This is a genomic window from Mesorhizobium sp. WSM4312 (assembly GCF_002294875.1).
In the GTDB taxonomy this organism is placed as follows: domain Bacteria; phylum Pseudomonadota; class Alphaproteobacteria; order Rhizobiales; family Rhizobiaceae; genus Mesorhizobium.
The window spans coordinates 1-56151 of the sequence record NZ_NSFU01000004.1 but is presented as its reverse complement, the minus strand read 5'-3'; the positions used below and the strand labels follow the sequence as shown (position 1 = coordinate 56151).

At 64.5% G+C, this 56151-nt stretch carries 51 protein-coding genes, 1 tRNA gene, 3 pseudogenes and 1 riboswitch; of the genes and pseudogenes, 25 read left to right on the top strand and 30 right to left on the bottom strand.

All coding sequences use genetic code 11. The features are described 5' to 3' along the window. Positions 1-51 precede the first annotated feature (51 nt). Entirely contained in the window at positions 52-846 is a 795-nt protein-coding gene (locus CK228_RS07335; RefSeq protein ID WP_245437988.1) for an MBL fold metallo-hydrolase, read from the top strand. A 21-nt stretch (positions 847-867) separates the two neighbouring features. On the opposite strand, the gene CK228_RS07330 is transcribed toward CK228_RS07335, so the two are convergent. From CK228_RS07330 to CK228_RS07250, 17 genes are all read right to left on the bottom strand, one after another. Further along, positions 868-2538, bottom strand: a complete 1671-nt coding sequence (locus CK228_RS07330) for a ribonuclease J (protein ID WP_095787380.1) — start codon at positions 2536-2538, stop codon at positions 868-870. Between the two features lie 93 nt (positions 2539-2631). Beyond that, positions 2632-3453 (bottom strand): biotin--[acetyl-CoA-carboxylase] ligase, encoded by an 822-nt coding sequence (locus CK228_RS07325; protein WP_095787379.1) that lies wholly within the window; start codon positions 3451-3453, stop codon positions 2632-2634. A 4-nt stretch (positions 3454-3457) separates the two neighbouring features. Continuing rightward, complete coding sequence (gene nuoN, locus CK228_RS07320; protein WP_095787378.1) at positions 3458-4894, bottom strand: NADH-quinone oxidoreductase subunit NuoN; 1437 nt, start codon at positions 4892-4894, stop codon at positions 3458-3460. A 19-nt stretch (positions 4895-4913) separates the two neighbouring features. Then, the gene (locus CK228_RS07315; RefSeq protein WP_095773018.1) at positions 4914-6419 is read right to left on the bottom strand and encodes an NADH-quinone oxidoreductase subunit M; all 1506 of its coding nucleotides are present in this window, start codon (positions 6417-6419) and stop codon (positions 4914-4916) included. Further along, the gene (gene nuoL / locus CK228_RS07310; RefSeq protein WP_095787377.1) at positions 6419-8392 is read right to left on the bottom strand and encodes an NADH-quinone oxidoreductase subunit L; all 1974 of its coding nucleotides are present in this window, start codon (positions 8390-8392) and stop codon (positions 6419-6421) included. The genes CK228_RS07315 and nuoL overlap by 1 nt, the downstream gene beginning before the upstream one ends. A 10-nt stretch (positions 8393-8402) precedes the next feature. Continuing rightward, positions 8403-8711 carry an NADH-quinone oxidoreductase subunit NuoK gene (nuoK, locus tag CK228_RS07305; protein WP_010910101.1) on the bottom strand — a complete coding sequence of 103 codons (309 nt, stop codon included), beginning with the start codon at positions 8709-8711 and terminating at the stop codon, positions 8403-8405. 1 nt (position 8712) lies between these two features. Beyond that, positions 8713-9333, bottom strand: coding sequence for an NADH-quinone oxidoreductase subunit J (locus tag CK228_RS07300; protein WP_019858932.1), 621 nt, complete (start codon positions 9331-9333; stop codon positions 8713-8715). 126 nt (positions 9334-9459) lie between these two features. Then, the gene (gene nuoI, locus CK228_RS07295) at positions 9460-9951 is read right to left on the bottom strand and encodes an NADH-quinone oxidoreductase subunit NuoI (RefSeq protein WP_032930717.1); all 492 of its coding nucleotides are present in this window, start codon (positions 9949-9951) and stop codon (positions 9460-9462) included. Then, positions 9951-10994 (bottom strand): NADH-quinone oxidoreductase subunit NuoH, encoded by a 1044-nt coding sequence (gene nuoH / locus CK228_RS07290; RefSeq protein ID WP_095787376.1) that lies wholly within the window; start codon positions 10992-10994, stop codon positions 9951-9953. The genes nuoI and nuoH overlap by 1 nt, the downstream gene beginning before the upstream one ends. A gap of 2 nt (positions 10995-10996) precedes the next feature. After that, positions 10997-13078 carry an NADH-quinone oxidoreductase subunit NuoG gene (gene nuoG / locus CK228_RS07285; protein ID WP_095787375.1) on the bottom strand — a complete coding sequence of 694 codons (2082 nt, stop codon included), beginning with the start codon at positions 13076-13078 and terminating at the stop codon, positions 10997-10999. 73 nt (positions 13079-13151) lie between these two features. Continuing rightward, positions 13152-13847: an NADH-ubiquinone dehydrogenase gene (locus CK228_RS07280; RefSeq protein WP_095787374.1), complete on the bottom strand. Its 696-nt coding sequence runs from the start codon at positions 13845-13847 to the stop codon at positions 13152-13154. Between the two features lie 61 nt (positions 13848-13908). Further along, on the bottom strand, positions 13909-15213 hold the full coding sequence (nuoF, locus tag CK228_RS07275; protein ID WP_095773023.1) for an NADH-quinone oxidoreductase subunit NuoF: 1305 nt from the start codon (positions 15211-15213) through the stop codon (positions 13909-13911). 10 nt (positions 15214-15223) lie between these two features. Continuing rightward, positions 15224-16504 carry an NADH-quinone oxidoreductase subunit E gene (locus tag CK228_RS07270; protein ID WP_095787373.1) on the bottom strand — a complete coding sequence of 427 codons (1281 nt, stop codon included), beginning with the start codon at positions 16502-16504 and terminating at the stop codon, positions 15224-15226. Continuing rightward, complete coding sequence (locus CK228_RS07265) at positions 16505-17695, bottom strand: NADH-quinone oxidoreductase subunit D (RefSeq protein ID WP_095773025.1); 1191 nt, start codon at positions 17693-17695, stop codon at positions 16505-16507. It lies immediately after the preceding gene. Positions 17696-17704: 9 nt separating this feature from the next. After that, positions 17705-18310 (bottom strand): NADH-quinone oxidoreductase subunit C, encoded by a 606-nt coding sequence (locus CK228_RS07260; RefSeq protein WP_095787372.1) that lies wholly within the window; start codon positions 18308-18310, stop codon positions 17705-17707. Positions 18311-18314: 4 nt separating this feature from the next. Continuing rightward, positions 18315-18896, bottom strand: coding sequence for an NADH-quinone oxidoreductase subunit B (locus CK228_RS07255; RefSeq protein WP_015317338.1), 582 nt, complete (start codon positions 18894-18896; stop codon positions 18315-18317). Beyond that, positions 18887-19252, bottom strand: a complete 366-nt coding sequence (locus tag CK228_RS07250) for an NADH-quinone oxidoreductase subunit A (protein ID WP_010910112.1) — start codon at positions 19250-19252, stop codon at positions 18887-18889. Before CK228_RS07250 ends, CK228_RS07255 begins: the two co-directional genes overlap by 10 nt. A gap of 333 nt (positions 19253-19585) precedes the next feature. Between CK228_RS07250 and CK228_RS07245 the strand changes: the two genes are divergently transcribed. From CK228_RS07245 to CK228_RS07210, 8 genes and pseudogenes are all read left to right on the top strand, one after another. Beyond that, positions 19586-20785 (top strand): winged helix-turn-helix domain-containing protein, encoded by a 1200-nt coding sequence (locus CK228_RS07245; protein ID WP_095787371.1) that lies wholly within the window; start codon positions 19586-19588, stop codon positions 20783-20785. A 29-nt stretch (positions 20786-20814) separates the two neighbouring features. Next, a riboswitch (cobalamin riboswitch) is annotated at positions 20815-21021 on the top strand. 39 nt (positions 21022-21060) lie between these two features. Further along, positions 21061-21489 carry a DUF1636 family protein gene (locus CK228_RS07240; protein ID WP_095773119.1) on the top strand — a complete coding sequence of 143 codons (429 nt, stop codon included), beginning with the start codon at positions 21061-21063 and terminating at the stop codon, positions 21487-21489. A 2-nt stretch (positions 21490-21491) separates the two neighbouring features. After that, the gene (gene cobW, locus CK228_RS07235; RefSeq protein WP_095787370.1) at positions 21492-22529 is read left to right on the top strand and encodes a cobalamin biosynthesis protein CobW; all 1038 of its coding nucleotides are present in this window, start codon (positions 21492-21494) and stop codon (positions 22527-22529) included. 18 nt (positions 22530-22547) lie between these two features. Further along, on the top strand, positions 22548-25964 hold the full coding sequence (gene cobN / locus CK228_RS07230; protein WP_095787369.1) for a cobaltochelatase subunit CobN: 3417 nt from the start codon (positions 22548-22550) through the stop codon (positions 25962-25964). Beyond that, positions 25961-27337: pseudogene (cobG, locus tag CK228_RS07225) on the top strand (precorrin-3B synthase); the annotation flags it as partial. The gene cobN and the pseudogene cobG, both read left to right, overlap by 4 nt. A gap of 6 nt (positions 27338-27343) precedes the next feature. After that, positions 27344-27976: a precorrin-8X methylmutase gene (locus CK228_RS07220; protein ID WP_095787566.1), complete on the top strand. Its 633-nt coding sequence runs from the start codon at positions 27344-27346 to the stop codon at positions 27974-27976. Then, on the top strand, positions 27973-28731 hold the full coding sequence (locus CK228_RS07215) for a precorrin-2 C(20)-methyltransferase (protein WP_095787368.1): 759 nt from the start codon (positions 27973-27975) through the stop codon (positions 28729-28731). Before CK228_RS07220 ends, CK228_RS07215 begins: the two co-directional genes overlap by 4 nt. Continuing rightward, positions 28728-29492 (top strand): precorrin-3B C(17)-methyltransferase, encoded by a 765-nt coding sequence (locus CK228_RS07210; protein WP_095787367.1) that lies wholly within the window; start codon positions 28728-28730, stop codon positions 29490-29492. Before CK228_RS07215 ends, CK228_RS07210 begins: the two co-directional genes overlap by 4 nt. On the opposite strand, the gene CK228_RS07205 is transcribed toward CK228_RS07210, so the two are convergent. Beyond that, positions 29456-30217 (bottom strand): cobalt-precorrin-6A reductase, encoded by a 762-nt coding sequence (locus CK228_RS07205; protein WP_095787565.1) that lies wholly within the window; start codon positions 30215-30217, stop codon positions 29456-29458. The genes CK228_RS07210 and CK228_RS07205 overlap by 37 nt on opposite strands. Position 30218: 1 nt before the next feature. Between CK228_RS07205 and cbiE the strand changes: the two genes are divergently transcribed. From cbiE to CK228_RS34640, 8 genes are all read left to right on the top strand, one after another. Further along, a complete protein-coding gene (gene cbiE / locus CK228_RS07200; RefSeq protein ID WP_095787563.1) occupies positions 30219-31454 on the top strand; it encodes a precorrin-6y C5,15-methyltransferase (decarboxylating) subunit CbiE in 1236 nt (411 codons plus the stop codon). After that, positions 31451-31837, top strand: coding sequence for a cobalamin biosynthesis protein (locus tag CK228_RS07195; protein WP_095787564.1), 387 nt, complete (start codon positions 31451-31453; stop codon positions 31835-31837). The genes cbiE and CK228_RS07195 overlap by 4 nt, the downstream gene beginning before the upstream one ends. Continuing rightward, the gene (gene cobM, locus CK228_RS07190; protein WP_095787366.1) at positions 31834-32598 is read left to right on the top strand and encodes a precorrin-4 C(11)-methyltransferase; all 765 of its coding nucleotides are present in this window, start codon (positions 31834-31836) and stop codon (positions 32596-32598) included. Before CK228_RS07195 ends, cobM begins: the two co-directional genes overlap by 4 nt. After that, a complete protein-coding gene (cobA, locus tag CK228_RS07185; protein WP_095773034.1) occupies positions 32595-33413 on the top strand; it encodes a uroporphyrinogen-III C-methyltransferase in 819 nt (272 codons plus the stop codon). The genes cobM and cobA overlap by 4 nt, the downstream gene beginning before the upstream one ends. Beyond that, positions 33410-34729 carry a cobyrinate a,c-diamide synthase gene (locus CK228_RS07180; RefSeq protein WP_095787365.1) on the top strand — a complete coding sequence of 440 codons (1320 nt, stop codon included), beginning with the start codon at positions 33410-33412 and terminating at the stop codon, positions 34727-34729. Before cobA ends, CK228_RS07180 begins: the two co-directional genes overlap by 4 nt. Continuing rightward, positions 34726-35502: an adenosylcobinamide-GDP ribazoletransferase gene (gene cobS / locus CK228_RS07175; RefSeq protein WP_095787364.1), complete on the top strand. Its 777-nt coding sequence runs from the start codon at positions 34726-34728 to the stop codon at positions 35500-35502. Before CK228_RS07180 ends, cobS begins: the two co-directional genes overlap by 4 nt. A gap of 39 nt (positions 35503-35541) precedes the next feature. Then, positions 35542-36552 carry a nicotinate-nucleotide--dimethylbenzimidazole phosphoribosyltransferase gene (gene cobT, locus CK228_RS07170; protein WP_095787363.1) on the top strand — a complete coding sequence of 337 codons (1011 nt, stop codon included), beginning with the start codon at positions 35542-35544 and terminating at the stop codon, positions 36550-36552. A 90-nt stretch (positions 36553-36642) separates the two neighbouring features. Further along, positions 36643-36876: a hypothetical protein gene (locus CK228_RS34640; protein ID WP_143750576.1), complete on the top strand. Its 234-nt coding sequence runs from the start codon at positions 36643-36645 to the stop codon at positions 36874-36876. 139 nt (positions 36877-37015) lie between these two features. On the opposite strand, the gene CK228_RS07165 is transcribed toward CK228_RS34640, so the two are convergent. Beyond that, positions 37016-37091, bottom strand: a tRNA-Lys gene (locus CK228_RS07165). A gap of 106 nt (positions 37092-37197) precedes the next feature. Beyond that, a complete protein-coding gene (locus CK228_RS07160; protein WP_095787362.1) occupies positions 37198-38106 on the bottom strand; it encodes a PhzF family phenazine biosynthesis protein in 909 nt (302 codons plus the stop codon). A 101-nt stretch (positions 38107-38207) separates the two neighbouring features. Between CK228_RS07160 and CK228_RS07155 the strand changes: the two genes are divergently transcribed. From CK228_RS07155 to CK228_RS07140, 4 genes are all read left to right on the top strand, one after another. Further along, entirely contained in the window at positions 38208-39500 is a 1293-nt protein-coding gene (locus CK228_RS07155) for an efflux RND transporter periplasmic adaptor subunit (protein ID WP_095787361.1), read from the top strand. A gap of 4 nt (positions 39501-39504) precedes the next feature. Beyond that, entirely contained in the window at positions 39505-40212 is a 708-nt protein-coding gene (locus CK228_RS07150; RefSeq protein ID WP_095773041.1) for an ABC transporter ATP-binding protein, read from the top strand. A gap of 103 nt (positions 40213-40315) precedes the next feature. Further along, positions 40316-41533, top strand: coding sequence for an ABC transporter permease (locus tag CK228_RS07145; RefSeq protein ID WP_095787360.1), 1218 nt, complete (start codon positions 40316-40318; stop codon positions 41531-41533). A 126-nt stretch (positions 41534-41659) separates the two neighbouring features. Then, positions 41660-41902 carry a hypothetical protein gene (locus CK228_RS07140; RefSeq protein WP_095773043.1) on the top strand — a complete coding sequence of 81 codons (243 nt, stop codon included), beginning with the start codon at positions 41660-41662 and terminating at the stop codon, positions 41900-41902. Here the strand turns inward: CK228_RS07140 and CK228_RS07135 are convergent. Both CK228_RS07135 and CK228_RS07130 read right to left on the bottom strand, forming a co-directional pair. Further along, entirely contained in the window at positions 41899-42615 is a 717-nt protein-coding gene (locus CK228_RS07135; protein WP_095773044.1) for a hypothetical protein, read from the bottom strand. The two genes, CK228_RS07140 and CK228_RS07135, sit on opposite strands and share 4 nt — an antisense overlap. Before the next feature lie 40 nt (positions 42616-42655). Beyond that, positions 42656-43771 carry an endonuclease/exonuclease/phosphatase family protein gene (locus CK228_RS07130; protein ID WP_095787359.1) on the bottom strand — a complete coding sequence of 372 codons (1116 nt, stop codon included), beginning with the start codon at positions 43769-43771 and terminating at the stop codon, positions 42656-42658. Positions 43772-43959: 188 nt separating this feature from the next. Here CK228_RS07130 and CK228_RS07125 point away from each other — a divergent pair, with 188 nt between their 5' ends. After that, positions 43960-44517, top strand: a complete 558-nt coding sequence (locus tag CK228_RS07125; RefSeq protein WP_095787358.1) for a BA14K family protein — start codon at positions 43960-43962, stop codon at positions 44515-44517. A gap of 439 nt (positions 44518-44956) precedes the next feature. Continuing rightward, positions 44957-45400, top strand: a complete 444-nt coding sequence (locus CK228_RS07120; RefSeq protein WP_095787357.1) for a hypothetical protein — start codon at positions 44957-44959, stop codon at positions 45398-45400. Positions 45401-45889: 489 nt separating this feature from the next. Here CK228_RS07120 and ilvC read toward each other — a convergent pair whose 3' ends face one another. From ilvC to CK228_RS07105, 3 genes are all read right to left on the bottom strand, one after another. Next, positions 45890-46909 (bottom strand): ketol-acid reductoisomerase, encoded by a 1020-nt coding sequence (gene ilvC / locus CK228_RS07115; protein WP_010910140.1) that lies wholly within the window; start codon positions 46907-46909, stop codon positions 45890-45892. A 26-nt stretch (positions 46910-46935) separates the two neighbouring features. Beyond that, entirely contained in the window at positions 46936-47589 is a 654-nt protein-coding gene (locus tag CK228_RS07110) for a TetR/AcrR family transcriptional regulator (RefSeq protein ID WP_095773047.1), read from the bottom strand. A 168-nt stretch (positions 47590-47757) separates the two neighbouring features. Further along, on the bottom strand, positions 47758-48216 hold the full coding sequence (locus CK228_RS07105; RefSeq protein WP_095787356.1) for a MarR family winged helix-turn-helix transcriptional regulator: 459 nt from the start codon (positions 48214-48216) through the stop codon (positions 47758-47760). 97 nt (positions 48217-48313) lie between these two features. On the opposite strand from CK228_RS07105, the gene CK228_RS07100 reads away from it, so the two are divergent. Further along, positions 48314-49042 (top strand): glutathione S-transferase family protein, encoded by a 729-nt coding sequence (locus CK228_RS07100; RefSeq protein WP_095787562.1) that lies wholly within the window; start codon positions 48314-48316, stop codon positions 49040-49042. Between the two features lie 38 nt (positions 49043-49080). Here CK228_RS07100 and CK228_RS07095 read toward each other — a convergent pair whose 3' ends face one another. The 3 genes from CK228_RS07095 to CK228_RS07085 form a co-directional block, all read right to left on the bottom strand. Continuing rightward, positions 49081-51861: a CHAT domain-containing tetratricopeptide repeat protein gene (locus CK228_RS07095; protein ID WP_179295834.1), complete on the bottom strand. Its 2781-nt coding sequence runs from the start codon at positions 51859-51861 to the stop codon at positions 49081-49083. A 63-nt stretch (positions 51862-51924) separates the two neighbouring features. Next, on the bottom strand, positions 51925-53211 hold the full coding sequence (locus tag CK228_RS07090; protein ID WP_143750575.1) for an NAD(P)/FAD-dependent oxidoreductase: 1287 nt from the start codon (positions 53209-53211) through the stop codon (positions 51925-51927). 53 nt (positions 53212-53264) lie between these two features. Next, positions 53265-53675 carry a helix-turn-helix domain-containing protein gene (locus CK228_RS07085; protein ID WP_095773051.1) on the bottom strand — a complete coding sequence of 137 codons (411 nt, stop codon included), beginning with the start codon at positions 53673-53675 and terminating at the stop codon, positions 53265-53267. Positions 53676-53811: 136 nt separating this feature from the next. On the opposite strand from CK228_RS07085, the gene CK228_RS07080 reads away from it, so the two are divergent. Then, entirely contained in the window at positions 53812-54705 is an 894-nt protein-coding gene (locus CK228_RS07080) for an SDR family oxidoreductase (protein ID WP_095787354.1), read from the top strand. Positions 54706-54739: 34 nt separating this feature from the next. On the opposite strand, the pseudogene CK228_RS07075 reads toward CK228_RS07080, so the two are convergent. Beyond that, a pseudogene (locus CK228_RS07075) lies at positions 54740-55772 on the bottom strand (aldehyde reductase). Positions 55773-55813: 41 nt separating this feature from the next. Beyond that, a pseudogene (trkD, locus tag CK228_RS07070) lies at positions 55814-56151 on the bottom strand (potassium transporter Kup); the annotation flags it as partial.

Sequence of the window (56151 nt, the reverse complement as noted above, 5' to 3'; positions counted from 1 at the left end):
GCCCGCGCCCGCGTTTTCACCTTCGATCTCGGCTCATTCAAGATTGCCGCCTTGCTCGACGCTGTCGATGTTCGCGACAACCTCGCGGCAGCGTTCGCGGCCAGACAGCCGCCAACCGCGGTGCATCAACTCGCGGTCTCGAACTTCATCGACCGGGATCGATTCGAACATTGTTTCATCCCGACGCTGATCGACACCGGATCCGAAAGGATCCTGTTCGACACCGGATGCGGCGATGAGGGCAGTTCACTCCTGGACTGCTTGAAGGACCTTGGACTCGGGCCTGATGATATCGACGTGGTGGTCATCACCCACGGGCATCCGGACCACATCGGTGGGCTTGTCAGCAACGGCAAACCCGTTTTCGGCCGGGCACGCTATGTGTTCGGCAAAGCTGAATTCGCTTTCTGGACCGAGGCAACAGCGGTGCGCCCGGCCAGGTTGGCCAACCGTGATCTGTTCCGGCAGATTTGCACCGGACTGGCCGACCGGGCAACGTTCATAGCGCCTGGAGATGAGGTGTTGCCGGGCATTACCGCCGTCGACGCGTCAGGCCATTCCCCCGGCCTGCTGGCATTTCTCGTCGAAAGCGGCGGCCAGCGATTGCTGATCTGGTCGGATGCGTTCCTGCACTATGTCGTGTCCATCCAGCATCCGGAGTGGCATGCGGATTTCGATGATGACAAGGAACGGGCGATCGACACCCGCAAACGTTTGCTGAAGATGGCGGCGGAACAGCGCCTGCTGGTCGCCGGCCATCACATGCCGTTTCCTGGCTTGGGCTACATCGAAGCGGTGAACGGCTCTTGTCGCTGGCTTCCGGTCAGCTACCAACTGAACGTCTAGACCAGCGAACCGACGCTACCGTCATCTGGTGACAAACACCGTCACCAGCGGTTTCTTGCCCCAGGCTTCGTTGGCGGCGCCACGCACCGCGCGCCGCACCGCTTCCTGAACCAGGTCGAGGTCCTTTCGCCGCTGGCGGGGAATCGAGTCCACCGCGCCGACAGCCGCATCGATCATCAAATCCTCCAGCGTCTCGCCGCTGGCGTCGGCCTCGGCGACCCCGATGGCGACCAGATCGGGATCGCCGGCCAGTTCATATTTGTCGTCGAGCACCACATTGACCGCGACATGGCCGGCAAAGGACAGTTTGCGCCGGTCGCGAATGCCCATCGCCTGGTCGGTGCCGATCAGATTGCCGTCCTTGTAGATGCGGCCGAACGGCACCTGGTCGATAATGGTGGCGGGGCCAGGAGCGAGCCGCAGCATGTCGCCGTCGCGCACCTGCGCCACCTGGCCGATGCCGGAGGTCGACATCAGCGAGCCCTGCGCCACCAGATGCGCCGCCTCGCCATGCACGGGAACGCCGATCCGCGGGCGCACCCATTCATACATCTTGCGCAATTCGCTGCGCCGGGGATGGCCGGAGACATGCACCAGCGCGTCGCCGTCCTCGATGATCTTGATGCCGAGGTCGATCAGGCGGTTCTTGATCTCGAGGATCGCCTTCTCATTGCCGGGGATGGTGCGCGAGGAAAACACCACCGTATCGCCCGCCGTCAGCGAAACCGATTTCATCTCGTCGCGCGACAGTTTCGCCAGCGCCGCCAGCGGCTCGCCCTGGCTGCCGGTGCAGATGATGACCAGGTTTTCGCGCGGGATGAAGCCGAAATCCTCCTCGGCAATGAATTCCGGCAGGCCGTCCATATAGCCAAGCTCGTCCGCCACATCGATGACGCGCTTCAGCGAGCGGCCGAGCACCAGGCACTGGCGGCCGGCATCGCGCGCCGCCTTGGCGATGGAGACGATACGCCCGACATTGGAGGAGAAGGTCGTCACGGCGACCCGGCCGACCGCACTCTGGATGACGCCCTTGAGCCCCTCGCCAACCGCCACTTCCGACGGCGATTCCCCTTCCCGCAGCGCATTGGTCGAATCGCAGATCAGCGCCAGCACGCCCTTGTCGCCATAGGCACGGAAACGTGCCTCGTCGGTCTTCGGCCCGATCGTCGGTTCCGGATCGATCTTCCAGTCGCCGGTGTGGATGACGGTGCCGGCCGGCGTGGTGATGGCAAGCGACATCGGCTCCGGGATCGAGTGCGCCACCGGAATGGCTTCGATCTCGAAGGGGCCGACGGTGAATTTCTCCCCGGCCCGGTAGATCGTCAGCGGAATCTTCGGCGCCCCCTGCTCGCCCTGCCGCTTGGCTTCCAGAAGCCCGGCACTGAACGGCGTCATCCACACTGGCGCTTTCAGCCTCGGCCAGATATCGAGCAGCGCGCCATAATGGTCCTCATGCGCGTGAGTGATGACGATGCCGCGCAGATTGGCGAGGTTTTCCTCGATGAAGCGCGTGTCGGGCAGGATCAGGTCGACGCCCGGATGCGCCGCGTCGGGAAAGGTGACGCCGACATCGATGACGATCCATTCACGCGCGCTCGGCGGGCCGTAGCCGTAGAGGGCGAAGTTCATGCCGATCTCGCCGACGCCGCCGAGCGGCACGAAGACGAGTTCGGCGTTTTCCGCTTTCGCCATGATTTTTCCCTTCCTGGCCCTCAGGCCAAGCCGTTAAAGCAATTCCAGGAAACGTGTCTAACGGTTTTCCGTCCGGAATTGCGCAGAAACAAACTATACTTGAGCGGACGCGACCGCGCCGAAATGCACGTCGCCAGCCGCGATCGTCAGCACCGACCCCTCATCGTCGCGGATCACGAAACGGCAGTCCTCGTCAATGGTCTCGAACACCCCACGCACTACATTACCGTCAATTCTGACGGCTACCTCGCCGCCAAGCCCCGCCGCGCGCGCCAGCCAGCGCCGCCTGACAGTGGCGAGGCCGCGGCCTTCATCCCACAGCCGGGCATTCTCGCTCCAGGCATCGGATAGCGCCAGGAACAGCGTTTCGGCATCGCATGTCGCGCCCAGAGCTTGCAGCGATGTCGCGGGATAAGGCAAATCCGCGGGGTGCGCCACGACATTGACGCCGATGCCGACCGCCACCGCGAAGCGGCCGCCCTCCAGTATAGCCGACTCCAGCAGGATGCCGGCAAGCTTCGCGCCCGAAGCAAGCACATCGTTCGGCCATTTCAACTCGAAACGGTTTTGGCCCTTGCCCGCGCCATCGAGTCCCACGGCAATGCGGCCCTTCGGGACCACGGCATCCAGTGCGTCAGCAAGCGACAGGCCGGCGACGAAACCCAGAGTCGCGGCAAGGCGTAGTTCACCACCGGTGATGACGAGCAAGGTCGCCGCCAGGTTGCCATCGGGCGACACCCAGGCGCGGCCGCGCCGGCCACGCCCGCTTTCCTGCTTCTTGGAAACGACCCACAGCCTGCCCGGGTCACCGGCCCGGGCGTGATCCAGCGCCACCGTATTGGTGGAGCCGACGCTGTCATGGGCCTCGAGCCGGAACCCTTCCGACGCCGAGGTTGGGGCCAGCCGAAATGCCATCCCGTCAGAAAAATGTCTTGGCGGCGGCTTCGGCATAGGTGCCGATCGGTCCGCCGATCAGCACATAGAACAGCACGAAGGCGCCGCAGACGCCCAGCACGACACGCAATTCGCTGGCCATCGGCACGAAGCCGCCGACCGGTTCGTCGAACCACATGATCTTGATGATGCGCAGATAGTAATAGGCGCCCACCACCGACGCCAGCACGCCGATGATCGCCAGCGCGTAGAGGTTGGCGTTGATGGCGGCGAGGAAGACGTACCACTTCCCCCAGAAGCCGGCGAGCGGCGGAATGCCGGCCAGCGAGAACATCAGGATGGTGAGGATGGTCGCCATGATCGGGTTGGTCGAGGAGAGCCCGGCCAGGTCGCTGATCTGCTCGACATTGCCCTCCTTGCGCCGCATGGCGAGGATGAAGGCGAAGGTGCCGAGCGTCATCACCAGATAGATCAGCATATAGATGGCGACACCGCGCACGCCGGCCTGGCTGTTGGCGGCAAGGCCGACCAGCGCGTAGCCCATATGGCCGATCGAGGAATAGGCCATCAGGCGCTTGATGTTGGTCTGGCCGATGGCGGCAAAGGCGCCGAGCGCCATCGAGGCGATCGAGATGAAGACGATGATCTGCTGCCAGTCGGCGGCGATCGGCTTGAACGCGCCCATGGTGACGCGCACGATCAATGCCATCGCCGCCATCTTGGGAGCCGCCGCCAGGAAGGCCGTCACCGGCGTCGGTGCGCCTTCATAGACGTCGGGCGTCCACATATGGAACGGCACCGCCGAGATCTTGAAGGCGAGGCCGGCCAGCACGAAGACCAGGCCGAAAACAAGGCCGAGCTGCCGCCCGCCGCTGCCGAGCGCCGAGGCGATTTCCTGGAAGCCGGTGTTGCCGGTGTAGCCGTAGACCAGGCTGATGCCGTAGAGCAGCATGCCCGACGACAGCGCGCCGAGGACGAAGTACTTCAGCCCCGCCTCGGTCGAACGCAGATTGTCGCGGTTGATCGCCGCCAGCACGTAGATCGCCAGCGACTGCAGTTCGAGGCCGAGATAGAGCCCGATCATGCCGTTGGCCGAAATCATCAGCATCATGCCGAGCGTACACAGCAGGATCAGCACCGGATATTCGAACTTGTCGAAACGCTCCGCCTTGGCAAAGCGCATCGACATGACGAGCGTCACAGCCGAGCCGACCAGCGCCAGCACCTTCATGAAACGGGAGAAGGGATCCTGGATGAAGGCGTTGCCATAGGCGTTGCCCTGCCCGGTGGAAAGGATCAGCCAGGCGCCGGCGATTACCAGCACCGCGACGGCAAGCCCGGTCACGGTATTGGCGGTGTTGGCGCGCGAATAGGCTCCGACCATCAGCAGCGCGAGCGCGCCGAAGGCAAGGATCAGCTCGGGCGTCGAGAGCGACAGGCTGGAGAGAAGGTCCGGCGTCATGGTTCGCAAAACCCCTGGGTCAGTTCGCCGCCGCGGTCTGCGCGGCGCCGATGGATGCGGTGACATTGGTGACGAGCGATTTGACCGACTGGGCCGTCGCGTCGAAGACGGGAGCGGGATAAACGCCGAAGAAGATGACCAGCGCGACCAGCGGGTAGATGATCACCTTCTCGCGCAGCGACAGGTCGAGCAGCCCTTTCAGGCTGTCCTTGGTCAGCGCGCCGAAGATCACCCTGCGGTAGAGCCAGAGCGCGTAGGCGGCCGACAGGATGACGCCGGTGGCGGCGAAGAACGCCACCCAGGTGTTGACCCGGAAGACGCCGAGCATGGTCAGGAACTCGCCGACGAAGCCACTGGTGCCGGGCAGGCCGACATTGGCCATGGTGAAGACCATGAACACGGTGGCGTATTTCGGCATGTTGTTGACCAGGCCGCCATAGGCAGCGATCTCACGCGTGTGCATGCGGTCGTAGATGACGCCGACGCACAGGAACAGCGCGCCCGAGACGAGGCCGTGGCTGAGCATCTGGAAGATCGCGCCCTGCACGCCTTCCTGGTTCATGGCGAAGATGCCCATGGTGACGAAGCCCATATGGGCGACCGAGGAATAGGCGATCAGCTTCTTCATGTCCTCCTGCATCAGCGCCACCAGCGAGGTGTAGATGATGGCGACGACCGAGAGGGTGAAGACCAGCGGCGCGAACATTTCGGACGCCAGAGGGAACATCGGCAAGGAGAAGCGCAGGAAGCCGTACCCACCCATCTTGAGCAGAATTGCGGCCAAGATCACCGAACCCGCCGTCGGCGCCTCGACGTGCGCGTCGGGCAGCCAGGTGTGCACCGGCCACATCGGCATCTTCACCGCGAAGGAGGCGAAGAAGGCGAGCCATAGCCAGGTCTGCATGTTGGCCGGGAAGCTGTGCGTCAGAAGCGTCGGTATGTCGGTCGTGCCGGACTGGAAGAACATCGCCATGATGGCGAGCAGCATCAGCACCGAACCGGCGAGCGTATAGAGGAAAAACTTGAACGAGGCATACACGCGCCGCTTGCCGCCCCACACGCCGATGATGATGAACATCGGGATCAGGCCGGCTTCGAAGAAGACGTAGAACAGCACGATATCCAGCGCGCAGAACACGCCGATCATCAGCGTCTCGAGCAGCAGGAAGGCGATCATGTAGGCCTTGACGCGCTTGTCGATCGCTTCCCACGACGCCAGGATGCAGAGCGGCATCAGGAACGTCGTCAGGATGACGAACAGCATGGAAATGCCGTCGACGCCCATATGGTAGGAAATGCCGGAGTCGAGCCAGGCGAATTTTTCGACGAACTGGAAGCCGGCCTGCGAATTGTCGAAGCCGGTCCAGATGAACAGCGAGACGATGAAGGTGAACGTCGTCGTCAACAGCGCGATGGCGCGGATGTTGCGGCGCGCGTTTTCGCTGTCATCCCTGATGAACAGGATCAGCAGCGCACCAACCAGCGGCAGGAAGGTGACCAGCGAGAGGATTGGCCAGGCGGTCATCAGAGCATCATCCAGGTGACGAGTGCGGCAACGCCGATCAGCATGGCGAAGGCATAATGGTAGAGGTAGCCGGTCTGCAGCTTGACGACGCGGTTTGTGACATCGACGACGCGCGCCGAAATGCCATCCGGCCCGAGACCGTCGATGACGGTGCCGTCACCGGTCTTCCACAGGAAATGGCCGAGACGCTTGGCGGGCCGCACGAACAGGAAGTCGTAGAGCTCGTCGAAATACCACTTGTTGAGCAGGAAAGCATAGAGCAAGCGATGGTTCGCGGCGACGCTCGGGGGCAATTCCGGTGAGCGGATGTAGAACTTCCAGGCCACCGCGAAGCCGATCAGCATGGCGATGAAGGGCGACAGTTCGACCCACAGCGGCAGTTCGTGGATTTCGTGCAGGATGTGATTGTCCGGCAGCGTGAACAGCGACGCCTTCCAGAACTCGGCATAGCCTTCGCCGATGAAGGAATTGTGGAAGATGATGCCGGCGAACAGCGCTCCGGCGGCCAGCACGAACAGCGGCACCAGCATCACCGGCGGCGATTCATGCACATGGTGCATCACCTCATGGCTCGCCCGCGGCTTGCCGTGGAAGGTCATGAAGATCAGCCGCCAGGAGTAGAAGGAGGTGAAGCAGGCGGCGATGACCAGCAGCACGAAGGCGAGGCCGGCAACCGAATTGTGGCTGGCAAAGGCGCTTTCGATGATGGCGTCCTTGGAGAAGAAGCCTGCGGTGCCGATGACAGTCACGGGAATGCCAACGCCGGTCAGCGCCAGCGTGCCGATCACCATCATCCAGTAGGTGCTCGGGATCAGCTTTCTGAGGCCGCCCATCTTGCGCATGTCCTGCTCGTCGGAGACGGCATGGATGACCGAGCCCGAGCCGAGGAACAGCAGCGCCTTGAAGAAGGCATGCGTGAACAGATGGAAGATCGCCGCGCCATAGGCGCCGACGCCGAGCGCCACGAACATGTAGCCGAGCTGCGAGCAGGTCGAATAGGCGATGACGCGCTTGATGTCGTTCTGGACGAGGCCGACGGTGGCCGCGAAGAAGGCGGTGAAGGCGCCGATGAAGGTCACCACGGTCAGCGCCGAATGCGACAGTTCGAACAGCGGCGACAGCCGCGCCAGCATGAACACGCCCGCCGTCACCATGGTGGCGGCATGGATGAGCGCTGAGACCGGCGTCGGGCCTTCCATGGCGTCCGGCAGCCAGGTGTGCAGCGGCACCTGCGCCGACTTGCCCATGGCACCCATGAACAGCAGCAGGCAGACGACGGTCATGGCCGCCTGCTTGTCGAGCGCATGGCCGAGGAAGGTCAGCACGGCAGCACCTTGCGGCGCGCCCTCGGCCGGAACGAACGTCGCCGCATTGGCGAAGATGGTGCCGAGATTGACCGAGCCGAACAGCACGAACACGCCGAAAATGCCGAGCGCGAAGCCGAAATCGCCGACGCGGTTCACGACGAAGGCCTTGATGGCCGCAGCATTGGCCGACGGCTTCTTGTACCAGAAGCCGATCAGCAGGTAGGAGGCGAGACCGACGCCTTCCCAGCCGAAGAACATCTGCACGAGGTTGTCGGCGGTCACAAGCATCAGCATGGCGAAAGTGAACAGCGACAGATAGGCGAAGAAGCGCGGCCGGTTCGGATCGTGATGCATGTAGCCGATCGAATAGATATGGACCAGCGCCGAAACGGTGTTGACCACCACCAGCATCACCACCGTCAGCGTGTCGATGCGCAGCGCCCAGGACGCTTCGAGCCCGCCCGACTGGATCCAGCGCAGCACCGGCACGGTGAACACCTCGCCGTGGCCGAAGCCGACGGTGAAGAAGGCGACCCACGACAGCATCGCGGCGATCACCAGGAAGCCTGAGGTGATGTATTCGGACGCCTTGGCGCCGAGCGACGTGCCGAACAGGCCGACGATCAGGAAGCCGAGCAGGGGAAGGAAGACGATGGCCTGATACATGGTGGTTCCGTCAACCCTTCATCATGTTCACGTCTTCGACCGCGATCGAGCCGCGGTTGCGGAAGAAGACGACGAGAATGGCAAGTCCGATTGCCGCTTCAGCCGCCGCGACCGTCAGCACGAACAGCGCGAACACCTGGCCGACCAGATCGCCGAGCGCCGCCGAAAAAGCGACGAAGTTGATGTTGACCGCAAGCAGGATCAGCTCGACCGACATCAGGATGACGATGACGTTCTTGCGGTTCAGGAAGATGCCGAACACGCCGAGCGTGAACAGAACAGCCGATACGGTCAGATAATGTGCGATACCGACGACCATCTCAGACTCCTTCGCCCGACTTGACCTTGCGGATTTCCATGCCGGTGGCCGGCGTGCGACCGACCTGGGCTGCGATCGACTGCCGCTTGATCCCTTCCTTGTGGCGCAGCGTCAGCACGATGGCGCCGATCATGGCAACCAGCAGGATGAGGCCCGAAATCTGGAAGTAGTAGAGGTAGTCGGTATAGAGGATGTCGCCGAGCGCGGCCGTGTTCGAGCGCGTGGCGAGATCGGGAATGGGCTTCGACACCGTCGCGGCCAGCTTCGGCGCGAATGTGTAGCCGCCGAGCACGACAATCAGCTCCGCCGCCAAGATCAGCCCGACCAGCGCGCCGATCGGCGCGTATTGCAGCGCGCCCTCTTTCATTTCAGCGAAGTCGACGTCGAGCATCATGACGACGAACAGGAACAGCACCATGACCGCGCCGACATAGACGACGAGCAGGATCATCGCCAGGAACTCGGCGCCGGTCAGCATGAACAGGCCGGCGGCGTTGAAGAAGGTCAGGATCAGGAACAGCACCGAATGCACGGGGTTGCGCGATGAAATGACCATGAACGCCGACGCCACGGCGACAAAGGCGAAGAGGTAGAAAAAGGCCGCCTCTAGTCCACTCAGCATTGGGGTTCCCCCGGGTTCCTATCCCAAACAGGACGTTCGTCCTGTTTGATTTTTGCGACCGCCTCCGGCCGGCAAGTTTCGTTGTGTCCTTAGACGAGGGCCCTCGCCTCGTCCATGCGTCAAATATCAGCGGTACGGCGCATCCAATGAGATATTGCGCGCGAGTTCGCGCTCCCACCGGTCGCCATTCGCCAGGAGCTTGTCCTTGTCGTAGTAGAGCTCCTCGCGCGTTTCCGTCGCGAATTCGAAATTCGGCCCCTCGACGATGGCGTCGACCGGGCAGGCTTCCTGGCAGAAGCCGCAATAGATGCACTTTACCATGTCGATGTCGTAGCGCACCGTGCGGCGCGTGCCGTCATTGCGGCGCGGGCCGGCCTCGATGGTAATTGCCTGCGCCGGGCAGATGGCCTCGCACAATTTGCAGGCGATGCAGCGTTCCTCGCCATTGGGATAGCGGCGCAGCGCATGCTCGCCCCGGAAGCGCGGACTGACCGGCCCCTTCTCGTGCGGGTAGTTGATCGTCTCCTTCGGCGCGAAGAACTGGCGCATGGACAGGAAGAACGCGCTGACGAAATCTTGCAGCAGCAGCGATTTTGCGGCCTGGGACAAAGCGGACATCACGCAAACCCCGTGATCTTGAGGAAGGCTGCGGTGGCGACCACCATGAACAGCGAGATCGGCAGGAACACTTTCCAGCCCAGCCGCATCAGCTGGTCGTAGCGATAGCGCGGCACGAAGGCCTTCACCATCGAGATGCCGAAGAACACGAAGCAGACCTTCAGCACGAACCAGATGACGCCGGGCACCCAGGTGAAGGGCGCGAAGTCGAAGGGTGGCAGCCAGCCGCCGAGGAACAGGACGGTGGCCAGCGCGCACATCAGGACGATGGCGACATATTCGCCGAGGAAGAACAGCAGGAACGGCGTCGACGAATATTCGACCATGTGGCCGGCGACCAGCTCCGATTCGGCTTCGACCAGGTCGAAGGGCGGCCGGTTCGTCTCGGCCAGCGCCGAGATGAAGAAGATGATGAACATTGGGAACAGCGCCAGCCAGTTCCAGTCGAGGAAGGTGTTGGGCAGGCCAAGCCTGGTGCCAAGCCCACCCTGCTGCGACAGCACGATATCGCTGAGGTTGAGCGAGCCGGCGGTGAGCAGCACGGTGACGATGACGAAGCCGATCGAGACTTCGTAGGACACCATCTGCGCCGCCGAACGCAGCGCGCCGAGGAACGGATATTTCGAGTTGGACGCCCAGCCGCCCATGATCACGCCGTAGACCTCGAGCGAGGAGATGGCGAAGACATAGAGGACGCCGACATTGACGTTGGCGATCGCCCAGCCCTGGCTGACCGGAATGACCGCCCAGGCCGAGATCGCCAGCACCGCCGACACCAGCGGCGCCAGAAGGAACACGCCCTTGTTGGCGCCGGACGGGATGACCGGCTCCTTGAAGACGAATTTCAACAGATCGGCAAAGGCCTGCAGCGTGCCCCAGGGGCCGACGACGTTCGGACCGCGGCGCAGTTGCACCGCCGCCCAGATCTTGCGGTCGGCGTAGAGGATGTAGGCCACGAAGATCAGCAGCACCACGATCAGCACGACCGACTTCAGAAGGATCAGCAGTGCCGGCAGCACGTAGAAGGAGAAGAAGGTGTCCATGCTTATTCCGCCGCCTGCTTGAAGCCGCTCTTGGCCAGTGCCGAGCATTCCGCCATCACGGCCGATGCCCGCGCGATCGGGTTGGTCAGGTAGAAATCCTTGACCGGCGAGGTGAAGGTGCCCTTGTTCAGCCGCCCGCCGAGCTTCGCCACGCCGCCGATGTCCTCGGCATTGCCGGCCGCGACCTGATCGATGCGGGCCAGATGCGGGTACTCGCCATAGAGTTTGGCGCGCAGCTGCGGCAGCGAATCGAACGGCAGTTTCTTGCCCAGCACATCGGACAGGGCCCTGAGGATCGCCCAGTCCTCGCGCGCATCGCCAGGCGCGAAGCCGGCGCGGTTGGTCTGCTGCACACGCCCTTCGGTGTTGACGTAGGTGCCCGACTTTTCCGTGTAGGCAGCCGCCGGCAGGATGACATTGGCGCGGTGCGCGCCGTGGTCGCCATGGGTGCCGATATAGACGACGAAGGCGCCGCCGGTCTTGCCCATGTCGATCTCGTCGGCGCCGAGCAGGAACAGCACGTCCGTTTCGCCCAGCATGCCGGCGACATCCTTGCCGCCCTCACCCGGGACGAAACCGAGATCGAGGCCGCCGACGCGCGCCGCCGCATTGTGCAGCACGGCAAAGCCGTTCCAGTCGGCGCGAGCGGCTTTGACGGCAGCGGCGAGCTTCGCCGCCTGGCCGAGCACGGCCGCGCCGTCGGCCCGCGCCAGCGCGCCCTGGCCGATAATGATCAGCGGATGCGTCGCCTTCTTCAGCGTCTGGAAGAACTTGCCATTGCCGTCGGCCAGATCCTTCAGCGAATCCGGCCCGGCACCGAGCAATTCATACTCGTAGCGCGTGTCGCCGATATCGCCGATGACGCCGACCGGCAGATTGCCGACCCGCCAGCGCTTGCGGATGCGCGCATTGAGCACCGAGGCCTCGAAGCGCGGGTTGGCGCCGATGATCAGCACCGCGTCGGCCTGCTCGATGCCTTCGATGGTCGGGTTGAAAATGTAGCTGGCACGTCCGAGCGCCGGATCAAGCGCGGCGCCATCCTGGCGGCAGTCGACATTCTTGGAACCCAGCGAAGCCATCAGCAGCTTCAGCGCGTAGATTTCCTCGACGGCAGCGAGATCGCCTGCAATGGCGCCGATCTTCTCGGGCGTCGTCTTCGACACCGCGTCCTTGATCGTCGCGAAGGCTTCGGCCCAGCTTGCCGCAACCAGTCTGCCGTCCTTGCGCACATAGGGGCGGTCGAGGCGCTGCGTGCGCAATCCGTCCCAGATGAAGCGGGTCTTGTCGGAAATCCACTCCTCGTTCACCTGCTCGTTGACGCGCGGCAGGATACGCATCACTTCACGGCCACGGCTGTCGATACGGATCGCCGAGCCGACCGCATCCATCACGTCGATGGATTCGGTCTTGGTCAGTTCCCAGGGCCGCGCCTGGAAGGCGAAGGGCTTGGAGGTCAGCGCACCGACCGGGCACAGATCGATGACATTGCCCTGCAGTTCCGAGGTCATCGCCTGTTCGAGATAGGTGGTGATCTCGGCGTCCTCGCCGCGGCCGATCAGGCCGAGTTCGGAAATGCCGGCGACTTCCGTGGTGAAGCGGACGCAGCGCGTGCAATGGATGCAGCGGTTCATCACCGTCTTGACCAGCGGCCCGATATACTTGTCTTCGACCGCCCGCTTGTTCTCATGATAGCGCGAGGAATCGACGCCGAAGGCCATGGCCTGGTCCTGCAGGTCGCACTCGCCGCCCTGGTCGCAGATCGGGCAATCCAGCGGATGGTTGATCAGCAGGAACTCCATCACGCCTTCCCGGGCCTTCTTGACCATCGGCGTGTTGGTGAAGATTTCCGGCGGCTCGCCATTGGGGCCGGGGCGCAAATCGCGCACGCCCATGGCGCAGGACGCCTGCGGTTTGGGCGGCCCGCCCTTCACCTCGATCAGGCACATGCGGCAATTGCCGGCGATCGACAGCCGCTCATGGAAGCAGAAGCGCGGCACTTCCGCGCCCGCGTCTTCCGCCGCCTGCAGCAGCGTGTAGTGGTCGGGTACAGTGATCTCTTTCCCGTCGACCTTGAGCTTTGCCATTCGCTTCAAACCCCTGCGGATTTCCCGCAATCTCATTTCCCGGGCGCGACAGACGCGGCGCCCGGCATTGCATTCACTTCTTCGCGGCCAGCACAGCCGCCTGCGCAGTCCAGTCGTCACGGCCGATTCGGCCGTTGAACGACAGATAGTCGTCGACCCAGGCGATCTCCTGCGGCGACCAGGCGGCGATCTGGGCATAGGTCCAGATGCCGAGCCCATTCAGCACCTTTTCCAGCTTCGGGCCGATGCCCGATATCGCCTTGAGGTCGGACGGTTTCGCCGGCTTGTCGATCGCCTTGGGCTGCCTGAAATCCTCGGGCAGCAGCACATCGGCGGCCTCACTCGTTGCCGGAGCGACATTCACCGCCGGCGCCGTGGTCGCGGCTTCCTTGGCAGCGATGTCGGTGACCTCCTGCGCGAAGGACTGCGCCTCGGCAATCATGGTCTTGGCCGTCGCCCGCGCCCTGACGGACGACGAACTCGCGTCCTCGAATTGCTCGACGCGTGCCTCGAAATCCTCGATCAGCGGCTGCATGAGGCGCTGTGATGCCTCGGCGGCGCCCGAAAGCGCCCCCAGCCAGACGCCGAACGCATGATTGGCAAACCCAATGCCAAGCGCCGACATCGCCGCCGCGCCCGCGACAGGGTGCACGAAAAGGTTGATGGCGCTGGCCATCTCCTTCGGCATCATCCTGGTCAGGTCCTGATTCATCTTCTCGATCTGGTCCAAATTGGGCATCAATGGGTAGGGTGTCGAATACGGCGCCATAGAGTTCTCCCGGTCGTTTCTTCGTTCGCCCCGCCCCGTTATTCCAGCATTCAAAAATCTACTATTCCGCCGCCACCATCACCGGTTCGGCCCGATGCGCGTTGCGCGAAAACTCGTCGATGCGCCGCTCCACCTCGCCGCGGAAGTGCCGCATCAGGCCCTGGATCGGCCATGCCGCCGCGTCGCCCAGCGCGCAGATCGTGTGGCCCTCTACCTGCTTGGTGACGTCGAGCAGCATGTCGATCTCGCGCTTCTGCGCCTCGCCGCGCACCAGCCGCTCCATCACCCGCCACATCCAGCCGGTGCCTTCGCGGCACGGCGTGCACTGGCCGCAGCTCTCATGCTTGTAGAAGTAGGACAGCCGCGCGATCGCCTTCACGATATCGGTCGACTTGTCCATGACGATGACGGCGGCCGTGCCCAGGCCGGATTTGAGGTCGCGCAGCGCGTCGAAATCCATCGGCGTGTCGATGATCTGCTCGGCCGGCACCAGCGGCACCGAGGCGCCGCCGGGAATGACCGCCAGCAGATTGTCCCAGCCGCCGCGAATGCCGCCGCAATGCGTCTCGATCAGCTCGCGGAACGGGATCGACATCGCCTCCTCGACGGTGCAGGGGTTGTTGACGTGGCCGGAGACGCAGAACAGCTTGGTGCCGACATTGTTGGGCCGGCCGAAGGACGAGAACCAGGCAGCCCCACGGCGCAAGATGGTCGGCGCCACCGCGATCGATTCGACATTGTTGACCGTGGTCGGGCAGCCATAGAGGCCGACATTGGCCGGGAATGGCGGCTTCAGCCTGGGCTGGCCCTTCTTGCCTTCCAGGCTTTCCAGCAGCGCCGTCTCTTCGCCGCAGATATAGGCGCCGGCGCCGTGATGCATGTAGACGTCGAAATCATAGCCGGACGTGTTGCCCTTGCCGATCAGCTTGGCCTCATAGGCCTCGTCGATGGCGCGCTGCAGCGCCTCGCGCTCCCTGATGAACTCGCCGCGCACATAGATGTAGGCGGCGATCGCGCCCATGGCGAAGCCGGCGAGCAACGCTCCTTCGACCAGCGTGTGCGGATCGTTGCGCAGGATGTCGCGGTCCTTGCAGGTGCCGGGCTCGGATTCGTCGGCGTTGATGACGAGGTAGCTTGGCCTGCCATCGCTCTGCTTGGGCATGAACGACCATTTGAGGCCGGTCGGGAAGCCGGCGCCGCCACGACCCCGCAGGCCGGACGCCTTCATCTCGTTGACGATCCATTCGCGGCCCTTGGCGACGATGCCGGGCGTGTTGTCCCAGGCGCCGCGCGCCATCGCGCCAGCCAGCGACTTGTCGAAGAGGCCGTAGATGTTGGTGAAGATGCGGTCTTTATCCTGAAGCATTTTTCGTCCCTCAGACCGGCTTCTTGCCGAAGACGCGGATGTATTCGGCAACGCCGCCCTTGGCGAGCGCCTTGGCCTGCTTGACCCAGTCGTCGCGCTCGATACGGCCCTGGAAGGAGATATAGCCGTCCACCCACTCGCGCTCGGCCCTCTTCCAGGAAGCGACCTGCGCGAACGTGAAGATGCCCAGCGTATGCAGGACGCCCTCTATCTTCGGGCCGACGCCGGAGATCAGCTTGAGATCGTCCACCGCGGTCGGCCTGTCGATCCCGGCCGGGCGGTTCTTGTCTTCCAGCGACGGTTTCGCCGGCTTGGCGGCCGGCGCCTTGGCTTCCGGCGCCTTGAAGGCAGCGGCCGGTTCGGCCTTGGATCTGGGCCCATTGCGCTGCTTGGAGACCTTCTCGACTTCCGGCGCTGCCTTATTGGCATTGGCGGCCGAATGCAGCGGCGCCGAAACGCTCGCCGCCTTTTCCGCCGCCGGTGCCACCTTGGTCTTTGAGGGTGTCTTCAGCGCCGGGCTGGTCTCGAGCGCGTCGGTCTTCGGCTTGCTGGCTTTGGACGGCGCGACCGGAGCGGCAGCGGGCGCCGGAACGGGCGCGGCGATGATCGCGTCGGGTGCCGCCTTGGCGGCCTTGGCTGCTTCCCTGGCCTCGCGGTCGCGGGTCGACTTGAGGATCGCCTTTTCGCTTTTCAGCGTCGTCAGGCCGGAGGCCGGCTCCGAGCCGGTGCGGCCGTTCTGCGGCCCCGGCACCACCGAAGCGCCCTTGCCCGCATCATAGAGATCGATGATTTCGGCCAGCCGTTCCGGCGTCAGGTCCTCGAACGTATCCTTGAAGATCATCACCATCGGCGCGTTGACGCAGGCGCCTAGGCACTCGACCTCTTCCCACGACAAGGTGCCCTTGTCATTGGTGTGGAACTGGTCGTGATGGATTTTCGAGCGGCAGACATCCATCAGCGCTTCCGAGCCGCGCAGCATGCAGGGCGTGGTGCCGCAGACCTGGATGTGCGCGCGGGTGCCAACGGGATTGAGCTGGTACTGCGTGTAGAAGGTCGCGACCTCGAGCCCGCGAATCCTGGGCATGCCGAGCATGTCTGAAATCGTCTCGATCGCCGCCTTCGTGACCCAGCCCTCCTGCTCCTGCGCCAGCATCAGCAGCGGAATGATCGCCGACTGCTCGCGGCCCTTCGGGTACTTCTTGATCCATTGCTTCGCCGCTGCCGCGTTCGCCCGGTTGAAGGCGAAGGATGCTGGCTGGACGCTGGCTTCTGCGAGACGGCGGACTGACATTTAGCGATCGACCTCACCAAACACGATGTCGAGGGAGCCGAGAACGGCGGTGACGTCGGCCAGCATGTGGCCGCGGCAGAGGAAATCCATGGCTTGCAGATGCGCGAAACCGGGCGCGCGCAGCTTGCAACGGTACGGCTTGTTGGTGCCGTCGGAAACGAGATAGACGCCGAACTCGCCCTTCGGCGCCTCGACGGCCGCATAGACCTCGCCGGCCGGCACGCGATAGCCCTCGGTGTAGAGCTTGAAGTGGTGGATCAGCGCTTCCATCGAGCGCTTCATCGCCTGGCGCTTGGGCGGCACGACCTTGCCATCGAGGTTCGAAACGGGACCGGTGCTTTCCTTGCCGAGCAGAAGGTCGACGCACTGGCGCATGATCCGCGCCGATTGGCGCATTTCTTCCATGCGCACGAGATAACGGTCGTAGCAGTCGCCGTTCTTGCCGATCGGAATGTCGAAATCCATTTCCGAATAGCATTCATAGGGCTGCGACTTGCGCAGGTCCCAGGCCGCGCCCGAACCACGCACCATGACGCCGGAAAAGCCCCAGGCCCAGGCATCGGCCAGCGAAACAGTGCCGATGTCGACATTGCGCTGCTTGAAGATGCGGTTGCCGGTCAGCAGACGATCGAGGTCATCGATCGATTTCAGGAACGGGTCGATCCACTTGCCGATGTCCTCCACCAGTTGACGTGGCAGGTCCTGATGGACGCCGCCGGGGCGGAAATAGGCGGCATGCATGCGCGAACCGCTGGCGCGCTCATAGAACACCATCAGCTTCTCGCGCTCGACGAAGCCCCATAGCGGCGGGGTCAGCGCGCCGACGTCCATCGCCTGCGTCGTCACATTGAGGATGTGCGACATGATGCGGCCGATCTCGCAGTAGAGCACGCGGATCAGCTGGCCGCGCTTCGGCACCTCGATGCCGAGCAGGCGCTCGGCGGCCAGCGCGAAGGCGTGCTCCTGGTTCATCGGCGCGCAATAGTCGAGCCGGTCGAGATAAGGGATGGCCTGCAGATAGGTTTTTGCCTCGATCAGCTTTTCCGTGCCGCGGTGCAGCAGCCCGATATGCGGATCGACGCGATCGACGACCTCGCCATCGAGCTCCAGCACAAGGCGCAAAACGCCATGCGCCGCAGGGTGTTGCGGGCCGAAGTTGATGTTGAAATTGCGGACGGAGGTTTCAGCCATTCTGGCGCCTCAATTCGTCTTGGCTTTTTCATCGCCCGGCAGGACGTAATCCGTCCCTTCCCATGGCGAGAGAAAATCAAAATTGCGGAATTCCTGCTTGAGCTCGACCGGCTCGTAGATGACGCGCTTGGCTTCGTCGTCGTAACGCACTTCGACAAAACCGGTCAGCGGAAAATCCTTGCGCAGCGGATGGCCTTCGAAACCATAGTCGGTCAAAAGGCGGCGCAGGTCGGGATGGCCCGAGAACAGCACGCCATAGAGGTCGTAGGTCTCGCGCTCGAACCAGTCGGCGCCAGGATAAACGCCGGTGATCGAGGGCACCATCGTCTCCTCGTCGGCCTGCACCTTGACGCGGATGCGCACATTCTGTTTCGGCGACAACAAGTGATAGACGACGTCGAAGCGCTTGGCCCGCGACGGATAGTCGGCGCCGCAGACATCTATGATCGAGATGAACTGGCAGCGCGCATCGTCGCGCAGGAAGGTCATGACTTCGATGAGGTCGCGCGGCTCGACATGGATGGTCAGCTCGCCATAGGCGAGCACCGCGTCATTGACGCGACCAATCAGCCTTTCGCCGAGATAGGTCGACAGTTCGCTAAGGGATGCGGCCATGGATTTACCGTTCGATCGTGCCGGTGCGGCGGATTTTCTTCTGCAGGAGAAGAATGCCGTAGAGCAAAGCTTCGGCGCTCGGCGGGCAGCCGGGCACATAGATGTCGACCGGCACGACGCGGTCGCAGCCGCGCACCACCGAATAGGAATAGTGGTAGTAGCCGCCGCCATTGGCGCAGGAGCCCATCGAGATGACGTAGCGCGGCTCGGGCATCTGGTCGTAGACCTTGCGCAGCGCCGGCGCCATCTTGTTGGTCAGCGTGCCGGCGACGATCATGATGTCGGACTGGCGCGGCGACGCGCGCGGCGCGACACCGAAGCGCTCCGAGTCATAGCGCGGCATCGAGGTGTGGATCATCTCGACTGCGCAGCATGCCAGACCGAAGGTCATGAACATCAGCGAGCCGCTGCGCGCCCAGGTGATCAGCGCCTCGGTCGAGGTGACCAGGAACCCCTTGTCGGCGAGCTCATTGTTGATTTCGAGGAAGAAGGGATCGTCCTCCCCCACCGGCCGACCGGTGTTGGGATCGATGATGCCCTTCGGCTTCGGCGCGACGAGGGTGCCTGAACTGTCGTTCAATCCCATTCCAGCGCTCCTTTTTTCCATTCATAGGCAAAGCCGATGGTCAGCACTGCCAAAAACACCATCATCGACCAGAAACCGAGCATGCCGATCTTCGAGAAGGACACGGCCCAGGGAAACAGGAAGGCCACCTCCAGATCGAAGATGATGAACAGGATCGACACCAGGTAGAAGCGGATGTCGAATTTCATGCGGGCATCGTCGAACGAGTTGAAACCGCACTCGTAGGCGGAAAGCTTTTCGGGATCGGGATTGCGGTAGGCCACCAGGAACGGTGCGGCCAGCAGCGCCAGGCCGACGACCAGCGCCACGCCGATGAACAGGACGATGGGCAGGTACGAACTGAGAAGTGCGTTCATGCAGCGGCTTTCCGTTGGCGCCAATCCACTTTGATTACAGCACCGGACCTTAATGCGGAAGCGTGACAGATTAACCGCTGAACCGTTTTAAGGGGCCTATGCTGCAACGCGGCGAGGGTTAGCGCAGCACTTCCAGCGAAGCAAGTCAAACCTTGTTCAAAACGCCGGCCTGGACGGCATATCCGGAGAAACTGGTCCGATCCGCTCCTGTTTGATTTCCTTCTCTTTTTACTCCACTTTTCTCTCCTGACAGGGTTGCCGCAAAAACCCTGCTAGCATGGGCTGGAATCACCCGTCGGACCTCGGTCGAAACGCCCTTAGAGTGACAGCTGCATGAAGGAAAAGATCTCGCTTGCCGCGGCCCGGCGCATCGCTCTCGCCGCACAGGGATTTCTCGATCCCCGGCCAAATGGCACACCCGATCGCCGCCACTTTGCCCGTGTGCTCGCCCGCACCGGCCTGCTGCAGATCGATTCCGTCAGCGCGGTGGTGCGCGCGCATTACATGCCGCTCTATTCGCGGCTCGGCCCCTACCCGCTCGCGCTGCTCGACAATGCCGCCGTGACGCGCAAGCGCACGGTCTTCGAATACTGGGCGCATGAGGCCTCGTTCCTGCCGGTCGAGACCTACCCGCTGATGCGTTGGCGCATGCAACGCGCCGAACAGGGCGACGAGATGTATCTGGGCCTGGCCAAATGGGGCCGCGAGCATGCCGCCTACATAGAAGAGATCTACCGCGAGGTCGCCGCGCGCGGCCCGATCGCGGCTTCGGCGCTGGAAGGCCAGAAAGGTTCGGGAGGCTGGTGGGGCTGGAGCCATGCCAAGCACGCTTTCGAATGGCTGTTCTGGGCCGGCCGCATCACCACGGCGCACCGCCGCGGCTTCGAGCGCTTCTATGATCTGCCGGAGCGCGTGCTGCCGCAGGCGATCCTCGATCTGCCCGTGCCGGCCGCCGAGGACGCGCACCGCGAATTGCTGCGCATTTCCGCGCGCGCCCACGGGGTGGCGACATCAGGCGATTTGCGCGACTACTTCCGGCTGTCGCCGGCCGACATGAAAGGCCGGCTGGAGGAACTGGTCGAGTTGGGTGAACTGCTGCCGGTGCGCGTCGAAGGCTGGGACAAGCCGGCCTACCTTCATAAGGACGCCCGCCTGCCCCGGAAGATCGAGGCCCGCGCCTTGCTGGCACCGTTCGACCCAGTCGTCTTCGAGCGCTCGCGCTCGGAGCGGCTGTTCGATTTCCACTACCGCATCGAGATCTATACGCCCGCCGAGAAGCGCCAATACGGCTACTACGTCCTGCCCTTCCTGCTCGGCGATAGCATCGTCGCGCGCGTCGACCTCAAGGCCGACCGGCCTGCCAGCGTCCTGCGCGTCCACGCCGCCTACGCCGAGCCCAAGGCACCGCCGGAGACCGCCGCGCAGCTCTTCGAGGAACTGAAGCAGATGCAGGGCTGGCTCGGCCTTGAACGCATGGAAGTGACGCCTGCCGGCGATTTGGGCCTGGCGCTTGCCGACATCGCCATGTCGTAGCCGTGCGTTGACACCGCTGCCTGCAAAAGCCTAAATCCGCTCCAGACGGTCCCTTGCCCGCAACGGCAGGGGCTAAGAGGGAATGCGGTGCGAGGTGAAAAATCTCAAATCCGCGGCTGTCCCCGCAACTGTAAGCGACGAGCCAAGGCCAAAAGCCACTGGGATGTTCCCGGGAAGGCGGCACCCAAGGCGATAACCCGCGAGCCAGGAGACCTGCCGTCTGCGACAAAAGAATCCGATCGCCCGGCGGGTTTCCGGGCAAGGAGCCCGGTTTTTTGGACCAGAACGGCAGTTTTTCGGCTGGCACAGAGGACAATTCGTCCGCCGACGGCGAAGCCTTGGCCGGCGTCACGGTGATCGTCTGCGCCTCGTGCCGCGACGAGACTGGCTCCGACGCCCATCCCCGCGCCGGCGAACTCTTGGCTGACGACACGCGCCGCGCCGCATCTGATGGAAACATCCGCATCCACACGGTCGAATGTCTCGGCAATTGCAAGCGCCGGCTGAGCGCCGCGATCCTGCGCGACGGCTGCTGGAGCTACGTCTTCGGCGACCTGACCGTGACCAGCGGCGCCGACCTCGTCGCCGGCGCCAAACTCTTCGCCACCTCGACGGACGGCCTCATTCCATGGCGCGGCCGGCCTGCTTCTCTCAAGCGCGGCCTCGTTGCCCGCATTCCTCCCCTCGACTTGTTGAAGGACTGATCATGAGCGCTTCCGTCACCCGCGTCCCCTGCACCGTCGTCACCGGCTTCCTCGGCGCCGGCAAGACGACGCTGGTTCGCCATCTCCTGGAGAACGCCGGCGGCAAGCGCATTGCGATCATCGTCAACGAGTTCGGCGACATCGGCATCGACGGCGAGATTTTGAAGGGCTGCGGCATCGACACCTGCCCGGAGGAAAACATCGTCGAACTCGCCAATGGCTGCATCTGCTGCACCGTGGCCGACGATTTCGTGCCGGCGCTCGACCAGATCCTGTCGCTCAACCCGAAGGTCGACCACATCCTGATCGAGACCTCGGGCCTGGCTCTTCCCAAGCCGCTGGTCCAGGCGTTCCAGTGGCCAACAGTGAAGAGCCGCGTGACCGTCGACGGCGTCATCGCCGTGGTCGATGGTCCCGCACTGGCCGAAGGCCGCGTCGCCAACGACATGGACGCCCTGCAGGCGCAGCGTGCGCAAGATGACAGCCTCGACCATGACGACCCGGTCGAGGAACTGTTCGAGGACCAGATCGCCTGCGCCGACCTGATCATCTTGTCGAAAAGCGACCTGATGGACGCCGCCGGCTCGGCCCGCGCCAACGCCATCATCGGCGAACACTCCGCCCGTGCCGTGAAGATCGTGCCGACCTCGCATGGCAAGGTCGATCCCTCCGTGCTGCTCGGGCTCGGTCTCGCCGTCGAGGACGACATCGAGAACCGTAAGTCGCATCATGACGGCGCCTTCGACCACGAGCATGACGACTTCGACACCTTCATCGTCGACATTCCCTCGATCGCCAATCCGGACGAACTGGCACAGCGCGTCGCCGCCGCCGCCGAACAGGAAAACGTGCTGCGCGTGAAAGGCTTCGTCGAGGTCGGCGGCAAGCCGATGCGGCTCTTGCTGCAGGCCGTCGGCCCGCGCGTCAATCATTACTACGACCGCGCCTGGACCGCCGAGGACGACCGCCGTTCGCGCCTGGTCGTCATCGGCCTCAAGGGGCTGAACCGCCCGGCAATCGAGCGTATACTCGCCGGCTGATTTCAGACACGGGCCGCGATGCATATCCTCACCACGACCTCCGCCTCGCTCGACGATCTCGCCGAGCCGGTCGATCTGCGGCAGACGCCGGCGGATATCGTGGCCCTGTCCTTCACCGACAGCGACCTCGCGGGACTGGCGGCCGCCTGGAAGGCGGATGCCGCCCGCCTGCCCTCGATGCGGCTGGCGGCCCTGCGCGACCTGCGCCACCCGATGTCCGTCGACCTCTGGGTCGACAGCGTCGCCCGCCACGCCAAGATCATCCTGGTGCGCATCCTCGGCGGCTACGACTGGTGGCGCTATGGCTGCGACCAGCTGGCCTCGACCGCCCGCGAGCGCGGCATCAAGCTGGCGCTGCTGCCGGGCGAAAGCCATGACGAGGATATCAGGCTGATCGAAGCCTCGACGCTGCCGCGCCGGGAATTGGACGCCCTGCTCGGCTATTTCCGCGAGGGCGGCCCGGCCAATATGGGCGCGCTGGTCCAGAGGTTGGCCAGGCTGGCTGGGCAGGACGCGGCTGTGGTTGAGCCGGTGGCGGTGCCGAAGGCCGGCTACTACGAGCCAGGCCGCGGCGTCGTCCCCCTCCCCCTCGAGGGCGAGGGAAAGGTCGTGCCCATTCTCTTCTACCGCTCGATGCTTCTCGCCGCCGACGTCGCTCCGATCGACGCGCTTTTTGAAGCGCTGAGCGCGCGCGGCATGACGCCTGTCCCCATCTTCGTCTCCAGCCTCAAGGACCGGGCGTCACTCGCCTTCGTCGAAACCGCGCTCGCCACGCTCAGACCCGCCGCCATCATCACCGCGACCGCCTTCGCCTCCGGCGCCGAGCCCGGCGTCGAAACCCTGTTCGACCGCGCCGGCGTGCCGGTCTTCCAGGTCATCGTCGCCACCACCCGCCGCGACATCTGGGAGAACAACCAGCGTGGCCTGGCGCCCGCCGACCTCGCCATGCATGTCGTGCTACCCGAACTGGACGGCCGCATCCTCGCCGGCGCGATTTCCTTCAAGGGCGAAAGCGATGTCGATCCCGCGCTTGGCCACCGCGCCTTCGCCAACCGGCCGGAACCGGATCGTGTCGCGCAGGTGGCTGACCGCGTGGCAGCCTTCATCAAGTTGCAGGACACGCCCCGCGCCGAACGCAAGCTGGCCATTCTGATCCCGGATTACCCAAGCGCTCCCGGCCGTACCGGCTATGCTGTCGGCCTCGACGTGCCGTCCAGCGTGTTGGCGATGCTGCATGACCTGAAGGAACAGGGCTATGCGGTTGAAGGGATCCCGCAATCGCCGCGCGAACTGCTGGATTTGCTGGAGCGGGGCGATGATGGGTTGGGGGTGGATGAGTATCTCGACCTTTCGCGAGACCTGCCTGTCGAGGCAATGACTGCTGTTGAGGCGGCGTGGGGGAAAGCGGAAGACAAGACAGGTTTGCGCGAGGCGCCCCCCTCTGTCCTGCCGGACATCAGGACAGAGGGGGGCGCCTCGCGCCAACCTTCACAAACGACCTCAGCAAGCTTCCCCTTCCGCGCCGCCGCCTTCGGCAACATTACGGTCGCCCTCGCCCCAGACCGCGGCCGCTCCGCCGATCGCCGCGCCGACTACCACGATCCAACGCTGCCGCCGCGCCACGCCCTGATCGCCTTCGGCCTGTGGCTGCGCGAATCGCTGGGTGTGCATGCCCTGATTCATGTCGGCGCTCATGGCACGCTGGAATGGCTGCCGGGCAAGACCGTTGCGCTGTCGCAAAGCTGCTTCCCCGAGATCGTCACCGGCGCCCTGCCCGTGATCTATCCCTTCATCGTCTCCAATCCCGGCGAGGCAGCACAAGCCAAGCGACGCATTGCCGCCGTGACCCTCGGCCATCTGCCGCCGCCGCTGACCGGCGCCGGGCTGGACGAGGATCAGCACAGGCTCGAACGCCTGGTCGACGAATACGCCCAAGCCGACGGCCTCGACCGCCGCCGCCGCGACCGCCTGGCCAAGCTGATCGTCGACACGGCGCAAAAGACCGGCCTCGCCGCAGAAGCCGGTGTCGCCGGGACCGACGCACCCGACGAGGCGCTGCGCCGCATCGATGCCTGGCTCTGCGACCTCAAGGACTTCGCCATCAAGGACGGGTTGCATATCTACGGCCGCGCGCCCGACGATGAGGCCGACGCCAAGCGCCGCCAAAGTGCCGAGGCTGAAAGGTCAGCGCTGGTTGCCGCGCTGGACGGCCGCCACGTCAAGGCCGGCCCGGCCGGCGCGCCGACGCGTGGCCGCTCCGACGTGCTGCCCACCGGCCGCAATCTGTTCACGTCGGATCCCCGCACCATGCCGACGCCGACCGCCTATGATCTGGGCAAGGCGGCGGCCGAAGAAGTGGTGCGCGGCTATCTGCAATCGCATGGCGACTGGCCGCGTTCGCTGGTCATCGATCTCTGGGGCTCGGCCTCGCTGCGCACCGGCGGCGAGGAGATCGCACAAGGCCTGGCGCTGATGGGTTGCCGGCCGCAATGGGATGCCGCCACCGGCCGCATCACCGGCATCGAAGTGCTGCCGCCGGCCACGCTCGGCCGCCCGCGCGTCGACGTCACCTGGCGCATATCGGGCCTGTTCCGTGACATGTTCCCGACCCAGATCGCGCTGATCGACGCCGCTGCCAACGCCGTCGCCGCCCGCGACGAGGACGATTCGGAAAACCCGCTCGCGGCCCGGACCCGAGCGGACGGCAGGATTAGCCCGCGCATTTTCGGCACCTCGCCCGGCACCTATGGCGCTGGCGTCGAGGATCTCCTGTCCAACGGCGACTGGGCAGCGCGCGAAGAGATCGGCCGCGCCTATCTCGACGCCACCTCGCATGCCTATGGCGGCGCCGGCGGCGAAGGCATCTCGGCGCCGGGCGCGTTTGAAACCCGCATCGCGGAAGCCGATCTTCTAGTCCACACCGGCGACGACCCCGGCCGCGACATTCTCGAAGGCTCCGCCGACGTCGCCTTCATCGGCGGTTTTTCGGCCGCGCTTGCCGCCCTTGGCCGGAATGCCGATGTCATCGTGCTCGACACGACGGACCCGCAAAAGCCGAAGCCGCGGTCGGTCGGTGAGGCCGTATCTCGCGTGGTGCGCGCCCGCGCCGTCAACGCGCGCTTCATATCAGGCCAGATGCGGCACGGCCCGCGCGGCGCCTCCGAATTCGCCGAGACGGTCGACCGGCTGGTCGGCTTCGCCGAAACCACGCATGCCATTTCAGGCGCGCTGATCGAGGCCGTGCACGATGCCTATGTCGGCGACGCGGAAGTCCGCGCCTTTATCCTTCGGGAAAACCCGGCGGCCGCGAAAGTCATTGCCGAGCGTTTCCTGTCGGCGCGCCGGCGCGGCCTCTGGCATCCCTTGCGCAATTCCATCGACGACGATCTCGCCGCGCTGATTGCCGAGGCCGAAGCGCTGGGAGTGGCGGCATGAACGCCTTCTCACGTCGCGGCGCCTGTCCGGCCCTGTCGGCGCCGATGCAGACCGGCGATGGGCTGCTGGTGCGGCTCAACCCGGTTGCCGGAGGCCCATCTTCTGAAGGATTGTCGCCGAAGCTGTTGATCGGTCTGGCCGAATCCGCCCTGCGGCATGGCAACGGCGTCATGGAAGTGACAGCGCGTGGCAGCTTGCAGATACGTGGCTTGACGGAGGACAGCGCAACGCTGCTGGCAGCGGAAGTCGATGCGCTGGGCATTGCGGTGCGGACCGGCGTGCCGGTCGAGACGGGGCCGCTGGCGGGGATCGACCCGCAGGAGATCGCCGATCCGCAACCGCTGGCTGAGCGGGTCAAGGCGGCGATCGAGGATGCTGGGCTGACGCCAAGGCTGGGACCGAAAGTGTCTGTCGTGGTGGACGGCGGCGGGCAGCTGACGCTGGATGCGGTGACGGCCGATGCGCGGCTGAAGGCGGTGCGGAATGGTGCCGAGGTTCGGTGGCAGGTGTCTGTTGCGGGTGATGGGCAGAATGCGAAGCTGCTCGCCACCGTAAGCGACGACGCGGCGCGCGACATTGCCGTTGCAGTGCTGAGGATGGTCGCAGAGAAAGGCCGCGAGGCTCACGCAAGAGACTTGTCGGAAAGGCAGTTGGTGTCTCTTGCGGATTGGCTATGCTTGCCAAGTTTGCGCGAGGCGCCCTCCTCTGTCCTGCCGGACATCTCCCCCTCGCGCAAACCTATCGGCCGTTTCCCATTGGCCGGCGACACTTTCAGCCTCGGCATTGCCCTTCCCTACGGCAGCATGCCTGCCGACAAAATCATCGCTCTCGCAAAAAACGCCCTCACCCTCGGCACCACCGAAATCCGCCTCGCCCCAGGCCGCGCGATGCTCTTCCTCGGCCAACCCTCGGACACCGATCCGTCTCTCCAAGCCACTGCCGCCAGCCTCGGCTTCGTCACCTCCCCCGCCGACCCGCGCACGCGCATCGCCGCCTGCCCCGGCACGCCGGCCTGCGCCTCCGGCCGCATCGCCACCCGTGACATCGCCGAGACGATCGCCGCCGAAAACGCCGACATCCTCGACTTCACCATGCACGTTTCCGGCTGCGCCAAGGGCTGCGCGCATCCCGGCCCGGCGGCGCTCACAATCGTCGGCGGCGAAAATGGAGCCGGACTTGTCGTGAACGCGACGGCAAAGGCCCTTCCTGCCGGCTACAGGCCGGGCTATGACGCCGCGCGCGGCATCGGTCGCGTCGCGGCGGTGATCCGCAGCGCACGATTTCAGGGCGAGACCGCCGCTGCTTGCCTGACAAGGCTCGGGCCGGCGGCAATCGCCGAGACTTACCGACAGGCCCAAACTAAAAAAACGGAAATGAGCATGGCCGCCTACGACTACATCCACGACGGCACGGCGATCTACGAGCGTTCCTTCGCCATCATCCGCGCCGAGGCGGACCTTTCGCGCTTCTCCGAAGCCGAGGCCGATGTCGCCATCCGCATGATCCATGCCTGCGGCCAGGTCGAAGCATCGAGCCATTTCGTTTTCTCGCCTGACTTCGTCACCGCCGCGCGCAGCGCTCTTGCCGCCGCCGCGCCGATCTTCTGCGATGCGGAAATGGTTTCGCACGGTGTCACCCGCGCCCGGTTGCCGGCCGGCAACGAGGTGATCTGCACACTGCGCGACCCGCGCACGCACGACATTGCCAAAGCCATCGGCAACACCCGCTCCGCCGCTGCGATCGACCTGTGGGGCGAACGCATGGCCGGCTCCGTCGTCGCCATCGGCAATGCGCCGACCGCACTCTTCTATCTCCTGGAGAAACTGCGCGACGGCGCACCGAAGCCGGCGGCCATCATCGGCATGCCCGTGGGCTTCGTCGGCGCCGCCGAATCGAAGGATGCGCTGGCCGAGAATTCCTATGGCGTGCCCTATGCCATCGTGCGCGGCAGGCTCGGCGGCAGCGCCATGACCGCCGCCGCGCTCAATTCCCTGGCGAGGCCCGGCCTGTGAATGCGCTTCCCAAAGGCAAGCTCGTTGGCGTCGGCACCGGTCCCGGCGACCCCGAACTGTTGACGCTGAAGGCCGCGCGAGCCCTGGCCGAGGCCGATGTCGTCGCCTATTTCGCCAAGCGCGGCAACAACAGCAATGCGCGTGCCATCGTCGAGGCGCGCTTCCGCCCTGATATGCTGGAACTGCCGCTGCTCTATCCCGTCACCACCGAGATCGACAAGGATCACGACGACTATCGCTCGCAGATTACCGGTTTCTACGAGGAGTCGGCGCAAAAGGTCGCCGAACATCTCGAAGCAGGCCGAATGGTTGCCGTCCTGTCCGAAGGCGACCCGCTGTTCTACGGCTCCTACATGCATCTGCATGTGCGTCTCGCCCATCGTTTCCCGACCGAGGTCATTCCCGGCGTCACCGCTATGTCCGGCTGCTGGTCCCAGACCGGTGTTCCGATCGTCCAGGGCGATGACGTGCTGACCGTGCTGCCCGGCACGATGAGCGAATTCGAGTTGACCCGTCGGCTGGCCGACACCGATGCCGCCGTCATCATGAAGGTCGGCCGCAATCTGCCCAAGATCAGGCGTGCGCTGGAAGCCACCGGCAAGCTGACCCGCGCCGTCTATGTCGAGCGCGGCACCATGGCCGGCAGCGTCTCGATGAAGCTCGCCGACAAACAGGACGACAACGCGCCCTATTTCGCCATCATATTGGTCGCCGGCTGGTCCGGCCGGCCCGGGGCGTTGGGAGCGCAGGCATGAGCGGCCGTCTCACCGTCATCGGTCTCGGGCCCGGCAATGCCGATCAGGTCACCCCTGAAGCCAGCCGCGCCGTGGCCGAAGCGAAGTTCTTCTATGGCTACAAGCCCTATCTCGACCGGCTCGAACTGCGCCCGGACCAGGCTCGTGTCGCGTCCGACAACCGCGAGGAACTCGCCCGCTCCAAGGATGCCTTGATCAAGGCCGCCGAGGGCCACGACGTTGCCGTGGTTTCCGGTGGCGATCCCGGCGTCTTTGCCATGGCCGCGGCCGTCTGCGAGGCGATCGAGGCCGGCCCGGCCGAATGGCGCGCGGTCGATGTGGCCGTCGTGCCTGGCATCACCGCAATGCTCGCTGTCGCCGCCCGTATCGGCGCCCCGCTCGGTCATGATTTCTGCGCCATTTCGCTGTCCGACAATCTGAAGCCGTGGGACCTGATCGAGCTGCGTCTGCTGGCGGCGGCCGGCGCCGGCTTCGTCATCGCGCTCTACAACCCGATCAGCAAGGCGCGCCCCTGGCAGCTTGGCCGCGCCTTCGAATGCCTGACCGCGATCCTGCCCGGAACCACGCCAGTCATTTTCGGCCGCGCCGCCGGCCGTCCGGACGAGCGCATCGAGGTTTATCTGCTGGCCGATGTCGACGCGCAAAAGGCCGACATGGCGACCTGCATCATCATCGGCTCGCCGGAAACCCGTATCATCAAGCGCGGCGACAAACCGGCGCTGGTCTACACGCCACGCTCGGCAGCGGGCTCGACGAAATGATCCACCATCGCGGCGAGCTCATCGACGGTTTCAGCCGAAGGCACCTCCGGCAACGCCGGCCTGCGGACCATGATCACCTCGATGCCAAGCGCTCGCGCGGCGGCAATCTTGCCGTAAGTGGCAGCGCCGCCGCTGTTCTTGGAGACGACGACTTCAATTCGCTGTTCTTGGAGCAACGCGCGCTCGTCCAACTCACGGAACGGGCCCCGCGCCAGCAGATAGGTCGCATCCGGCACGGCCAGCTGCGGCTCGACCGGATCGACGCTGCGAATGAGATAGTGATGCCGGGGGGCTGCTTCGAAGGCAGCAACCTCTTGCCGGCCAAGCGCCAGGAAGACGCGCCGCGGCGCCGGGCCAAGCGCTCGCACGGCATCGCCTGTTGTATCGACCAGCGTCCAGCGGTCGCCTTCGACTGGCTCCCAGCCGGGGCGGAGCAAAGCAAGGATCGGCACACTGGTCAGCCGCGCGGCTTGCGCGGCATTGGCGGAGATTCGCGCCGCGTAAGGATGTGTGGCGTCGATCAGCAGATCGGTGCTGGTCTCCCGGAGATAGGCGGCCAGCCCCTCGGCGCCGCCAAAGCCTCCACTTCGCACGGGCACGCCTTGCGCGATCGGGGTTTCCGTGCGGCCGGCCAGCGACAGCGTGACCGAGGCGCGTACCGCCAGTTTGCCGGCCAGTTGCCGGGCTTCCGTGGTGCCGCCGAGGATCAGAATGCGGTGGGTCATCATGCCTGCTGAAAGTTCGCGCGGCGCCAGGCCGAAATGGCTGACGGTGATCGGCATCGGCGAGGACGGTTTAGCGGGTCTCGGCGACGAGGCCAAGCAGCGGATTGCCAAGGCCGAGATCATCTTCGGCGGCAAGCGGCATCTGGCGCTGGTCGAATCCTTCGCCAAGGGCGAGCCACGGCCCTGGCCGGTGCCATTCGATGCCGGGATGGCCGATGTGCTTGCGCTTGCCGGCAGAAACGTCTGTGTGCTCGCTTCCGGCGATCCTTTTTTCCACGGCGTCGGCGCCACCCTCGCCCGCAAGGTCAAGCCGCGGGAGATGCATGTCATCCCCGCGCCGTCGGCGGTTTCGCTGGCGGCCGCCCGCCTTGGCTGGGCGCTGCAGGATATCGAGATCGTCTCGCTGCATGGCCGGCCACTCGACCTGATCCGGCCGTTGCTGCAGCCCAATGCGCGCATCCTGGCGCTGACATCTGATGCCGAAGCGCCTGATGCAATTGCCCGCCTGCTCACCGAACTCGATTTCGGCGCCTCGCGGTTGACGGTTCTTGAGGCGCTGGGCGGGCCAAAGGAGAACCAGCGCGCCGCCCGCGCGGATGCCTTCGACGTCGAAAACATCAATCCACTCAACGTGCTGGCGATCGAAATTGATTCGAACCCGCAAGCCCGCGTCTTGCCGCTCTCGGTTGGTCTTGCCGACCACCTGTTCGACCATGACGGCCAGATCACCAAACGCGAAATCCGCGCCATCACCCTGTCGTCGCTGGCGCCGAGGCGCGGCGAATTGCTGTGGGACATCGGCGCCGGCTCGGGCTCCATCGGCATCGAATGGATGCTGGCGCACCCCTTGATGCGCACGATCGCCATCGAAGCCGATCCGACCCGCGCCGCCCGCATCCACCGCAACGCCACCGCCTGTGGCGTTCCCGGCCTTGTCGTGGTGGAAGGCAGCGCGCCCAAGGCGCTGGCCAGACTGGACACGCCGGACGCGATCTTCATCGGCGGCGGCGGCAGCGATACCGGCGTGTTGAACGCTGCCATCAAGGCGCTGCGTTCCGGCGGCCGGCTCGTCGTCAACGCTGTGACGCTGGAGATGGAAGCCTTGCTTCTCGCGCAGCACACAAAGCTCGGCGGCTATCTTACCCGGATAAACATCTCTCGCGCATCTCCGGTCGGCTCGATGCAGGCCTGGCGGCCGGCAATGCCGGTCACCCAATGGAGCTGGGTGAAGCCATGATGGTCGCAGGCATCGGCAGCCGCAAAGGCGTGAGCGCTGAAGACGTGCTTGCCGCGATTGAAACCGCTCTCGAAGCGCATGGGCTGGCCGTGACGGCGCTTTCCGCACTGGCAACTGCCGCACCGAAGAAGGATGAAGCGGCGATTGCGGCCGCCGGCCGCGCGTTGAACCTTCCGCTCATCATCGTCGATGACGCGGCCCTTCGGGGCGCCGCAGGGGACACGCTGAGCCACTCCGACCTGTCGCAAGAAGTCGCCGGCACGCCCTCGGTTTCCGAAGCATCCGCCCTTGCCGTGGCCGGTGCCGGCGCGAAGCTGCTTGGCCCCCGCATCGTGCTCGGCCCGGTCACCTGCGCCATCGCCATCAGCGGAGACGCGCCATGACCGTTCATTTCATCGGCGCCGGTCCGGGTGCGGCCGACCTCATCACGCTGCGCGGCGCAAGGTTCCTGGCAAGCTGCCCGGTCTGCCTGCATGCCGGCTCGATCGTCGCGCCTGAATTGCTGCAGCATTGCGCGCCGGGAACGAAACTGATCGACACCGCGCCGATGTCGCTCGACGAGATCGAAGCGGCCTATGTCGAGGCACACAAATCGGGCCATGATGTCGCCCGCCTGCATTCCGGCGACCTGTCGGTGTGGAGCGCCGTTGCCGAACAGATCCGCCGGCTGGAAAAGCACGGCATCCCCTACACGCTGACGCCGGGCGTGCCCTCCTTCGCGGCCGCGGCCGCAGCACTTCGCCGCGAGCTGACCATTCCCGAAGTCGCGCAAAGCCTGGTGCTGACCCGCGTTTCCGGACGTGCTTCAAAAATGCCGCCGGGCGAAACGCTGGCCGGCTTCGGCCGCACCGGCGCGACGCTCGCCATTCATCTGGCCATCCACGCCATCGACCGCGTCGTCGCCGAATTGACGCCGCATTATGGCGGCGATTGTCCGGTGGCGATCGTCTTCCGCGCCTCCTGGCCGGACGAGCGGGTGCTGACCGGTACGCTGGAAACGATCGAGGCACGGCTTGCCGCCGATCCGATGGAGCGCACCGCGATCATCTTCGTCGGCCGCTCGCTGGCAGCGGAAGGTTTTGGCGAAAGTTCATTGTACGACGCCCACTACCAGCGGCGTTTTCGCGGACGGGACGGATTGTGAGCGGCAACACCAAAAACAACGGCGGCAACGCCACGCTCGAACGGGCCTTTTCGCGGCTGAATTTCAAGCCGCACCCGCTGGAGCCGGGCCATGTCTGGCTGGCCGGGGCCGGCCCCGGCGACCCCGGCTGCCTGACGCTGGAAGTGCTGGCGGCTTTGGCCGAAGCGGATGCGCTGGTCTACGACGCTCTGGTTTCACCTGACGTCGTCGCCGTTGCCGCAAGCGCCGAGCTGTTCTTTGCCGGCAAGCGCGGCGGCCAGCCCTCGATGAAGCAGGATGACATCACCGCTCTGCTGGTCCGGCTGGCGCGCGCAGGCCGCCGCGTTATCAGGCTCAAGGGCGGCGATCCCTATATTTTCGGCCGTGGCGGCGAAGAAGCCTTGGCACTCGCACGCGAAAACATCCCCTTCCGCGTGCTGCCGGGCCTGACATCCGGCCTCAGCGCGCTCGCTGCAACCGGCATCCCGGCCACCATGCGCGGCATCAACAAGGCTGTGATCCTGGCGACCGGCCACGCCGCCGGCACTGACGACGATATCGACTGGGCGGCGATCGCCCGCACCGGCCAGCCTGTCGTGGTCTATATGGGCATGGCCAATTTGCCTTTGATCGCGGCAGCTCTGCTCGATGGCGGGCTGGCGCCGTCGACGCCGGCGGCGGTGATCGTCGCCGCCACCACGCCGCAGGAGCGGACCGTCGTCGCCACGCTCGCCACAATCGCCGAGGAAGCAGCCGCCGCCGGGCTGACCTCGCCGGCGCTGATCGTCGTCGGCGGCATAGTCGCCATGCGCGCCGCATTGACGGGGCAGGCATGACCGCCCGCGCCATCATCATCGGCGCGCCGCGCTCCGGCTCGGGCAAGACTAGCGTCACCATCGGTATCTTGCGCGCGCTCGCCCGGCGCGGCCTGAAGGTGCGCGGCGCCAAATCCGGCCCCGACTATATCGACCCCGGCTTCCACACCGCCGCCACCGGCCTTTCCGGCGTCAATCTCGACAGCTGGGCGATGCCGCCGTCGCTGCTCAATGCGCTGGCCGCGCAACAGGCCGACGACACCGATTTCGTCATCCTCGAAAGCGCCATGGGCCTGTTCGACGGCATTCCGGCCGCGCCGGGGCGAACCGGCTCTGCCGCCGACCTTGCCCGGCTCTACGGCCTGCCGGTGCTGCTGGTCCTCGACGTGTCGGGCCAGTCGACTACAGCGGCCGCTGTCGCCAAGGGGTTCGCCACCTACGATCCGCATGTGCGCATGGCCGGCGTCGTGCTCAACCGGCTGGGCAGCGAACGCCATCGCCGCCTGTCCGGCGACGCCATCGAGGCGATCGGCCTGCCCGTTGTCGGCGCCATTTTACGCGACCCTACGCTGAACCTGCCCGAGCGCCATCTCGGCCTCGTCCAGGCCGGCGAGTATGACGATCTGATGGCGCATCTCGACCGGCTGGCCGACATGGCGGAGAAATCGCTCGACCTCGATGCCGTGATGAGGCTGGCGACGCCCCTCGCCCCGGCGGCCGGCGATTTTGGCGATGCGCTGCGGCCCCCCGGTCAACGTATCGCGCTTGCCGAGGATGCCGCCTTCACTTTCCTCTACCCGCATGTCGCAGCCTATTGGCGCAAGGCCGGCGCGGAGATCGTTCGGTTCTCGCCGCTTGCCGATGAGGCGCCCGACGATAGCTGCGATGTCTGCTGGCTGCCCGGCGGCTATCCCGAGCTTCACGCCGGCAAGCTTGCCGCCGCTGCGAATTTCCACACCGGAATGGCGCATTTCGCCGCGACCAGGCCCGTCCATGGCGAATGCGGCGGCTTCATGGTGCTTGGCGAAGCGCTGGAGGATGCTGCCGGCGAAACGCATCGCATGCTCGGCCTGCTCGGACACGCCACCAGCTTCGCCAAGCGAAAGATGAATCTCGGCTATCGCGAGGCGCGGCTGCGCGCCGATTGCCCGCTGGGGGTTCAAGGCGCGCTGATCCGCGGCCATGAATTCCACTATGCGCAGATGACGGCCACCGGCAATGACGAGCCTCTGGCCGACCTTGCCGACGGCCAGGGCAATCCGATCGGCGCTTCCGGCTACCGGCGTGGTCGTGTCAGCGGTACCTTCTTCCATGCGATAGCGAGGGCCAGCGCGTGAAGCTCCCGAATTTGACCCTTTCGCCCCGGCAAATCCTCGACGACGTCGCGCTTTGCCTGGTCTTTTTCACCCGCCTGCCGCTGCCCGACCTCGACTTTCGCGGTCGCGGCCTCGCCGCCGCGATCTGGGCCGCGCCGGTCGCTGGCCTCGTCGTCGGGCTGATCGGCGCCATCGTCTTTGCCACGGCGGAACGATTCGGCCTTGCCATGGGGCCGGCGGCAGCACTTGCCCTCGTGGCAACCGTGATCACCACCGGATGTCTGCACGAGGATGGACTGTCCGACGTCGCCGACGGCTTTGGCGGCGGCAAGTCGCGCGGCCGCAAACTCGACATCATGCGCGACAGCCGCATCGGCGCCTATGGCGCCATGGCGCTGGCCCTGTCGCTGCTGATTCGCTGGAACGTGCTTTCGGAACTGGTGGATCCCACCCAGGCGCTCTTTGCCCTTGTTGCCGCGCACGCGGCATCGCGGGGCGTACTGGGCGCCTTCATGCATCTGTTGCCGCCGGCGCGCACCGACGGCCTCTCGGCCGGCGCCGGCACCGTCTCGCTTGAAACCGCGATCGCCGGCGCCGTGCTTGGCGCGATCCCGCTCCTCTTGCTCGGGGCCGGCGGCGCCATCGCCGCGCTGATCCTGCTCGGCCTGTTCTTTGCCGCCTTCCACGCCCTTTGCCTCAACCAGATCGGTGGCCAGACCGGCGACACGATCGGAGCCTTGCAGCAGGTGAGTGAAATCGCGGTGCTTCTCGTCGCCTCCGTTGCGCTTTCCTGATTCCCTTCGACTTGATTCCCTTCCGGAGACCTTGCCCCCATGCCTTTCAAATCCCTCGATGAATTGCGCGCCGCCTGCCTCGACCTGCCTGCCGGCAGCGATACAGCCGCCAAAGCCGTTGCCACCCGCCAGGACACGCTGACGAAGCCGCAAGGCAGCCTCGGCCGGCTGGAAACCATCGCCGCCTGGCTGGCGCGCTGGCAGGGCCGTGACATGCCCAAGCTCGACCGGGTGAAAATCTTCGTCTTCGCCGGCAATCACGGCGTCACCGCTCAAGGCGTGTCGGCCTATCCCTCCGAGGTCACCGTGCAGATGGTGGCGAACTTCGCCGGCGGCGGTGCCGCCATCAACCAGCTTGCCCGCATCGCCGGCGCCGAGCTCGATGTCATCCCGCTCGACCTCGACCATCCCACCGGCGACTTCACCCAAGTGCCGGCAATGGACGAGAAGGCCTTTCTCGCCGCCGTCTCAGCGGGCTATGACGCCGTAACGAAAGACCTCGACCTGGTCTGCTTTGGTGAAATGGGCATCGGCAACACCACGCCGGCGGCCGCCATTTCGGCGGCGCTATTCGGCGGTGGGGCGGAAAAATGGACCGGGCGCGGCACCGGCGTCGACGACGCCGGCCTGAAGCGCAAAGTGGTCGCCATCGAAGCCGGCCTCAAGCGGCACGCCGCAGCCCTCGCCGATCCGCTGGGCATCGCCGCGGCACTCGGCGGGCGCGAACTCGCCGCCATCTTCGGCGCCACGCTGGCCGCCCGTCATTTGGGCATACCCGTGCTGCTCGATGGCTTCGTCTGTACGGCTGCCGCCGCCCCGCTGGCCAGGCTGCATCCGACTGGCCTCTCCCACACCATCGCGGCCCATGTTTCGGCCGAATCGGGCCATCGCAGCCTGCTCGAAGCACTCGGCCTGCCGCCGCTGCTCGATCTTGGCATGCGGCTCGGCGAAGGCTCCGGTGCCTGCCTGGCCGTCAACATCGTCCGCTCGGCGCTGGAGTGCCATGCGAGGATGGCAAGCTTTGCCGAGGCGGGGGTGTCGGAGAAGTAATCGCCGGCTCCGGTGCGGACAACGCCCAAGCACAGACGCCGGTGTGATCGGCATCTTCCTGCGGTTCGGATTCTGGAATAGATTTGGAGGATGAAAAAGCTTCATCCCGTTGCAGCTGCGGTGTCTATCGCCGTAGCGGTCGCTGCTGTGCTTCGTCACAGCGATATTCAAGTTATGGCCCGATCGACACTGCCATTTTCGTTGTTTTCCTGGTCTTCTTCTGGTGGCTCATCAGCGATTTCTCGGGCAGCAAAGGCGAAATTGATGCCAACGAAGCTGCAAGCGTGGAAGAGACCATCGTTTTTCGATTCGGCAGGTCTCTGAGCCGCATTTTTCGACGCGGTTAGATCGCCACGAGAACCAAGCACCGCCGCCGGTTAAAGGACCGCAGTCACGCGCATGGCCCGAGACGCGCCAAACGCATCTCGCTTTCAGGGTCTTTCCACCAAGTCTTCAAGGAATTTGGTGGGTGCGCACAGGATTGAACTGTGGACCCGCTGATTAAGAGTCAGCTGCTCTACCAACTGAGCTACGCACCCACTCGGCCGGCAAAAACCGGCGTTGGCGGGCATATAGCCGCCACCATCGGTCATGTCTAGCCCTGCCGGAATCATTTCCCGACAAATCGACAAACCCTTCCTGCGATCAGACGAACAGCCTGCCTTCCGCCACCTTGACCGCATGGCCGCCAATGCGCGCCGAGGCCAGTTTTCCGCCCTGCACTGTCAGCTCCAGGCGGATGCGCGACGGCCGGCCCATCTCCAGCCCCTGCTCGATCCACAGCTGCGAAATGCCATCCGTGGGAGCATCGAAATGCATGATGGCGCCGGCAAAGGCCGCCGCTGCCGAACCGGTCGCCGGATCTTCATAGGAAGGCGTGCCCGGCACGATCATGCGCACATGGAAGGCGCTTTCATGGTTCAACGTCTCGCGGCAATAGACATAGGGGCTGGCGAAGGCCCACTCGCTCTTGCGCGGCGCCAGTTCCGACCAGGCCTGGTTGTCCAGCCGGATGCGGCCCGCCGCTTCGAGATTGGCGACAGGAATGGTCACATAGGGCACGCCCGCCGACCAGAAGGCGACGCGGTGATTCTCGAAGCCGATCTCATGCGGCGCCAGGCCGAGGGCGGCGCCGATCGCCTGCGGATCGGCCTCTAGCTTCAACGGCTCCGGCAATTTCGCCAGGTCGAATTCGGCGAAAGCGGCGCCGTCATGCCTGCTGACGGCGCAGCGCACCGGGCCGATGTTTTCCTCCAGCACGAAGATGCCGGCCCCGCTTTCGCCAGCCAGGTCGGCCAGCGCGATTGCCGAGCCAACTGTCGGGTGGCCGGCGAACGGCATTTCATAGTCCGGCGTGAAGATGCGGATGCGGTTTTTATGCTTGGGATTGTCCGGCGGCAGCACGAAGACCGTCTCGGACAGGTTGAATTCGCGCGCGATGGCCTGCATCGCTGCCGTGTCCAGACCTTTGCAATCCAACACCACGGCCAGCGGGTTGCCGGCCAGTCGCACGGTCGTAAACACATCGTAAAGCAAGTAATTCCGGGGTTGCATTCCTGCCTCAATCCCAACATGGGCGAAATTTAATTTGATATTTGAACCGGTAACCCTGATCTGTGCACAGATAGGGACATTGCGCATCATAGGGGTCCGACGTGGACCAGATTGTCAATCTGCCAAAGACGGAATCGGATTCCGCCATCGCGACGGCGCTCGGGCTCGACAAGAAGGGGCGGAGCAAGACCCGCCGGCGTGGCTGGCTCTATGTGTTGCTGACCCTGACCGTGCTCGCCGCCGGACTTGGCCTCTATCAGTGGTATGCGGGCACGCCCGCCAGGATCGACTACACCACGGTGCCGGCCGCCAAGGCCGACCTCACCGTCCAGGTCTCGGCGACGGGCACGCTGCAGCCGCTCACCCAGGTCGATATTTCCAGCCAGCTCTCCGGCATCATCCGCTCGGTCTCGGTGAATGAGAATCAGCAGGTGAAGAAGGGCGACGTGCTCGCAGCCCTCGACACCACCAAGCTGCAGGTGCAGATCGAGCGCGCCGAGGCTTCCGCCAAGGGCGCGGCCGCCAATGTCGAGGATGCCACGGTGACGCTGGCCGAGAACGAGCGCGCGCTGGTGCGCGCGGCCGCCTTGACCAAGCGCGGCATGGCGACCGACCAGTCGCTGGAGGCGGCGACGGCGACGCGCGACCGCTCGAAGGCCGCGCTTGATAGCGCTCAGGCCAATCTCGCCATCGCCAATGCCGATCTGAAATCGCAGCAGACCGACCTTGCCAACAGCACCATCTACGCGCCGATCGACGGCATCGTGCTGACGCGCTCGGTCGACCCCGGCCAGACGGTCGCCTCCTCGCTGCAGGCGCCGGTGCTGTTCATCATCGCCGCCGATCTGCGGAACATGGAGCTGGTGGCGGCGGTCGACGAGGCCGATATCGGCGCCGTCAAGACTGGCCAGCATGCGCGCTTCACCGTCGACGCCTTCCCCGAGCGGCCATTCGACGCCGAGATCCGCGACATCTCCTATGCCTCGGTCACGACGGACGGCGTCGTCACCTACAATGCGCGGCTCGAGGTCGACAACAACGAGTTGTTGCTGCGCCCCGGCATGACCGCCACGGTTTCGGTCGTCACAAGACAGGCCAAAGATGTGCTGACCGTGCCCGCCAGCGCCTTCCGCTATCGCCCGACGCAGCAAGCAGCACGCGCATGGAGCTTCAGCGACCTGTTCACCGGCCGCATGGGCCGTCCGGGCGGCAATCGCCAGCGCCAGGCCGCAACGGCCCCCACCGACGGTTCGCGCACGCTCTATGTGCTGGAGAACGGACGGCCGCGTGCGGTCAAGGTCAAGATCGGCTCGACCGATGGCGAACTGACCGAGATCACGTCCGGCCTGGAGGAAGGCTCGCAGGTCATCACCGCCTCGCAGTTGCGGAGCTGAGGCCGTGGCCGCGGGCGCGCCTCTCATCACCTTCGACAAGGTCTGGAAGAGCTACGGCCAGGGCGAGGCCCGGGTGCACGCGCTGGCCGGCGTCGACCTTGCCATCCGGCGCGGCGAATTCGTCGCCATCATGGGCCCGTCCGGGTCGGGCAAATCGACGGCGATGAACATCATCGGCTGCCTCGACACGCCGACGGCCGGAACCTACTCCTTCTTGGGCGTCGACGCCGGCCGGCTCGACCGCAACCGCCGCGCCATGCTGCGTAACCTCTATGTCGGCTTCGTCTTCCAGGGCTACAATCTCCTGGCGCGCACCACGGCGGCGGAAAATGTCGAACTGCCGCTGATCTATCGCGGCGTGGCCAGCCGCGAGCGTCGCGACCTTGCCATGCAGGCGCTCGCCCAGGTCGGCCTGGTCGGCCGCGAGCATCACACGCCGGCCGAGCTCTCCGGCGGCCAGCAGCAGCGCGTGGCCATCGCGCGCGCCATCGTCACGCGGCCGATGCTGCTCGTCGCCGACGAGCCGACCGGCAATCTCGACACCGCCCGCACGCATGAGATCATGGAACTGCTGACAAAGCTCAACAAGGAGCTCGGCCTGACCGTCACCATGGTCACCCACGAGGCCGATGTCGCCGACTATGCCGAGCGCACCATCCGCTTCCTCGACGGCCATGTCGCCTCCGACGACGTGAACTTGGAAACGACTTAGCCATGACCCCGAAAAGTGGAATCCGGTTTTCGGTCAGGATCATGGCCAAACAGGAAGATAGAGCCCCATCCCGGCTCTTTCGGGATGGGTCAGGCACTATATCATGATCTGGGAAACCGTCCGCCTCTCGCTACGCTCGATCCGCCGCAACGTGCTGCGCTCCTTCCTGACGCTGCTCGGCATCGTCATCGGCGTCGCCGCCGTCATCGCCATGCTGACCATCGGCTCGGGCACGACGCAGAAGGTCAAGGCCGACATCTCCAAGCTCGGCAGCAATCTTCTGGTCGTCCGCGCAGGACGTCCGGCAGGCCCCGGCGGCCCGGGCGGGCTCGACCAGGTGGTGCGGCCGCTGGCCGAGAAGGACCTTGCGGCGCTGGTCGCGCATCTGACCGGCGCGCGCGCCATTTCGCCGGCCTCGCAAAAACAGGTTCGCGTCATCTTCGGCACCGAGAGCCTGACCTCAGGCGTCACTGGCACCGACAGCGCCTATCTCGATGCGCGCGACTGGAAGCTGATGTCGGGCCGTCCGTTCAGCGATTCCGAAACCCGCTCGGGCACCGGCGTGTGCCTGATCGGCGAGACGGTGCGCCAGCAATTCTTCGGCGCCGGCGATCCCGAAGGCGAGATCATCCGCGTCAACCGCACCTCTTGCAAGATCATCGGCCTGCTCGAACCCAAGGGCTACACCGGCTTCGGCCAGGACCAGGACAATGTCGTCCTGATGCCGCTGCACGCCTATCAGCGCCGCATCGCCGGCAATCGTGACATCGACAACATCTACATCGCCGCCGACGACCGCACGCCGACCAGCGAGTTGCAGCCGCGCGTCGAGGACATTTTGCGCGATATCAGGCGCATCACGCCGGATCGCGAAAGCGATTTCGCCATCCGCGACATGACGCAGATCGCCGACGCCATGGCCAGCGCCACCACCACCATGACCGGCATGCTGGGCGCGGTCGCCGGCGTCAGCCTTCTGGTCGGTGGCATCGGCATCATGAACATCATGCTTGTCTCGGTCACCGAGCGCACGCGCGAGATCGGCATCAGGCTCGCCATCGGCGCGCACGAAAAGCACATCCTGATTCAATTCCTGGTCGAGGCGACGGTGCTGTCGCTGCTCGGCGGCATCATCGGCATCCTGATCGGCCTGGCACTCGCCGGCCTGGCCTCAGCGACGCTGACCATCCCCTTCGTGCCGAGCCCGGCGGTCATCCTGCTCGCCGTCGGCTTCTCGGCGCTGATCGGCATGGTGTTCGGCTTCTTCCCGGCCCTGCGCGGTGCGCGCCTCGATCCGATCGACGCGTTGAGGCACGAGTAAAAGGCCGGACCGGCTCCGCCACGACTGCGGCCATCCCCAACCTTGGACGCTCGCCTGCATCGACAGCCCTGTCGCCTGCTGGTCGACGATGCTAAGGCAAGACATCTCCGGTCGAGGGAACGACACATGAGCAAGAAGACACGACTGATCGTGACGATGGTGATCATCGAGGCCGCCCTGGCAGGCATCTGGTGGTATCTCGCCCGCTTCGGCATGGCCAATCCCGATCGCGTCACCTCGGATTTCCAGGCAGTCGTCGGCCAGACCATGGGAATGGCCATGGGTGGGTTGCTGGGCATCGGCTTTATCTTGTTCCTCGTCGCGGCCCGCAACGACCGCAAGGCGGCGCAGGAGAAGACGCGCCCTTAATCCACGCCGGAAAAGTGCCACTCGATCAGCGGCTTCATATACGATGTCAGCCCGTCCGGCAGGTCGCCGGCATGGCGTATGACCACCGGCCCTTGGATCTCCGGATCGGTTTCGCTGGCGACGAAGGCTGAGATTCGCCGCGCGATCTCATCAGCCGGCGCCGGCTCGTGATAACGGCGGAAGATCACCGTGCCGCTGTTCGTCGACAAGGCGTGATAGCGCTCGCCGCGCTCAGCAGCCGACAGGTCGAGGCCGGTCTCCTCGCGCACCTCGCGGATCATGTTGAAGTCGACATCGACCAGCCCATCGCGGAAATCGACCGGCTCGAACGAACCGGCGGCGAAATAGACGCGGCCGGCATTGACCGTGTGACGTCCCATGCGGATCGCCACCAGCGCATTGTCGCCGGCCACCAGCATGGCATGGGCATAGGCGTGCTCGGCTCCGGAATTCTCGCGCTGCTTCCGCCAGAGCATGAAGGTGGAGTAGTTGACCGCATGGCAGCGGCCGATCAGGCTGTTGTCACGCCAGGCAAGCTGCGACAGCAGCACCACCGTGCCGTCGAACAGCGCCGGATTGGCTGCTATCTCGCGCTGCCAGTTCTCGGCGATCGCCGCGGCATTATCCCTGGCGAAGGGATGCGGGCCGGGATCGAGCCGGACGTCGACGGCATCGACGGGCAGGATGACATTGCGCGGAAGATCGAAACTCATGCGTCTAAGCCCCAATGTCGCCTATCGAGCCCGATTATGCTTATCCAACCATGTCCAGCGTGATCGCCACCGGGCAATGGTCCGATGCTTTCGGCCGGTCCCAGCCGGCGCGCGGAAAGCGCTCGACTTCCTGGCCAGCCGGAAAGATCGTGCGCCAGGGCTGGCCATTGCGGATGATATCGGGAACAGCGGTGGTGTTCTTCGCCGCCAGCCCCCTGGACAGCAGGATATAGTCGAGCTGGCAGAGATGCCGCTCCTCGGGTCCGCGCGTGTGATAGAAGGTCCAGCGGTTCATTTCCGGCCGACGCTCGATGACGTTCTCGCAGAAGCCGCCGGCGGTCAGCACGTCGATGCAGGACCGCGCCTCGTCGATCACCTCGAAATGGTAGCCGTCGACATCATCGCCGGCGATCTTCACGCGCTGGCGGTAATCGTTCATGTCGCCACAGATCGCCCAGCGCTTGTCGGCGGCATGGTCCTTGCCGAAACGCTCCTCGATGATCCGCCGCACCGCTTGCGCCTCGGCGATGCGCACCGGCATCGTCGCCTCGCGCCCGTCGAGCCCGTTGCGCGGCGAGCCCATCGACTTGAAATGCACGAGATAGAGCGTCAGCGGCACGCCGCCGACGGTGATGTCGACTTCCAGGCAGTCGCGCCGGAAGATGCGTTCATTGGCCTGGCTGCCGAGGGCCGCCAGTTCCGGCGTGTGCAGCCCGAACTGCTCGTAGGTGACGTAGGCATGGCTGGTCATGCGCACGAATTCGATCGGCTGTCCCTGCGCGGTCTCGTTGCGCATCATCACGGCGACATCGATGCCGCGCGAGTCATTGCCCGAGGTTGTGTATTTCTGCCGATAGCCCTGCCCCACCATCTTGAACAGATAGCCGTATTCGAAGGCCTTCAGCGCCTCGATATTGTCGACCTCCTGCATGCAGATGATGTCGGCCCGCGTGGCGGCGATCGCCAGCGCCGTCAGCTGGCGCGTGTCGTCGGACTGCGCGATGGCGCGGGCCTGCTCCAGCATCTTGTATTCGGCTTCGCTCTGTATATCGAACAGCGCCAGCGTCCGATCCTCGTTGAGCTGGTTGCGATAGCCGGAAAAGTCGAACCTGTTCATCAGGTTCTCGACATTGAAGGTGGCAAGGCGCAGCGACATGCCCTGACCTTTGCCTGCAAGAGCGCCGGAACACAAGATCGCAGGACCACAAGCCAAGATCGTTTGGACCTGACGGCATTCGCGCCATGGTTGACGGAACCTTTCCGTTCATCCGCCGTTCAGACGCAAAGATCCACAGTGGGCCCATTCCAGGGTAGGCGTGGGGCCTTTAGCTCTTGGAGAGTGTTATGAACTCGCTCTTTTCATCCACGGTAAAATCGGGGCTTGTCGCCCTGGGCGTCATATCAGGCATCACGGCGCCATCAGCTGCCGGACCGATCATGCAACCGGATCTGTCGCTTCCCACAAGCACGGCGGCGCCAACGGTCACGCCGGTTCGCGACGAATGGGCGGGCGGCAATGACCGCCAATTCAACAACGACAATTGGAGATGGCGCCGGTCAGGTAACTGGAACGGTGGTCGGCACTGGAGCGGTGGAGGCAACTGGAACGGCGGCGACAATTGGCGCTGGCGCCATGGTCGCCGGCACTATCACGGCGGTTATGACGATGGCGCAGCCGCGATCCTTGGCCTTGGCCTCGGGCTTGGCCTCGGCAGCATGTACAACAGCTACAACAACTACGACTACTATGCGCCGGCACCGCGCCGCTACTACCGCGCCGGGCGGCTTTCCAACGCCCATGTCCGGTGGTGCTATAACCGCTACCGGTCCTACCGCGCCTGGGACAACACGTTCCAGCCTTATGGCGGCCCGCGCCAGCAATGCTGGTCGCCCTATAGCTGAGCTGTAGGTCAGACCAAGGTAAAATGAAAACGGCGCCTCGCGGCGCCGCTTTTTTGTTTTTGGCGAGCCCCCTCGTGCCGACAAAACTGTAAAATCCGTCAGGGCATTCGATTGTCGCGCTCCCCCTGAGTTCCGCTCTCATGCAATTCGGTGGATCACATTGGAATGCGAGAGGCTGCCGGCCTCGCAAAATCCTCGACCGCTATCCCCTAACGATTCGTTGTTAAGGAAAACGAGCGACCTAAATCAATTGAATTCCCCGCTATGAGTCCCCGAATCTGACGAGTCAGACTCTATTCGCCCGCTAGAATTGGTAGCCGCGACGTTTTCCACATCAACAGCTAGGGATTGCGGAAAAAATCATTGAACTTTTCCCCAGGTTAGAGCAGCATCTGAAATGCGATTCGACACTGAGAGTATGCTGTGACATACTTTAGCCATGTCGAACGTTGCCCGTTTTCCCAATACACCGCCGAAGTCACCGGCCTCACAGGAAACTGTGCAGGCCGAACAGACCCTCGCGCTCATTAAAACCTTGCTTGCATCGCTCCCAGAAGCGGAAAGAGATCTCGTCGCCCGACAGCTTTGGAAGATGGTTGGCACACCAGACTCGCCGAAGGCCGGCGACGTCCTCTCCAGTGTAGTCTCATTGATGAAGCGCCGCGAAGAGTTCACAGTCGCAGAAGTGAGACAGCACGTAGAGCACCGCGTAGGCGCCGCCCCCAAGGAAGTCTACAACGCTCTTGGCTATCTAACGCGCAAGGGACGCCTGAAGCGGATCGGTTACGGCCGATATGTAGTGGATGGGGTCGGTCTCTCAACCTCTGACGATCTTGGAGGCGAAATGGACCGACACGAAGATTTGTCAGACGATGAAAGATAGTACGAAGGCGACCGGCGCTGCCGGTCGCCTAAGAGATCGAGTGTGATGCGGTGAGTGCCTAGCCAGCGGCCGCATCACAGAACCAAAACCGGAAGGAGGCGGCAAGGACCGCGAAACCTATGGCTTTAGTTGTCCCAGTCTAGCCGGGGTTGGTTGACGGTGCGTTAGCGCCGTCAACCAATTCGACTCCCTCATTTTACACGACTGCACCTAACTCACAACCGCGGCGACAACTCGTCGCGGAAAGGAAAAGCTATGTCTAAGAAGAGCCCGTGGCACTCCAAAGCGAATAACGATCGCAAGGTTTACCACGATGAAACGAAATGCACGGAAGGCAACAACATCGAGCCCAAGAACGTGGTTTCTGGAACCGGTGGACTCCCGAAGTGTGATCATTGTCGCCGCATCAGCGGCTAACCTGCTGAGAGACGGGGGGCATTTTTGCCCCCCGTACACCTCGCCCTCAGCCGTGAGGCGAAACCCAAAGGCTCAGTTCTTGGCCTTGTCGACCAGCTTGTTCTTCGAAATCCACGGCATCATAGCGCGGAGTTTAGCACCAACCTCCTCGATCTGGTGGCTGTCGTTCATGCGGCGGATGCCCTTGAAGCGAGACAGGCCGGCGCGGTATTCCTGCATCCATTCCGAGGTGAACTTGCCGGTCTGGATGTCCTTCAGCACGCGCTTCATCTCGGCCTTGGTTTCGGCGGTGATGATGCGCGGACCCGAGACATACTCGCCCCATTCGGCGGTGTTCGAAATCGAGTAGTTCATGTTGGCGATGCCGCCTTCATAGATCAGGTCGACGATCAGCTTGACCTCGTGCAGGCACTCGAAATAGGCCATTTCGGGCGCGTAGCCGGCTTCCACCAGCGTCTCGAAGCCGGCGCGGATCAGTTCGACCAGGCCGCCGCACAGCACGACCTGCTCGCCGAACAGATCGGTCTCGCATTCCTCGCGGAAATTGGTCTCGATGATGCCCGAACGGCCGCCGCCGACGCCGCAGGCGTAGGACAGTGCCAGGTCGAGCGCATTGCCCGAGGCATCCTGGTTGACGGCGACCAGGCACGGCACGCCGCCGCCCTTCTGGTATTCGCCGCGCACCGTATGGCCCGGGCCCTTCGGCGCGATCATGACGACGTCGACGGTCGACTTCGGCTCGATCAGGCCGAAATGCACGTTGAGGCCGTGCGCGAAGGCGATCGCCGCGCCGTCGCGAATGTTCGGCGCGATCTCGTTCTTGTAGATGTCGGCCTGCAGCTCGTCGGGCGTCGCCATCATCATCAGGTCGGCCCATTTGGCGGCGTCCGCCACGCTCATCACCTTGAGCCCGTCGGCCTCGACCTTCTTGGCGGTCGCCGAGCCGGCCTTGAGGCCGATGGCGATTTCCTTGGCGCCAGAATCCTTGAGGTTGAGCGCATGCGCCCTGCCCTGGCTGCCATAGCCGATGATGGCGACCTTCTTGCCCTTGATCAGGTTGAGATCGGCATCACGATCGTAATAGACGCGCATTTTTACTTCCTTCCCGTTTCTTGAGATCAGAGGCCCTGCGGCCCGGTTTTTGCTCCGAAAAGAGCGAGAAACTGCTGCGTCGCCCGCACGGCATCGCCGCCGATCGTCGCCTCAGTCAATTCCAGCCGGTCGCCAAGCAGCAGACGGATCTGCACGTCACGGGCGACCAGCCCGAAAAAGCTGCGGAATGCCGTCTCGGCATCCGCGAAATCGAGAAGCCCGGCCTGGCGCCCTGCCTCGAGCACCGGCTTCAGCCGCCTGGCCAGCGCGAAGCGGCCATTCTCCAGCACCACGGCGCCAAGGTTGTCCTTGCCAGAACCGGCATGGCCGACCGCCACCCGGTTGAGCGCGATCGAGGTGTCGCTGGAAATCACCTTCAGCCAGTCGGAAGCAAAACGCTCGAGGCTCGCCGTCAGCGAGGCAAGGTCGAGCCCTTTGCCGTCGACGGGCGCCACGCGCACCTTGGAGGCCTGCCACTGCACGGTCGCCGTCAACAGCCCGTCGCGGTCGCCGAACCATTTGTAGAGCGTTTCCTTGGAACAGCTGGCCCGCCGCGCCACCGCGGTCATGGTCAGCTGATCGCCCTCCTCGACCAACAACCGCAACGCCGCATCCAGAACGGCCTTCTGCCGCTCCGTCAGCGTCTCGCTGGTGTCGATGTCAGGTACGATGTGCAACACGCTCTTCCCTCGCGGACAGCCAAGCCAATCATCCTGGCAAGCCGTACCGTACGTTACGGTTCGGCATATTGCGCAATCCGGCTCGGCGCGCAAGGGGCGGCGCGGAAAAAGATCGACGGCCGCGAGCGCCAACGCTTTCATTGAGGCATCGCGGCACAGCGGCCAAGATCAGTCGAGGACAGGCGGATCACGCAGCCGGCCAAGCAGCGTCGACATCATCTTCAGCTCATCCGCTGAAAGTTTGCCGCCAACCAGTTCGGCGATTGACCGTCCGTAGACAGTCCACATCCGGCGGCGCGTCTCACGCCCCTTGGCCGTGATGCGGATCGTCTGCCCGCGACCATCGTCGGTCACCGGCAGCTTCTCGACCAACCCGTCCGCCTCTAGCCGAGCCAGCAGCCGCGAGATGTTGTACTGCGCAAACAAGGTGCGCTCGATCAGTTGAAACGGCCGTAGACCGCCCTCTCCCGCTTCGGCAAGCTCGTGCAGCACGTCGTACCAGGCAAGCGGCGGCAGGCCGCCCTCCTTCAGCGCGTCTTCGACGCTTTCCACAAGCTGGCGCGAAACCCGCATCAGGCGAGCCCAGGCCTTGATGGCTTCCGGCGAAGGCGTGGCTTTCTCGGTCATGGCCGACCCTAGACGATAGATGCAAATGCATCAAGCTTGACGGTAGATGCAATTGCATCTATATGCATGCAACTGCATCAACATCGGAACCAAATCCATGAACGCCCTCATTCTCGTCAGCCACCCTCTCTGCCCGTATGTCCAGCGTGCGGCGATCTCGCTGACCGAGAAAGGCGTGCCGTTCGAGCGCGTCGACATCGACCTCGCCGACAAGCCGGACTGGTTCATGGCCATCTCGCCGCTAGGCAAGGTGCCGCTGTTGCGCGTCCAGCGAAATGGCGACGAAACGACAATCTTCGAATCCGCGGTCATCCTCGAATTCCTCGAGGAGACGCAGGCCAAGCCCCTCCACCCGGCCGACCCCTACGCCCGTGCCCGGCACCGTGCCTGGATCGAATACGGTTCGGCCGTGCTGAACACCATCGGCCGGCTCTATTCGGCACCGACCGAGGCCGGTTTCCGTGCTGAGTCCCGCGCGCTGTCGGGGATGTTTGACCGCCTTGAGGCCGAACTGGCGGACGATGCCTTGCGGAGCGCGCCATGGTTCGCCGGCCACCGCTTTTCGCTGGTCGATGCGGTGTACGGCCCTGTCTTCAGATATCTCGACGCGTTCGACCGCATCGGCGATTTCGGCATCCTGGACGCCAAGCCGCACGTCCAGTCCTGGCGGAAGGCGCTGAATGATCGTCCGTCGATCAAGCACGCCGTCGCGCCGGACTATCCGCAGCGTCTGCATGCTTTCCTGCAAGCAAAGGGATCCTTCCTGTCGAGCCTCATCCGCCAAGGCGATCAAGCCGGACCTTTTGCTTTGGCACGATCGGCTTGAACGCACGGATCGCGAGCAAGCATGTGCTTCGAGTGGCCTCAGTTCTCGAACATGACAAAGGCGGCCCAGACCCGCGGATCCTGGGCGCCTGATATCTTGCCGTCGCGGGCATCGCGTCGGGTCTGGCGCAGCGCTTCCGGATAGGTTTGTCCCGCGGCAAGATGGCCGTAGAACCCTACCATGAAAGCAGCGGTTCCGGCGTCGTCCACGGGCCACAGCGTCAACAGCGAGCGTTTCGCGCCGGCAATGTCGATTGCCGTCGGCAGGCCGCGCAAACCGCCGACGAATGTCTCCTGGCCGCGAGCCGTCTCACAGGCGGACAGGACAAGCAGATCGAGGCCCGACAAATCCCAGTTCATCAATTCCATGCCATAGAGCCGACCGTCATCGTCATCACGTTTCATCGACTGCCGGTCTCCCGACTGCGACAGCACGACCTGGCTCTGCCAAAGCGCGTTGACGGCGCCCACGCCGCCCTCTTTCTCATCACGGTAGGCGCCATGGGTGGCCAGATGCGCAATCGTCGCCTGCTCCATATCCTTGCGCAGCATCCGCTCGCTGGCCGCCGTACCGGTGAGCATTTCGACCGAATAGTGATCGGCGCCCAGGATCGAGGCGATCGCGTCGACCTCCTTGCGGGTGCCCGGCAGCGGCTCCGCCCCTTTTTCCGAACCGCGCGCATAGTCCAACCCGCCGGCCAGCAAGGCTCTGCCCGTCTTGGGAAAACTCTGATCGACGCCGGCATTCAACAGCGATTCCGGCCGCGTCAGCACGCGCACCACGAAACGATCATCGAGCGACGCCCCCCTGCCGTCCTGCAGCAAGGGGAATGGCACCGAAAACAGTTTTCCGTCCGGCACCACGAAAAGCGTATCGGCGCCACCAAGCGACGGCTCCAACGGCGCGATCAGACCGGAATAAAGCCCGGTGAATGTGGCGTTCAGATCGATCAAGGTCACGGCGCCCCGTTCCTGCGCGTAGCGCGTCGACCTCAGCTTCGCGATGCGTGTTTCGCGCGCGGCCGGGATGAGCCGGCGGGGATCGCCGAGATCATAGAGAGACGGCTGCCGATCCTTGCGGGTGACGATCGCATAGAGGCGCTCGTCTTCCAGCGGATCGGCACTCTCCCGATCCGCCCGCCACTTGCGGGTGATGAAGTAGTCGATCAGCGCCTCGTTTGGCTTCAGCAGGGCGCCGGCCGACGGCAGCGGCTTGTCCACCACGCCCTGGCTGAAACTGTATTTGGCCATGACTCTGGCCGTGGCCTTTTGGTATGCCGCTTCAACCTGCTCCGGCTGCACTGCCCCAGGATCGTCGGAACTGTCACCGCTGGAGGCCGCCTCCTGATAGGCCAGGGACATCCGGATCCCGGCCTGGATCAAATACCGCGTCTCCGTATCGTTCGGATCGATCAAGCGGGACAGTCTGCGCAACAGATCGCGTTTCTCGTTTTCAAGCGTCGGCCAGCGGCGCACGGCTTCGGCAAACGCCGGCACCGCCGATGCATTGTCTTTTGCGAGGCGCGCATAGTCGTACAGCATGTCATCGGCGAGGGCGCGGCTGGCCTCGGCCACGATTGGATTGCCAGCCGTGCTCACCTGGAACCAATTCCAACGCAGCATGTCTTCGTCGAGAGCCGCGAAATCGGCAGCCGCCTTCTCCGGGTTCGTCTTCGCCTTGAGATTTGCGATGGCCTGCCGCGCGGCAAAGGTCAGCGGGTGCACCACCCCGTACGTCGCTTCGGCGATGCTTTGGGCTCGCTCAAGCTGGCCCATGCCGTTTTCCCTGTCGCCCACTGCGACGAAATGCGCGGCGAGCAGGTTGGCGATCTTGATTGCCAGTATTTCGGGATAGTTCGGGTCGGTGGTCAGTTGTTGCAGCCTTGCCAGCGTCGGCTGATCGAGCGGCTGCGCGCTAGAGAGCGCCCTGGTATAGAGCAGCCAGGCATCGGCCTGTTCGACCAGATTGCCTTCCTGCTTGAGAACGACGGCAATGTCTCGATCCTGCTGGAAGTAGCGCAAGGCCTCGTCGTACTTGCCAAGGTCCAGATAGTCCTGTGCCGTGTTATTGGCGCTGACCAAAACGTTGAAGTGATCCGAGCCGTAGTAGCCGATCCGCTTCTCCAGCACGGCCAGATCGTATTGCAAGGCGCGTGTCGGAGCCCCCATCTGGCGCAGCATGTCGGCCAGATTGTTCTGCAGCTTCCAGATGAAACGATCATCGGTACCGGCTACCTGCGCCGCCAACTTCAGATTACGCTGTTCGATATTGATCGCCGACGCGATTTGACCGAATGCGGCGACCCCAGTCGCCAACACATCGTTGGCAAACAGAAGTTCCTGGGATTCCTTGCCGTGGTATTGGGCGTATAGATTGGTGGCTGTCGCGCACATGGAAACGAAGCCCTGATAGTCCTTCTCGGCCTGCTTCAGCATTGCGTAATTGAGATAAAAGTCGCCGCGCTTCTCGACATCCTGCTGCATCGCCCGGATTTTCAGGCCTTCGGCAAAAATCTCTTCGGCGTAGTCGAGGATCTGGTTGTTGAGGAAAGTCGCGCCGGCGTTCGAGTAGCTCTCCACGGTGAAGTCGTAGAGGTCGCTTCTGGCGGCATCGAGCAGCGTTGCGCGCAATTGCGCATAACCTTCATCGAAGCGTCCTGCGTCCATCATCAGCTTGTAGGCCGCGTCAATGCGGGCTTTCAGCGCCACTTCGGTGTCAGCCGCCCCCTGCTGGCTGGCTTGGCCCGGCGTCTGGGCTTGCGCTTGCGGTGAGGGAAACGCTACCGCCAGCATCACTAGGATAGATGCAACAACGCGCATCAGATGTTGCGATTCTCGCGTTCTGAACATGGCGTGCATGCGAACCGGCATGGGCGAAAAACTCTATGAAGAGGTCGTATCATGACCTGAATTTTGACCGAAGTCCCATCGCGCTTCCGTCAATCCTGCCCGCCTGAACGGGTCGATCACCGTGCCGGCGACCATCGAGGCAAGAAACTGCGGCGCCGACGGAATTTTCGCGACGGTCGCCACCAGCCTGTCGCGGATGAAGGGCAGTGCCACCGAATCCGATTGGTAGAACGGCGTGAATGCCAGCGACAGCGCCTGGAAGACACGCACGTGCCAGCGCCGCGCCTTGGCATAGGCTTCGAGCGCTGCCTCGATGCTCTGCGTGCGCGCCAGCGCATGGCTGAGCGCCGCGGCATCGAGCAGCGCCATATTGGCCCCTTGCCCAAGCTGCGGGCTGGTCGAGTGGGCGGCATCGCCGATAACGGCAAGCCTCCGCGCGACCGGCATCTTCATCGTGTGGTGGCCGTAGCGGGCCAGCGACAGCTGGTCGAAACTGTCGATCTGGCTGGTGAACGCTTCGCTTTGCGGCCACAGCCGCACCACCCTTTCCTTCCAGGCGTCGATGCCGACAGCGCGCACCGCGTCGGCATCATCAGGCTTCAGGCTCCAGAAGAAGGCCGCCATCGTCTCGGCGCCCGGCTCCGGCCGGCCGATCGGCAGCACACCGATCATCACGCTGGCCTTGTCGTAGCGCTGCGACAGCGCGTGCTCGTCAAAACCTTCGCCACGCCAGCCGAGCGATGCCCAGAACGCACCATAAGTCAGAGGGCGCGGCGCGCCCGCAGCGCCAACGCATTGCCGCAGTTTCGAGCGCGAACCGCTGGCGTCGACGACCAGATCGAAGGGCCCTGCCTTTGGCCCATTGCCTCGGACCAGCGTCGCCCTTTCGCCTGCCTCGACCGTCTCGACCTCGACGCCGGTCTCGATGGCGATGGCCTCGCGCCGAGTGGCGCGGAAGAGCACGCCGAACAGCGCCGCACGGTGCACCGCCAGGCCGAAACGGCGGCCGCGCTGGGCGTCGTAGCGAACGTCCAGCACGGTGCGACCGGTCGAGGCATCGGCGCCGTGCAGCCGGTCGATGCGGGCGCCGAGCGCCAGTATGTCGTCGAGCAGGCCGAGATCGGCCAGAACGGTCAAGCCGGTCGGCTGCAGGATCAACCCGGAGCCGACGGGCTTCGGCTCCTCGAAGCGCTCGAAGATGGTGACCCTGTGCCCTGCCCGCTTGAGATACAGCGCCACGGCCAGCCCTGCCGGACCGGCGCCTGCAATTGCAATGTCGTAGGAAATGCCGATGCCCCCAAGCCGAACTGGCCGGGACAATCCTTCAGCCGCCTGATGAAATCAAGTCGCGCCGCCGAACGCCGTCGCGCTGCTCAAGCCTGCGCTGCGTCGAAACCGGCGCGCGCCTCACGCACCGCATCGTGGTTGAGTTCGGCCCATTGGATCAGGTGATGCAGGGCGCCGAACATCGAGCGTCCGAGGTCGGTGAGGCTGTACTCGACGCTGGGCGGCTTGGTCGGGAATACTTCGCGGTGCACATAGCCGTCGCGCTGCAGGTCGTGGAGCGTCTGGGTCAGCATGCGCTGCGAGATGTCGGGCACCAGCCGCCGCAATTCGCCGAAGCGATAGGGCTGTTCGGCCAGCGCCGCCATCAGCAGCGAGCTCCATTTGCCGTTGAGCCCCTGGATGACCTCGCGGACCGGACAATCGGCAAGGTTGCCGCCGCCGGTCATGGCCTTGTAGACGTCGAGTTTGGACCTCAGATTGACGATCCGGCTGTCCATGGCTGGTTCCCCGCGTGTGCCTACCTCCCGAAAAACTGCCTTCTTTACGGCGCCGGGTCAATTCCTATTTTAGTGCTGGTCTCTTTTTGAGACCATTAAGAACACCCGCCATGCTGGCGCAAAATCAGGACCTCCCATGACCGAAACCCTTCTCGTCACCGGCGCTTCCGGCCAGCTCGGCCGCAGCGTCATCCGCTATCTCCTGGACACGCACAAAGTTCCGCCGGGAAAGATCATCGCCACCACCCGCAACCCGGAAAGCGCCGCCGATCTGGCGGCGCGTGGCGTCGTTGTCCGGGCCGCCGACTTCAACGACGCGACCTCGCTGGAAAACGCATTCAAGGGCGCCGACAGGGTGCTGATCATTTCGACCAGCGATCTCGATCTCAAAACCGGCAGGCGTCTGAAGCAGCATGAGGCGGCGGTGGCGGCTGCGAAGAAAGCAGGCGTTTCGCATCTGCTCTACACCTCGATGCCCAATCCGGAGCCGGTTTCGCCAGTGCTGTTTGCCGGCGACCACTACGGCACCGAGCAGGCGATCAAGGCCAGCGGTATCGCCTATACGATCTTCCGCAACGGCTGGTACCAGGAGAACCTGTTCATGGCACTGCCGAACGCCATTGCCTCGGGGCAGTGGTATACGTCCGCCGGCGACGGCCGCATCGCCCATGGTGCACGCGACGACATGGCCGCAGCCATCGCCGCTAGCCTCGCCTCCGGTTCGGCCGACAGCAAGACCTACACGCTAACCGGGCCGCAGGCCTATACGACAGCCGAAATCGCCGCCCTGGTGAGCGAAGTCACCGGCAAGCCGCTGAACGTCATTCAGCTGCCCGACGAGGCCCTGACCGAAGGCGTGAAGGCGGCCGGCGTCCCCGAGGAGTTCGCTCGCGTCATCGTGTCTTTCGACGCCAACACGCGGTCCGGCCGCATCGCCATGGCAACGGACGCGGTCGAAACGCTTTCCGGCAGGAAGCCGCGAACGCTGAAACAGTTCCTCGAAGCCAACAAGGCCGCACTGGCTGGTTGAAAGGTGCGCGGCGGGAGGTCTGCCTTCCGCCGCGCTACGTCTTGAGCAGGCCGAGCCGGATCAGACTCTCGCCGGTGGCGGCCAGCGCGTCTTCACGCGAGCGCGGCGCCCAGCCGAGCACATGGACCGCCTTGGCGTTGGTGGTATTCTTGACCTTGCCCAGTTCCGTCACCAGCTGCGCGGCTTCAGGGTTGAACAGTCCCACGATCCGCACCAGCCAATCGGGAAGTTCCCGGGTCTTGACGCGCGCCGCCGCCTCGCCGAGCCTCGTCTTCAAGGTCTGCGCGATTTCCCGCACAGTCATGAAATCACCCGATACCGCCAGGAAGCGCTCGCCTTCGGCGGTTGGATCGGCCATGGCGCGCACGTGCAGATCAGCCACGTCGCGTGCGTCGACCACGCCGAAGGACAGGCGCGGCAGCCCCGGCATTGCACCGTTCATCATGCGCTGGACGAATTCGGTGGAGGCGAATGGTCGGAGCCTAGCACAGGCCCGAAGATGCCGACCGGATTGACGACCGCCAATTCCAGCCCGCCGCCTTCGGCGGCAATGAAATCCCAGGCTGCGCGCTCGGCAAGCGTCTTCGACTTCACATAGGCGCTGACCTTGGCCGTCGGATCGGTCCAGCTCTCCTCGGTGAAGGGCCGGCCGTCGGGCGGCATCTTGCCGTAGCCGATGGCCGCGAAGGACGAGGTCAGCACGACGCGTTTGACACCAGCGTCCCGCGCCGCCCGCAGCACCCGCAGCGCCCCTCGCGAGCCGGGATGATCAGGTCATCCTCGTGCTTCGGCACGCCGGGTGGAAATGGCGAGGCGACATGCAGCACTTAATCACAGCCTGCGACCGCTTGCGGCCAGCCGGCGTCGATCATGAGGTCGGCGACGGCAAAGGACAGCCGACCGCCCGGCTCGGCACCGCCAGCCTTGAGCATGGCCAGAACATCGGTTTCACGCCTGGCGGAGCGCACCGTCGTGCGCACGCGGTAGCCCGCATCCAGCAGGGCAAGGACACAGTGGGCGCCGAGGAAGCCCGATCCGCCGGTGACAAGCACCACTTCACCGCTCATGCCCGCCTCCGCACCTTTTCAGGTAAAGGCGATAGAGCTCGTCAGATCGCCACCTGTGTGCCGATCTCTACCACGCGCCCGGTCGGGATCTGGAAATATTCGGTCGCGTCCGCCGCCGTGCGCGCCAGGCCGATGAAGAGGCGGTCCTGCCACACCGGCATGCCGGAATTGGGCGAGGCCTTGAGCGAGCGCCGCGACAGGAAGAACGACGTCGTCATGATGTCGAACTTCCAGCCCTGCTTGCGGCAGATTGCCAGCGCGCGCGGAATGTTGGGCTGTTCCATATAGCCGAAGGTCAGCGTCACCCGCATGAACAGCTCGTTGACCGTCTCCATCTTGACCCGGTCGCTGTCGGACACCACCGGCTGCGGCGCCGTCA

What these genes read in the sequence shown, in the direction of transcription:
- CK228_RS07330 (WP_095787380.1), bottom strand. Translation starts at nt 2,538, where the DNA reads ATGGCGAAAGCGGAAAACGCCGAACTCGTCTTCGTGCCGCTCGGCGGC.
- CK228_RS07325 (WP_095787379.1), bottom strand. Translation starts at nt 3,453, where the DNA reads ATGGCATTTCGGCTGGCCCCAACCTCGGCGTCGGAAGGGTTCCGGCTC.
- nuoN (WP_095787378.1), bottom strand. Translation starts at nt 4,894, where the DNA reads ATGACGCCGGACCTTCTCTCCAGCCTGTCGCTCTCGACGCCCGAGCTG.
- CK228_RS07315 (WP_095773018.1), bottom strand. Translation starts at nt 6,419, where the DNA reads ATGACCGCCTGGCCAATCCTCTCGCTGGTCACCTTCCTGCCGCTGGTT.
- nuoL (WP_095787377.1), bottom strand. Translation starts at nt 8,392, where the DNA reads ATGTATCAGGCCATCGTCTTCCTTCCCCTGCTCGGCTTCCTGATCGTC.
- nuoK (WP_010910101.1), bottom strand. Translation starts at nt 8,711, where the DNA reads ATGGTCGTCGGTATCGCACATTATCTGACCGTATCGGCTGTTCTGTTC.
- CK228_RS07300 (WP_019858932.1), bottom strand. Translation starts at nt 9,333, where the DNA reads ATGCTGAGTGGACTAGAGGCGGCCTTTTTCTACCTCTTCGCCTTTGTC.
- nuoI (WP_032930717.1), bottom strand. Translation starts at nt 9,951, where the DNA reads ATGTCCGCTTTGTCCCAGGCCGCAAAATCGCTGCTGCTGCAAGATTTC.
- nuoH (WP_095787376.1), bottom strand. Translation starts at nt 10,994, where the DNA reads ATGGACACCTTCTTCTCCTTCTACGTGCTGCCGGCACTGCTGATCCTT.
- nuoG (WP_095787375.1), bottom strand. Translation starts at nt 13,078, where the DNA reads ATGGCAAAGCTCAAGGTCGACGGGAAAGAGATCACTGTACCCGACCAC.
- CK228_RS07280 (WP_095787374.1), bottom strand. Translation starts at nt 13,847, where the DNA reads ATGGCGCCGTATTCGACACCCTACCCATTGATGCCCAATTTGGACCAG.
- nuoF (WP_095773023.1), bottom strand. Translation starts at nt 15,213, where the DNA reads ATGCTTCAGGATAAAGACCGCATCTTCACCAACATCTACGGCCTCTTC.
- CK228_RS07270 (WP_095787373.1), bottom strand. Translation starts at nt 16,504, where the DNA reads ATGTCAGTCCGCCGTCTCGCAGAAGCCAGCGTCCAGCCAGCATCCTTC.
- CK228_RS07265 (WP_095773025.1), bottom strand. Translation starts at nt 17,695, where the DNA reads ATGGCTGAAACCTCCGTCCGCAATTTCAACATCAACTTCGGCCCGCAA.
- CK228_RS07260 (WP_095787372.1), bottom strand. Translation starts at nt 18,310, where the DNA reads ATGGCCGCATCCCTTAGCGAACTGTCGACCTATCTCGGCGAAAGGCTG.
- CK228_RS07255 (WP_015317338.1), bottom strand. Translation starts at nt 18,896, where the DNA reads ATGGGATTGAACGACAGTTCAGGCACCCTCGTCGCGCCGAAGCCGAAG.
- CK228_RS07250 (WP_010910112.1), bottom strand. Translation starts at nt 19,252, where the DNA reads ATGAACGCACTTCTCAGTTCGTACCTGCCCATCGTCCTGTTCATCGGC.
- CK228_RS07245 (WP_095787371.1), top strand. Translation starts at nt 19,586, where the DNA reads ATGAAGGAAAAGATCTCGCTTGCCGCGGCCCGGCGCATCGCTCTCGCC.
- cobW (WP_095787370.1), top strand. Translation starts at nt 21,492, where the DNA reads ATGAGCGCTTCCGTCACCCGCGTCCCCTGCACCGTCGTCACCGGCTTC.
- cobN (WP_095787369.1), top strand. Translation starts at nt 22,548, where the DNA reads ATGCATATCCTCACCACGACCTCCGCCTCGCTCGACGATCTCGCCGAG.
- CK228_RS07220 (WP_095787566.1), top strand. Translation starts at nt 27,344, where the DNA reads ATGGCCGCCTACGACTACATCCACGACGGCACGGCGATCTACGAGCGT.
- CK228_RS07210 (WP_095787367.1), top strand. Translation starts at nt 28,728, where the DNA reads ATGAGCGGCCGTCTCACCGTCATCGGTCTCGGGCCCGGCAATGCCGAT.
- CK228_RS07205 (WP_095787565.1), bottom strand. Translation starts at nt 30,217, where the DNA reads ATGACCCACCGCATTCTGATCCTCGGCGGCACCACGGAAGCCCGGCAA.
- cbiE (WP_095787563.1), top strand. Translation starts at nt 30,219, where the DNA reads ATGCCTGCTGAAAGTTCGCGCGGCGCCAGGCCGAAATGGCTGACGGTG.
- CK228_RS07195 (WP_095787564.1), top strand. Translation starts at nt 31,451, where the DNA reads ATGATGGTCGCAGGCATCGGCAGCCGCAAAGGCGTGAGCGCTGAAGAC.
- cobM (WP_095787366.1), top strand. Translation starts at nt 31,834, where the DNA reads ATGACCGTTCATTTCATCGGCGCCGGTCCGGGTGCGGCCGACCTCATC.
- CK228_RS07180 (WP_095787365.1), top strand. Translation starts at nt 33,410, where the DNA reads ATGACCGCCCGCGCCATCATCATCGGCGCGCCGCGCTCCGGCTCGGGC.
- cobT (WP_095787363.1), top strand. Translation starts at nt 35,542, where the DNA reads ATGCCTTTCAAATCCCTCGATGAATTGCGCGCCGCCTGCCTCGACCTG.
- CK228_RS34640 (WP_143750576.1), top strand. Translation starts at nt 36,643, where the DNA reads ATGAAAAAGCTTCATCCCGTTGCAGCTGCGGTGTCTATCGCCGTAGCG.
- CK228_RS07160 (WP_095787362.1), bottom strand. Translation starts at nt 38,106, where the DNA reads ATGCAACCCCGGAATTACTTGCTTTACGATGTGTTTACGACCGTGCGA.
- CK228_RS07145 (WP_095787360.1), top strand. Translation starts at nt 40,316, where the DNA reads ATGATCTGGGAAACCGTCCGCCTCTCGCTACGCTCGATCCGCCGCAAC.
- CK228_RS07140 (WP_095773043.1), top strand. Translation starts at nt 41,660, where the DNA reads ATGAGCAAGAAGACACGACTGATCGTGACGATGGTGATCATCGAGGCC.
- CK228_RS07135 (WP_095773044.1), bottom strand. Translation starts at nt 42,615, where the DNA reads ATGAGTTTCGATCTTCCGCGCAATGTCATCCTGCCCGTCGATGCCGTC.
- CK228_RS07130 (WP_095787359.1), bottom strand. Translation starts at nt 43,771, where the DNA reads ATGTCGCTGCGCCTTGCCACCTTCAATGTCGAGAACCTGATGAACAGG.
- CK228_RS07125 (WP_095787358.1), top strand. Translation starts at nt 43,960, where the DNA reads ATGAACTCGCTCTTTTCATCCACGGTAAAATCGGGGCTTGTCGCCCTG.
- CK228_RS07120 (WP_095787357.1), top strand. Translation starts at nt 44,957, where the DNA reads ATGTCGAACGTTGCCCGTTTTCCCAATACACCGCCGAAGTCACCGGCC.
- ilvC (WP_010910140.1), bottom strand. Translation starts at nt 46,909, where the DNA reads ATGCGCGTCTATTACGATCGTGATGCCGATCTCAACCTGATCAAGGGC.
- CK228_RS07105 (WP_095787356.1), bottom strand. Translation starts at nt 48,216, where the DNA reads ATGACCGAGAAAGCCACGCCTTCGCCGGAAGCCATCAAGGCCTGGGCT.
- CK228_RS07100 (WP_095787562.1), top strand. Translation starts at nt 48,314, where the DNA reads ATGAACGCCCTCATTCTCGTCAGCCACCCTCTCTGCCCGTATGTCCAG.
- CK228_RS07095 (WP_179295834.1), bottom strand. Translation starts at nt 51,861, where the DNA reads ATGCGCGTTGTTGCATCTATCCTAGTGATGCTGGCGGTAGCGTTTCCC.
- CK228_RS07085 (WP_095773051.1), bottom strand. Translation starts at nt 53,675, where the DNA reads ATGGACAGCCGGATCGTCAATCTGAGGTCCAAACTCGACGTCTACAAG.
- CK228_RS07080 (WP_095787354.1), top strand. Translation starts at nt 53,812, where the DNA reads ATGACCGAAACCCTTCTCGTCACCGGCGCTTCCGGCCAGCTCGGCCGC.